Origin of the sequence: Kineococcus sp. G2 (genome assembly GCF_037154035.1) — a bacterium.
In the GTDB taxonomy this organism is placed as follows: Bacteria; Actinomycetota; Actinomycetes; order Actinomycetales; family Kineococcaceae; genus Kineococcus.
This window is the reverse complement of the sequence record NZ_JBBBEM010000006.1, coordinates 1-48,202: the sequence shown is the minus strand read 5'-3', so window position 1 is coordinate 48,202 and position 48,202 is coordinate 1. Positions and strand designations below refer to the sequence as shown.

Annotated in this window: 39 protein-coding genes, 3 tRNA genes and 2 pseudogenes; 17 read left to right on the top strand and 27 right to left on the bottom strand. The window is 75.1% G+C overall.

Annotated features, from left to right (window positions below):
* Positions 1 to 59: 59 nt before the first annotated feature.
* From clpX to V9U69_RS00985, 5 genes are all read right to left on the bottom strand, one after another.
* Positions 60 to 1,352 (bottom strand): ATP-dependent Clp protease ATP-binding subunit ClpX, encoded by a 1,293-nt coding sequence (gene clpX, locus V9U69_RS01005; RefSeq protein WP_337059422.1) that lies wholly within the window; start codon positions 1,350 to 1,352, stop codon positions 60 to 62.
* Positions 1,353 to 1,528: 176 nt separating this feature from the next.
* Positions 1,529 to 2,182, bottom strand: coding sequence for an ATP-dependent Clp protease proteolytic subunit (locus V9U69_RS01000; protein WP_337059421.1), 654 nt, complete (start codon positions 2,180 to 2,182; stop codon positions 1,529 to 1,531).
* Positions 2,183 to 2,246: 64 nt separating this feature from the next.
* On the bottom strand, positions 2,247 to 2,822 hold the full coding sequence (locus V9U69_RS00995; RefSeq protein ID WP_242129496.1) for an ATP-dependent Clp protease proteolytic subunit: 576 nt from the start codon (positions 2,820 to 2,822) through the stop codon (positions 2,247 to 2,249).
* A 247-nt stretch (positions 2,823 to 3,069) separates the two neighbouring features.
* Positions 3,070 to 4,545, bottom strand: a complete 1,476-nt coding sequence (gene tig, locus V9U69_RS00990) for a trigger factor (RefSeq protein ID WP_337059420.1) — start codon at positions 4,543 to 4,545, stop codon at positions 3,070 to 3,072.
* A gap of 164 nt (positions 4,546 to 4,709) precedes the next feature.
* Positions 4,710 to 4,783, bottom strand: a tRNA-Pro gene (locus V9U69_RS00985).
* Between the two features lie 107 nt (positions 4,784 to 4,890).
* Between V9U69_RS00985 and V9U69_RS00980 the strand changes: the two genes are divergently transcribed.
* Positions 4,891 to 4,961: transfer RNA gene (locus V9U69_RS00980), tRNA-Gly, on the top strand.
* A 54-nt stretch (positions 4,962 to 5,015) separates the two neighbouring features.
* Here the strand turns inward: V9U69_RS00980 and V9U69_RS00975 are convergent.
* Positions 5,016 to 5,462: a hypothetical protein gene (locus V9U69_RS00975; protein ID WP_337059419.1), complete on the bottom strand. Its 447-nt coding sequence runs from the start codon at positions 5,460 to 5,462 to the stop codon at positions 5,016 to 5,018.
* A 69-nt stretch (positions 5,463 to 5,531) separates the two neighbouring features.
* Entirely contained in the window at positions 5,532 to 5,987 is a 456-nt protein-coding gene (locus V9U69_RS00970; protein WP_337059418.1) for a hypothetical protein, read from the bottom strand.
* 58 nt (positions 5,988 to 6,045) lie between these two features.
* Here V9U69_RS00970 and V9U69_RS00965 point away from each other — a divergent pair, with 58 nt between their 5' ends.
* Positions 6,046 to 7,248 (top strand): glycerate kinase, encoded by a 1,203-nt coding sequence (locus V9U69_RS00965; protein ID WP_337059417.1) that lies wholly within the window; start codon positions 6,046 to 6,048, stop codon positions 7,246 to 7,248.
* Between the two features lie 7 nt (positions 7,249 to 7,255).
* Here the strand turns inward: V9U69_RS00965 and V9U69_RS00960 are convergent, their stop codons facing one another.
* The 3 genes from V9U69_RS00960 to V9U69_RS00950 all read right to left on the bottom strand — a co-directional run bounded on the left by V9U69_RS00960 (position 7,256) and on the right by V9U69_RS00950 (position 9,296).
* The gene (locus V9U69_RS00960; protein ID WP_337059416.1) at positions 7,256 to 8,113 is read right to left on the bottom strand and encodes an Fpg/Nei family DNA glycosylase; all 858 of its coding nucleotides are present in this window, start codon (positions 8,111 to 8,113) and stop codon (positions 7,256 to 7,258) included.
* Between the two features lie 13 nt (positions 8,114 to 8,126).
* Positions 8,127 to 8,600, bottom strand: coding sequence for a ribose-5-phosphate isomerase (locus tag V9U69_RS00955; RefSeq protein ID WP_337059415.1), 474 nt, complete (start codon positions 8,598 to 8,600; stop codon positions 8,127 to 8,129).
* A 78-nt stretch (positions 8,601 to 8,678) separates the two neighbouring features.
* A complete protein-coding gene (locus V9U69_RS00950) occupies positions 8,679 to 9,296 on the bottom strand; it encodes a mycothiol-dependent nitroreductase Rv2466c family protein (protein WP_337059414.1) in 618 nt (205 codons plus the stop codon).
* Positions 9,297 to 9,450: 154 nt separating this feature from the next.
* Between V9U69_RS00950 and pepN the strand changes: the two genes are divergently transcribed.
* Positions 9,451 to 12,006, top strand: a complete 2,556-nt coding sequence (gene pepN / locus V9U69_RS00945) for an aminopeptidase N (RefSeq protein WP_337059413.1) — start codon at positions 9,451 to 9,453, stop codon at positions 12,004 to 12,006.
* Between the two features lie 45 nt (positions 12,007 to 12,051).
* Here the strand turns inward: pepN and V9U69_RS00940 are convergent, their stop codons facing one another.
* Positions 12,052 to 12,396: a WhiB family transcriptional regulator gene (locus V9U69_RS00940; RefSeq protein WP_337059412.1), complete on the bottom strand. Its 345-nt coding sequence runs from the start codon at positions 12,394 to 12,396 to the stop codon at positions 12,052 to 12,054.
* A gap of 140 nt (positions 12,397 to 12,536) precedes the next feature.
* On the opposite strand from V9U69_RS00940, the gene V9U69_RS00935 reads away from it, so the two are divergent.
* On the top strand, positions 12,537 to 13,049 hold the full coding sequence (locus tag V9U69_RS00935) for an N-acetyltransferase (RefSeq protein WP_337059411.1): 513 nt from the start codon (positions 12,537 to 12,539) through the stop codon (positions 13,047 to 13,049).
* Here V9U69_RS00935 and V9U69_RS00930 read toward each other — a convergent pair.
* The 3 genes and pseudogenes from V9U69_RS00930 to malQ all read right to left on the bottom strand — a co-directional run bounded on the left by V9U69_RS00930 (position 13,012) and on the right by malQ (position 18,442).
* The gene (locus tag V9U69_RS00930) at positions 13,012 to 15,009 is read right to left on the bottom strand and encodes an ATP-binding protein (protein ID WP_337059410.1); all 1,998 of its coding nucleotides are present in this window, start codon (positions 15,007 to 15,009) and stop codon (positions 13,012 to 13,014) included. The genes V9U69_RS00935 and V9U69_RS00930 overlap by 38 nt on opposite strands.
* A gap of 400 nt (positions 15,010 to 15,409) precedes the next feature.
* Positions 15,410 to 15,979: pseudogene (locus V9U69_RS19275) on the bottom strand (AfsR/SARP family transcriptional regulator); the annotation flags it as partial.
* A 252-nt stretch (positions 15,980 to 16,231) separates the two neighbouring features.
* Positions 16,232 to 18,442, bottom strand: a complete 2,211-nt coding sequence (gene malQ, locus V9U69_RS00920; protein ID WP_337059408.1) for a 4-alpha-glucanotransferase — start codon at positions 18,440 to 18,442, stop codon at positions 16,232 to 16,234.
* 124 nt (positions 18,443 to 18,566) lie between these two features.
* On the opposite strand from malQ, the gene V9U69_RS00915 reads away from it, so the two are divergent.
* The 4 genes from V9U69_RS00915 (at position 18,567) to V9U69_RS00900 (ending at position 23,941) form a co-directional block, all read left to right on the top strand.
* On the top strand, positions 18,567 to 20,699 hold the full coding sequence (locus V9U69_RS00915) for a prolyl oligopeptidase family serine peptidase (RefSeq protein ID WP_337059407.1): 2,133 nt from the start codon (positions 18,567 to 18,569) through the stop codon (positions 20,697 to 20,699).
* A gap of 43 nt (positions 20,700 to 20,742) precedes the next feature.
* Entirely contained in the window at positions 20,743 to 21,837 is a 1,095-nt protein-coding gene (locus V9U69_RS00910; protein WP_337059406.1) for a mechanosensitive ion channel family protein, read from the top strand.
* Between the two features lie 77 nt (positions 21,838 to 21,914).
* Positions 21,915 to 23,495, top strand: coding sequence for an SDR family oxidoreductase (locus V9U69_RS00905; protein ID WP_337059405.1), 1,581 nt, complete (start codon positions 21,915 to 21,917; stop codon positions 23,493 to 23,495).
* A gap of 35 nt (positions 23,496 to 23,530) precedes the next feature.
* On the top strand, positions 23,531 to 23,941 hold the full coding sequence (locus V9U69_RS00900) for a globin (protein ID WP_442907527.1): 411 nt from the start codon (positions 23,531 to 23,533) through the stop codon (positions 23,939 to 23,941).
* Between the two features lie 49 nt (positions 23,942 to 23,990).
* Here V9U69_RS00900 and egtD read toward each other — a convergent pair whose 3' ends face one another.
* From egtD to V9U69_RS00870, 5 genes and pseudogenes are all read right to left on the bottom strand, one after another.
* Positions 23,991 to 24,962 (bottom strand): L-histidine N(alpha)-methyltransferase, encoded by a 972-nt coding sequence (egtD, locus tag V9U69_RS00895; RefSeq protein ID WP_442907526.1) that lies wholly within the window; start codon positions 24,960 to 24,962, stop codon positions 23,991 to 23,993.
* A 23-nt stretch (positions 24,963 to 24,985) separates the two neighbouring features.
* Positions 24,986 to 25,684: an ergothioneine biosynthesis protein EgtC gene (egtC, locus tag V9U69_RS00890; protein WP_337059402.1), complete on the bottom strand. Its 699-nt coding sequence runs from the start codon at positions 25,682 to 25,684 to the stop codon at positions 24,986 to 24,988.
* Positions 25,685 to 27,016 carry an ergothioneine biosynthesis protein EgtB gene (egtB, locus tag V9U69_RS00885; protein ID WP_337059401.1) on the bottom strand — a complete coding sequence of 444 codons (1,332 nt, stop codon included), beginning with the start codon at positions 27,014 to 27,016 and terminating at the stop codon, positions 25,685 to 25,687. It lies immediately after the preceding gene.
* Positions 27,013 to 28,103 (bottom strand): annotated as a pseudogene (locus tag V9U69_RS00880) (glutamate-cysteine ligase family protein). The gene egtB and the pseudogene V9U69_RS00880 overlap by 4 nt, the downstream one beginning before the upstream one ends.
* Before the next feature lie 357 nt (positions 28,104 to 28,460).
* Positions 28,461 to 29,960, bottom strand: coding sequence for a helix-turn-helix domain-containing protein (locus V9U69_RS00870; protein WP_442907525.1), 1,500 nt, complete (start codon positions 29,958 to 29,960; stop codon positions 28,461 to 28,463).
* A gap of 162 nt (positions 29,961 to 30,122) precedes the next feature.
* Between V9U69_RS00870 and V9U69_RS00865 the strand changes: the two genes are divergently transcribed.
* Positions 30,123 to 32,042, top strand: a complete 1,920-nt coding sequence (locus V9U69_RS00865; RefSeq protein ID WP_337059397.1) for a phosphoenolpyruvate carboxykinase (GTP) — start codon at positions 30,123 to 30,125, stop codon at positions 32,040 to 32,042.
* Between the two features lie 82 nt (positions 32,043 to 32,124).
* Positions 32,125 to 33,795 carry a glycoside hydrolase family 13 protein gene (locus V9U69_RS00860; RefSeq protein WP_442907524.1) on the top strand — a complete coding sequence of 557 codons (1,671 nt, stop codon included), beginning with the start codon at positions 32,125 to 32,127 and terminating at the stop codon, positions 33,793 to 33,795.
* Positions 33,796 to 33,873: 78 nt separating this feature from the next.
* Here the strand turns inward: V9U69_RS00860 and V9U69_RS00855 are convergent, their stop codons facing one another.
* Positions 33,874 to 34,854, bottom strand: coding sequence for a helix-turn-helix transcriptional regulator (locus V9U69_RS00855; RefSeq protein ID WP_337059395.1), 981 nt, complete (start codon positions 34,852 to 34,854; stop codon positions 33,874 to 33,876).
* Positions 34,855 to 35,136: 282 nt separating this feature from the next.
* Here V9U69_RS00855 and V9U69_RS00850 point away from each other — a divergent pair, with 282 nt between their 5' ends.
* The gene (locus V9U69_RS00850) at positions 35,137 to 35,685 is read left to right on the top strand and encodes an RICIN domain-containing protein (RefSeq protein ID WP_337059394.1); all 549 of its coding nucleotides are present in this window, start codon (positions 35,137 to 35,139) and stop codon (positions 35,683 to 35,685) included.
* 61 nt (positions 35,686 to 35,746) lie between these two features.
* Here the strand turns inward: V9U69_RS00850 and V9U69_RS00845 are convergent, their stop codons facing one another.
* The 4 genes from V9U69_RS00845 to V9U69_RS00830 are packed head-to-tail and all read right to left on the bottom strand — an operon-like array spanning position 35,747 to position 39,078.
* Positions 35,747 to 36,841, bottom strand: a complete 1,095-nt coding sequence (locus V9U69_RS00845) for an oxygenase MpaB family protein (RefSeq protein WP_337059393.1) — start codon at positions 36,839 to 36,841, stop codon at positions 35,747 to 35,749.
* Between the two features lie 52 nt (positions 36,842 to 36,893).
* A complete protein-coding gene (locus V9U69_RS00840) occupies positions 36,894 to 37,199 on the bottom strand; it encodes a hypothetical protein (RefSeq protein WP_337059392.1) in 306 nt (101 codons plus the stop codon).
* Positions 37,196 to 37,615 carry a DUF1622 domain-containing protein gene (locus V9U69_RS00835; protein ID WP_337059391.1) on the bottom strand — a complete coding sequence of 140 codons (420 nt, stop codon included), beginning with the start codon at positions 37,613 to 37,615 and terminating at the stop codon, positions 37,196 to 37,198. The genes V9U69_RS00840 and V9U69_RS00835 overlap by 4 nt, the downstream gene beginning before the upstream one ends.
* A complete protein-coding gene (locus V9U69_RS00830; RefSeq protein WP_337059390.1) occupies positions 37,612 to 39,078 on the bottom strand; it encodes an aminotransferase class I/II-fold pyridoxal phosphate-dependent enzyme in 1,467 nt (488 codons plus the stop codon). Before V9U69_RS00830 ends, V9U69_RS00835 begins: the two co-directional genes overlap by 4 nt.
* A 204-nt stretch (positions 39,079 to 39,282) precedes the next feature.
* On the opposite strand from V9U69_RS00830, the gene V9U69_RS00825 reads away from it, so the two are divergent.
* Entirely contained in the window at positions 39,283 to 39,978 is a 696-nt protein-coding gene (locus V9U69_RS00825; RefSeq protein ID WP_337059389.1) for an MOSC domain-containing protein, read from the top strand.
* On the opposite strand, the gene V9U69_RS00820 is transcribed toward V9U69_RS00825, so the two are convergent.
* Entirely contained in the window at positions 39,968 to 40,933 is a 966-nt protein-coding gene (locus V9U69_RS00820; RefSeq protein ID WP_337059388.1) for a zinc-binding dehydrogenase, read from the bottom strand. The genes V9U69_RS00825 and V9U69_RS00820 overlap by 11 nt on opposite strands.
* A gap of 68 nt (positions 40,934 to 41,001) precedes the next feature.
* On the opposite strand from V9U69_RS00820, the gene V9U69_RS00815 reads away from it, so the two are divergent.
* Positions 41,002 to 41,853, top strand: coding sequence for an acyl-CoA thioesterase (locus tag V9U69_RS00815; protein ID WP_337059387.1), 852 nt, complete (start codon positions 41,002 to 41,004; stop codon positions 41,851 to 41,853).
* A 319-nt stretch (positions 41,854 to 42,172) separates the two neighbouring features.
* Here V9U69_RS00815 and ettA read toward each other — a convergent pair whose 3' ends face one another.
* The gene (gene ettA, locus V9U69_RS00810; protein WP_337059386.1) at positions 42,173 to 43,855 is read right to left on the bottom strand and encodes an energy-dependent translational throttle protein EttA; all 1,683 of its coding nucleotides are present in this window, start codon (positions 43,853 to 43,855) and stop codon (positions 42,173 to 42,175) included.
* A gap of 76 nt (positions 43,856 to 43,931) precedes the next feature.
* Between ettA and V9U69_RS00805 the strand changes: the two genes are divergently transcribed.
* From V9U69_RS00805 to V9U69_RS00790, 4 genes are all read left to right on the top strand, one after another.
* A tRNA-Arg gene (locus V9U69_RS00805) sits at positions 43,932 to 44,004 on the top strand.
* A gap of 568 nt (positions 44,005 to 44,572) precedes the next feature.
* Positions 44,573 to 45,466, top strand: a complete 894-nt coding sequence (locus V9U69_RS00800; RefSeq protein WP_337059385.1) for a CARDB domain-containing protein — start codon at positions 44,573 to 44,575, stop codon at positions 45,464 to 45,466.
* Positions 45,467 to 45,818: 352 nt separating this feature from the next.
* Positions 45,819 to 46,964 carry an IS701 family transposase gene (locus V9U69_RS00795; protein ID WP_337059384.1) on the top strand — a complete coding sequence of 382 codons (1,146 nt, stop codon included), beginning with the start codon at positions 45,819 to 45,821 and terminating at the stop codon, positions 46,962 to 46,964.
* 187 nt (positions 46,965 to 47,151) lie between these two features.
* On the top strand, positions 47,152 to 47,409 hold the full coding sequence (locus V9U69_RS00790; RefSeq protein WP_337059383.1) for a hypothetical protein: 258 nt from the start codon (positions 47,152 to 47,154) through the stop codon (positions 47,407 to 47,409).
* Between the two features lie 25 nt (positions 47,410 to 47,434).
* Here the strand turns inward: V9U69_RS00790 and V9U69_RS00785 are convergent, their stop codons facing one another.
* The gene (locus V9U69_RS00785; RefSeq protein WP_337059382.1) at positions 47,435 to 47,710 is read right to left on the bottom strand and encodes a hypothetical protein; all 276 of its coding nucleotides are present in this window, start codon (positions 47,708 to 47,710) and stop codon (positions 47,435 to 47,437) included.
* Positions 47,711 to 48,202: the final 492 nt, after the last annotated feature.

Sequence of the window (48,202 nt, the reverse complement as noted above, 5' to 3'; positions counted from 1 at the left end):
GTGCTGATCAGCACGGGGACGGGGCCCTTCGCCGGTCCGGCGGCACCCGGCCGCGGACCTCAGGCCGACTTCTCGCGACGCTCCCGGCTGCCCTTGCGCGCCGGCGCCTCCCGCGGCACCAGCGTGGGGTTGACGTTCTTCAGGACCACCTCGCGGGTCACCACCACGCGGGCGATGTCGTCGCGGCTGGGCACGTCGAACATCACCGGCAGCAGCACCTCCTCGAGGATCGCGCGCAACCCGCGGGCACCGGTGCCGCGCAGGATGGCCTGGTCGGCCACCGCCTCCAGCGCGTCGGGGGTGAACTCCAGCTCCACGCCGTCCAGCTCGAACATCCGCTGGTACTGCTTGGCCAGGGCGTTGCGCGGCTCGGTGAGGATGCGCACCAGCGCGTCCCGGTCGAGGTTCTCCACCGACGTGATGACGGGCAGGCGACCGATGAACTCGGGGATGAGCCCGAACTTCATGAGGTCCTCGGGCATGACGTCACCGAACGTCGGCTCCGGCTTGGCCGTCCCCGTGGGCCGCAGCTGCGCACCGAAGCCGAGGCCCTGCTTGCCCGCCCGGGACTCGATGATGCGGTCCAGCCCCGCGAAGGCGCCCCCCACGATGAACAGCACGTTCGTGGTGTCGATCTGGATGAACTCCTGGTGCGGGTGCTTGCGGCCGCCCTGCGGCGGCACGCTCGCGGTGGTGCCCTCGAGGATCTTCAGCAGCGCCTGCTGAACGCCCTCGCCGGAGACGTCCCGCGTGATCGAGGGGTTCTCCGACTTGCGGGCGATCTTGTCGACCTCGTCGATGTAGATGATGCCCGTCTCGGCCTTCTTGACGTCGTAGTCGGCGGCCTGGATGAGCTTCAGGAGGATGTTCTCGACGTCCTCGCCCACGTAGCCGGCCTCGGTCAGGGCCGTGGCGTCGGCGATGGCGAAGGGGACGTTGAGCATCTTGGCCAGCGTCTGCGCCAGGTACGTCTTGCCGCAGCCCGTGGGGCCGATCAGCAGGATGTTCGACTTGGAGATCTCGACGGCCTCGTCGCGGCCCTTCGCGGCCGGCTCCCCGACCTGGATGCGCTTGTAGTGGTTGTAGACGGCCACCGCCAGCGACTTCTTGGCCGAGGACTGGCCGATGACGTACTGGTCGAGGAACTCGAAGATCTCCCGCGGCTTGGGCAGCTCCACCAGGCCCAGGTCGTTGGCCTCGGCGAGCTCCTCCTCGATGATCTCGTTGCAGAGGTCGATGCACTCGTCGCAGATGTAGACGCCGGGGCCGGCGATGAGCTTCTTGACCTGCTTCTGGCTCTTTCCGCAGAAGGAGCACTTCAGCAGATCGCCACCGTCACCGATGCGTGCCACCGACGGATTCCTCTCCTCGTCCTGCTCGACGGGTCCGCGGACCCCGCGGGAGCCGGGTCCCCGGCACCGTCACGACTCGTCCACGCTACCCGCCGGGTGCGCGCCGCGGACTCATTACACGCCCCCGGGGGACACGGTGCCAGACCGGCCCCCCGGGACGCTCGGTGCGCTGCTGCCTAACGGGTGACCGCGGACGCCTTGCGGCTGACCAGCACCTCGTCGATCAGGCCGTACTCGACCGCCTCCTGCGCCGAGAGGAACTTGTCGCGCTCGATGTCCGCGCCGACCTGCTCGGCGGTGCGGCCCGAGTGCGCCGCCAGCGTCTCCTCCAGCCAGGTGCGCATGCGCAGGATCTCGTTCGCCTGGATCTCCAGGTCGGAGGCCTGCCCGTAGCCGCCGCCGGACATCGCCGGCTGGTGGATGAGGATGCGGGCGTTCGGCAGCGCGAAGCGCTTGCCGGGGGTGCCCGCCGCCAGCAGGACGGCCGCCGCGGAGGCGGCCTGGCCCATGCAGTACGTCTGGATGTCCGGGCGGATGTACTGCATCGTGTCGTAGATCGCCGTCAGGGCCGTGAAGGACCCACCGGGCGAGTTGATGTACATGATGATGTCGCGCTCGGTGTCCTGGGACTCCAGGACGATCAGCTGGGCGATGATGTCGTCCGCCGAGGCGTCGTCCACCTGCACGCCGAGGAAGATGATGCGGTCCTCGAAGAGCTTGGTGTACGGGTCCGAGCGCTTCATCCCGTAGGACGTGCGCTCCTCGAACTGCGGCAGCACGTAGCGCGCCGACGGCGCGTACGCGGGGTTCAGGCGGCTGTGCTGGTCCATCGGGCGGTCTCCCATCTGGGCGGTCAGGTGCGGCGGGAGGTGCAGCGGGGGCCGGCCCCCGGGCTCACGCACCGGTGCCCCCACCGCCGGAGACCTCGCTGGAGCGGCCCACGACGTGGTCGATCAGGCCGTACTCCTGGGCCTCCTCCGCCGTGAACCAGCGGTCCCGGTCGGAGTCGCGGGTGATGGTCTCGTAGCTCTGACCGCTGTGCTGCGCGATGAGCTCGGCCATCTGCTTCTTCGTCATGATGATCTGCTCGGCGAGGATCTTGATGTCGCTCGCGGAGCCGCCCAGGCCACCCAGGGGCTGGTGCATCATGATCTTGGCGTGGGGCAGCGCGGAGCGCTTGCCCGCGGCACCGGCGCACAGCAGGAACTGGCCCATCGAGGCCGCCAGACCGGTGGCGATGGTCGCCACGTCCGGCTTGATGTACTGCATCGTGTCGTAGATCGACATGCCCGCGGAGACCGAGCCGCCGGGCGAGTTGATGTACATGTAGATGTCGGCGTCCGGGTCCTCGGCCGCCAGCAGCAGCAGCTGCGCGCAGATGGCGTTGGCCATCTCGTCGCGGACCTCCGAGCCCAGCCAGATGATCCGCTGCTGCAGGAGCCGCTGGTAGACGTTGTCGTCGAGGCCCATCCCCGGCGTGCCCGGCGTGCGGGCGTGCTGCGGCGTCACCAGTCCCGGTGCGCTCAAGATCTCGCTCACGCTGTTCCCTGGCCCTCTCCTGGCGTCGACCACCCCCGCGGACGGGGGCCGGCGGAGGGTCCCGCCGATCTCGATCGACCCTAACGCGCAGGCCGTCGGGGGCATGTCGGGGCCGGGGCCTTTTCGCTGTGGGCGCACCGGCGCCGGCCCCGGGGGCCGGCGCCGGTGCGGCCGGGGGTCAGGCCCTGTCCTGGTCCTCGGCGTCCTGCGGCTGCCCGGTCGCGGCCGCGTCGGCCGCGGCCTGCGCGTCGTCACCCACGGGGTCGACCGTCTCACCGGTCTCCGGCGCGTCCGCCGCGTCCTCGGCACCGTCCGCGCGCTGCTCGACGGCCTCCGCGGGAACGCCCTCGGGGGCGCCCGCGGGAGCCTCCTCGTCGTCCTCGGGACCGCCCACGAGCTCCTCGAGGTCCACCACGTTGCCCGAGGCGTCCTTGACGGTGGCCTTCTCCATCGCCACCGCCAGGGCCTTGCGGCGGCGCACCTCGTTGACCATCGCGGGGACCTGCCCGGACTGGTCGACCATCTGCACGAACTGGTTGGGCTCCATGCCGTACTGCTGGGCCTGACCGATCAGGTACTCCAGCAGCTCCTGCTGCTCCACGCCGATCTCCTCGCGCTCGGCGAGGGCGTCGAGGAGCAGCTGGCTGCGCAGCGCGGCGCGCGTGCTCTCGTCGATCTCCGCGCGGTGCTCGGCGTCCTCCAGGCGGCCCTCGCGCTCGAGGTGGGAGTGGATCTCCGCCTCGACGAGCGACTCGGGCACCGGCACCTCGACCAGCTCCAGCAGCTTCTCCAGGACGCGGTCGCGCGCCTGCAGGCCCTGCTCGAACTTCTTGGACTGCTCGACCTGGGTGCGCAGGTCGGCGCGCAGCTCCTCCAGGGTGTCGAACTCGCTGGCCAGCTGCGCGAAGTCGTCGTCGGCCTCGGGCAGGACGCGCTCCTTGACGGACTGCACCGTCACGGTGATCTCGGCGTCCTCGCCCTTGCGGTCACCACCGGCCAGGGGGGCGGTGAAGGTGGTGCTGCCCTCGGCGGACAGGCCCGTCACGGCGTCGTCCAGGCCGACGATCATGTTGCCCTGGCCGACCTGGTACGAGATGCCCTTGGCGGTCTCGATCTCCTCGCCGGCGATCTCGGCGCGCAGGTCCAGCGAGACGAAGTCGCCGTCGGCGGCCGGGCGGTCCACGCCGGTCAGGGTGCCGAAGCGCTCGCGCAGCGACGTCAGCCGCGCGTCGACGTCCTCGTCGGAGATGGACAGGTCGTCCACCGACACCTCGAGGTCCTCCAGGACCGGCAACTCCAGGCTCGGGCGGACGTCCACCTCGACCGAGAAGCGCAGGTCGCCGCCGGTCCTGGGGTCCGGCGCCTGGGAGACGTCGACGGTGGGCTGGCCCAGCGGGCGCAGCTCCTTCTCCTCCACCGCGCGCTGGTAGAACTTCGGCAGCGCGTCGTTGACGGCCTCCTCCAGCACCGCGGCGCGGCCGAAGCGCTGGTCGATCACGCGCGGGGGCACCTTGCCCCGGCGGAAGCCCGGCACCTGCACCTGGCCCGCGATCGACTTGTAGGCGGCGTCGAGGCTCGGCTTCAGCTCGTCGTAGCCGACCTCGACGGTCAGCTTCACCCGGGTCGGGTTGAGGGTCTCGACGTCGCTCTTCACAGCGGGGTTCTCCTGGGGTCTCTCCGCGCGGTGCGGAGGTCGTGGTCAGGCGTGCGGTGCACCGGGGTGCCCCGGCGCACCGCGGAAGCCTAGCCGTCCGCGCCGGGGCGTCGTCCCGCCCGAGCGCCGCGGCACGTCGGCCGCGGACCACCGGGCGGTGGCCGTCGGGGTACCCGGATTCGAACCGGGGGCCTTCCGCTCCCAAAGCGGACGCGCTACCAAGCTGCGCCACACCCCGCGACCCGCCGCGCACGGCGGGTACCGCGACAGGCTACCGCTGCGGACCCGTTAAGCTGGGCACCGACCGCGGCGCACGCCCCTTCCGGGGGCGCGTGGAGCGGTCGCGCGGGCGTAGCTCAATGGTAGAGCCCTAGTCTTCCAAACTAGCTACGCGGGTTCGATTCCCGTCGCCCGCTCCGCACGCGCGAAGAGCCGCCGCCCCTCCGGGCGGCGGCTCTTCGCGTCCGCGCTCAGAACCGGTTGACGTCGGCGAGCTCGCACGTCACCTCCGCGGGCGGGTCGGCGACGTCGCCCACCGCCTGGACCTCGACCACCTGCCCGGAGCGCACGTCGTCCGCCGTCGCCTCCACCTCGGTCAGCGGCTGCCCGTCCGGGCCGGCGACCGCGACGGTGATGACGTAGCTGCGCGGGTCCACCTCGCCGTTGTTGACGGTCAGGCCCGCGACGACCCGCCCGTCGACGACCAGGCAGGAGTCCACGACGACCTCCTCCTCGACGGCGGCGTCACCCACGGGCGGCGCCTCGTCGGTGACCTCCTCGACCTCCTCCTCGGCGGGGCCGAGGTCCTCCTCGTTGACCACCTCGGTCTCCTCGGTGGTGCTCTCGGTGGTCTGCGTGCTGCACCCGGCCAGCGCGACCAGACCGGCGACGGACAGGGACATCAGCGCGACGCGCACGGCACTCTCCTCGCTCGGGACTGCCTCCAACGTGGCACACCCGGGCGCGAGCGGCGCGCCGGAACGCGATCACGCCCACCGCGGGCGCCGGGGCGGCGGCCAGCCGGCGGCCGGGGCGAGACGCTCGACCACGGCCGCCAGCTGCTCCGGCGTCAGGAAGGACGGGTTGGCGCCCACGGGGACCCGCACCACCTCCGCCGAGCGGAAGCGGGCGTCGGCCAGCAGGTCCGCGCGCGGCACCGGCTCGGCCAGCGGCCGCAGCGCCACGCGCACCGCGCCGTCGGCGGGCGCGGCCAGCACCTCCCCCACCGCCCGGACGCCGGCGTCGCGGCCGCTGCGCCACAGCAGCACCGGCGCCCCCGCGCGCACCAGCCCGAGGCGGTACGTCGGGTGCACGCAGCGGGCCAGCTCCACCGCCTCCCCCACCGCGCGCCCCGCCGGCGCACCCGCCAGGCCGGCCACGTCGGCGGCCGTCTTCAGCACCCAGCACGCCACGTCACCGGCCGTCAGCCTCCCGCTCGCCACGGGCGACATCGTGCGCACCCGGCCCCCGCGGCGCACGCGCACCTGGCAGGCTGGCGCCGTGATCGCGCGGACACCGGTGTCGCTGCCCCTGCACGTCGTCGTCGCCCCCGACAAGTTCAAGGGGTCCCTGACCTCCGCCGAGGTGTGCGCGCGCGTGGCCGCGGGGCTGCGCGCGGGCTTCGGCGCGGCCCGGGCCGCGGCGGACCTGCGGGTCAGCGAGGTGCCGGTCGCCGACGGGGGCGAGGGCACGGTGGACGCCGCGGTCGCCGCCGGCTGGCGCGCGGTCACCACCACGGTGGCCGGGCCCACGGGCGAGCCCGTGGCGGCGACCTGGGCCCGCCGGGAGGACGGAGCGGCGGCCCTGGTGGAGCTGGCCCAGGCGTCGGGGCTGGACCGGCTGCCCGGCGGCGTGCGCGCCCCGCTGGCCGCGACCTCCCGCGGCACCGGCGACCTGGTGCGCGCCGCCCTGGACGACGGCGCCCGCGAGGTCGTGCTGGCGGTCGGCGGCAGCGCCTGCACGGACGGCGGGGCCGGGCTGCTGGCCGCCCTGGGGGCGCGGCTGCTCGACGCCGACGGGCGGGAGCTGCCCGACGGCGGCGGGGCGCTGAACCGCCTGGAGCGCGTGGACCTGGAGGGCCTGGACCCGCGGGTGCGGCAGGTGCGCTGGACGCTGGCCGCCGACGTGGACAACCCGCTGCTGGGCCCGCGCGGGGCGGCGGCGGTCTTCGGCCCGCAGAAGGGCGCCGACCCGGCTCAGGTGGCCGCGCTGGACGCGGGCCTGACCCGCCTCGCCGACGCGCTGGCGGCCGCCGGCGCCCCGGACGCGCGCGAGGCGCCCGGGGCGGGGGCCGCCGGCGGCACCGGCCTGGTGGCGCTCGGCCTGCTCGGCGCCCGGCGCCGGCCCGGTGTCGAGGTCGTCCTGGAGCTGGTGGGCTGGCCGCAGCGTGCCGCGGGCGCCGACCTCGTCGTCACCGGGGAGGGCAGCTTCGACGAGCAGTCGCTGGGCGGCAAGACGCCCGTGGGCGTGGCGCGGGCCGCGGCGCAGCTGGGGGCACCGGTCGTCGTCGTCAGCGGCCGGCGGGCGCTGCCCGAGGAGCGCTGGCGCGCCGCCGGGTTCGTGGACGCCCGCGCCCTGACCGACGTGGAGCCGGACACGACGCGCTGCCTGGCGCACGCCGGGCCGCTGCTGGAGGACCTGGCGCGCGGGCTGGGCGCCGAGCTGGCCGCCGAGGTCGCCGCCGGGGCCACCGGCGGTCGGTGAGGGAGGGTCAGGCCGGCTGGCAGGTGGGGCACCAGAACAGGTGCCGGGCGACCATCTGCGCGTGCCGCACCGGGGTGCCGCACACCCGGCACGGCTGCCCCCCGCGCCGGTAGACGTAGAAGCGGTCCTCCTCCGACGGCGCACCGCGCGGGTCCGAGCGGTGCGCCGGGCGGGTGGTGACGATGCGCCCGGTGCGCACGTCCGTCCCCAGCAGGTGCACCGCGTCGGCCCACAGCGCGTCCCACGCCTCGCGCCCCAGCTCCCGGCCCGGCCGGTACGGGTCCACCCCGGCGCGGAACAGCAGCTCCGCGCGGTAGATGGCCCCGAGGCCCGCGACGACCTCCTGCTGCATGAGCAGGGCACCCACCGCGACGCGGGAGCGCTGCACCACCGCGAAGGCGGCGTCGGGGTCGGCGTCCGCGCGCAGCGGGTCCGCGCCCAGTCGCGCGTGCAGCTGCGCGACCTCCGCGGCGGTGAGCACCGTGCAGGCGTTCGGCCCGCGCAGGTCCGCCCAGCCGCTCTCGGCGACCAGGCGGGCGCGCACCGCGCCGCGCGGCTCGGGCGGCTCCCCCTCGCCCAGCGTCCACGTCCCGTACAGGCCCAGGTGCACGTGCAGCACCCGCTCGGCCCCGGCGTCGGCCCCGGTGCCGTCGCCGGTGTCGTCGCCGGTGTCGTCGCCGGTGTCGTCGCCGGTGTCGAGGAGCAGGTGCTTGCCGTGCGCGTCGGCGCCGCGCAGGACCCGCCCGTCGAGCAGCGCAGCGCCCTCGGCGAAGCGTCCCTGCGGGCTGCTGACGGTCAGCCGCCGGCCGCCGAAGCGCTCGCCCAGGACGCGCGCGTGGCGGTGGACGACGTTGCCCTCGGGCACCGCGGTGCCCGGGTCAGGCGTGCGGCAGCGGCGGCAGCTCGCCGGTGCGCGCGTACTCGGTGAGCATGTCGATGCGGCGCTGGTGGCGGGGGTCGCCGGAGAACGGGGTGGCCAGGAAGGCGTCGACGATCGCGGTGGCCTCCTCGAGGGTGTGCATGCGCGCGCCCACGCCCACGCACTGCGCGTCGTTGTGCTCGCGGGCCAGCTGCGCGGTCTGCACGGACCAGGCCAGGGCGCAGCGGATGCCGGGCACGGCGTTCGCGGCGATCTGCTCGCCGTTGCCCGAGCCGCCGATCACGACGCCCAGGCTGCCCGGCTCGGCGGCCACGGCGGCCGCGGCGGCCAGCACGAAGGGCGGGTAGTCGTCGACGGCGTCGTACTCGGCCGCGCCGTGGTCGACGACGTCGTGGCCCTGCTCGCGCAGGTGCGCCACGAGGTGCTGCTTGAGCTCGAAGCCGGCGTGGTCGGTGCCGATGTGGACGCGCATGGCGACAGCTTGGCAGGCCCGCCCGGGGCGGTCCCGCCGGGTCCCCGCGAGCCGGCGGGACCCGGCGGGCCGGTCGCCTCAGTCGAAGACGGGGCCCTGCGTGCGGGTGCGCTTGAGCTCGAAGAAGCCGGGCGTGCGCGCCACGAGCAGGCAACCGTCCCAGAGCCTGCCCGCGTCCTCGCCCTTGGGGGCGGGGGTGACCACGGGCCCGAAGAAGGCGGTGCCCTCGAAGGCGACGACGGGGGTGCCGACGTCCTCCCCGACCAGGGAGATGCCCTCGGTGTGCGAGGCGCGCAGCTGCGCGTCGTAGGTGTCGGTGCGCGCGGCGCTCGCCAGGTCGGCGGGCAGACCCACCTCGTCCAGGGACTGGGCGATCACCTCGTCGAAGTCCTTGTTCCCACCGGGGTGGATGCGGGTGCCCATGGCGGTGTAGAGCGGCAGGACCACCTCCTCGCCGTGCAGCGCCCGGGCGGCGGTGACCACGCGCACCGGCCCCCACCCGCGGTCCATCAGGTCGCGGTACTCCGGCGGCAGGTCCCGGCCCTCGTTGAGCACCGACAGGCTCATCACGTGCCAGCGGACGGTGACGTCGCGGACCTTCTCCACCTCGAGCATCCAGCGCGAGGTCATCCAGGCCCAGGGGCACAGCGGGTCGAACCAGAAGTCGGCGCTGTCCTTCGCGGGGGTCGTCGTCATGGCGCCATCCTGCCCCGCGCACCGGCAGGCGGCCACGGCGCGGCGGGCGGGGAGGAAACCGCCGGTCGCGGTGTCGGCCGGTCGTGGCAGAGTGGCGCGCGGCTGGACGAGGGGCCGCCTCCCAGCGCACCCGGTGGACCGGAAGGACGTGGACGTGCCCGGCGAGAACCTGACGCGCGAGGAGGCCCGCGCCCGCGCGGAGCTCGTGCAGGTCGACACCTACGACGTGGAGCTGGACCTGACGACGGGTCCGGAGGTGTTCCGCTCGGTGACGACCGCCCGCTTCCGCTCGCGCGAGGGCGCGTCCACGTTCATCGACCTGATCAGCACCGCGGTGCACGAGGTCACCCTCAACGGCCGGCCGCTGGACGCGGCGGCCGTCAGCGACGGCGTGCGCGTGCAGCTCGACGGCCTGGCCGAGGAGAACGAGCTGCGCGTGGTGGCGGACTGCCGGTACATGAACACCGGTGAGGGCCTGCACCGCTTCGTCGACCCCGTCGACGACGAGGTGTACCTGTACACGCAGTTCGAGGTGGCCGACTCCCGCCGGGTGTTCGCCGTCTTCGAGCAGCCCGACCTCAAGGCCGCCTTCACCTTCACGGTGACCGCGCCGGCGCACTGGCGCGTGATCTCCGGGGCGCCCGTGGCCGGCACCGACGAGGTCGAGCGCGGCAGGCGGTGGCGCTTCGAGCCCACCCCGCGCCTGTCCAGCTACGTCACCGCGATCATCGCCGGCCCGTACGAGGGCTCCGAGGACTCCCTGGTCTCCGCCGACGGCCGGACGATCCCGCTGGGCGTGTACTGCCGAAAGTCGCTCGTGGAGCACCTCGACGCGCACAACGTCGTGGCCGCGACGAAGGCCGGCTTCGAGTTCTTCGAGCGCGAGTTCGAGCGGCCCTACCCGTTCGCCAAGTACGACCAGGTCTTCGTGCCCGAGTTCAACGCCGGGGCCATGGAGAACGCCGGCGCGGTCACGTTCGTGGAGAGCTACGTCTTCCGCTCCCGGGTGCCGCGGGCGACCGTGGAGCGCCGCGTCGTGACGGTGCTGCACGAGCTGGCGCACATGTGGTTCGGCGACCTGGTGACCATGCGCTGGTGGAACGACCTGTGGCTGAACGAGTCCTTCGCCGAGTTCGCCAGCACCCTGGCCGCCGCCGAGGCCACCGAGTGGACGGGCGCCTGGACGACCTTCAACTCCCTGGAGAAGTCCTGGGCCTACCGCCAGGACCAGCTGCCGACCACCCACCCGATCGTCGCCGAGATCAACGACCTCGAGGACGTCGAGGTGAACTTCGACGGCATCACCTACGCCAAGGGCGCCAGCGTCCTCAAGCAGCTCGTCGCCTACGTGGGCCGGGAGGAGTTCCTCGCCGGCGTGCGCGCCTACTTCCGCCGCCACGAGTGGGGCAACACCGAGCTGGTGGACCTGCTGCGCGAGCTGGAGACCACCTCCGGCCGCGACCTGGGCGCCTGGTCGCGCGAGTGGCTGGAGACCGCGGGCGTCGCCACCCTGCGGCCCGTGCTCGAGACGGACGCCGACGGCACGATCACCTCCGCGGTGCTGCGCCAGGAGGCGCCCGCCGAGCACCCGCACCTGCGCTCGCACCGGCTCGCCGTCGGCTGCTACGACCTCGTCGACGGCGAGCTGCGGCGCACCGCCCGCATCGAGCTGGACGCCGCCGGGGAGAGCACCGAGGTGCCCGAGCTGGTGGGCCGGCCGCGCCCCGCGCTGCTGCTGGTCAACGACGACGACCTCGCCTACGCCAAGATCCGGCTGGACGACGTGTCGCTGGCGACGGCCCTGGAGCACCTGGACGCCTTCACCGAGTCGCTGCCGCGCTCGCTGGTGGCGGCGGCGCTGTGGGACATGACGCGCGACGGCGAGCTGGCCGCGGGCGACTACGTCGACCTGCTGCTCGGCACGCTGCTGCCCGGTGACGCGGCGCGCGCCGACTCCACCGTCGCCCTGGTGCTGCTGCGGCAGCTGACCACGACCGTCGAGCTGTACACCGCCCCCGCGCGCCGCGAGGACGTCAAGGACCGCACCGCGGCTGCCCTGCTGGAGATGCTGCGCGCGGCCGCGCCCGGCAGCGACACCCAGCTGCAGTTCGCCCGCGCGTTCGCCTCCTTCGCGCGCGGCGAGGAGCACCTGGCGGTGGTGCGCGGCCTGTACGAGGGGACCTCGGTCATCGAGGGCCTGGAGGTCGACGCGGACATGCGCTGGGCGCTGCTGACGTCGCTGGTGGCGGGCGGCGCGGCCGACGACACGGCGGTGGAGGCCGAGCTGCGGCGCGACGCCACCGCGACCGGGCAGCGCGCGGCGGCCGCGGCGCGCGCGGCCCTGCCGACCCCGGCGGCCAAGCGCACCGCGTGGGAGGAGGTCGTCGAGCGCGGCACCCTGCCCAACGCCGTGCAGGCCTCGGTGATCGCCGGGTTCGGCCGGGTGCGCGAGCGCGACCTGCTGCGGCCGTTCGTCGAGCCGTACTTCGCCGCGCTGCGCACCGTGTGGGAGCAGCGGACCAACGAGATGGCGCAGCAGGTCGTCACCGGCCTGTACCCGCTGGTGCTGGCCGACGGCGAGCTGCTGGAGCGCACCGACCGCTGGCTGGCCGAGGCGCAGGACGCCCCGCCGGCCCTGCGGCGCCTGGTGCTGGAGAACCGCGACTCGGTGGCGCGCGCGCTGCGCGCCCAGGAGCGCGACGCGCGCTGACCCGGTCTGGGCGGGCGTCCCCCGGTGGATCGGGGGACGCCCGCCTCACAGCACCGGGGTGAGGGGCGGGGCGTCCTTGCGGGGGCGGCCGCGGCCGCGGCGGTAGGCGACGGCGACCCCGCCGACGAAGAGCTGACCGCCCCACACGCCGGCGGGCTCGCGGCGGGCGAGGGCCCCGGCCAGGCAGGCCGCTCGCAGCGGGCACGGCGAGCACAGCGCCTTCGCGGCCAGCACGAGCTCCTGCTCCTCGGCGAAGAAGAGGTCCGCCGGCACCGTGCGGCACGGCGGCGCGGGTGCGCCGCGCGACGGGGTGAGCGGCGGGGCGAGCGAGGACCGCCCGTCGCGGGCCTGCGGGAGGGCGGTGGCTGGGACCGGGGTTGCTGCCTGCACGCCACCGAGCGTGTCCCGCCCGCCTTGCCGTCGACCTGCACGCGTCGTGCCCTCGCTCCCCCGGTGCTGCAAGCGGCCGGCAAGGGCGCCCGGGCACCCTGGGCGGGCCGCCGACCGGCGGCGTCGCGAGAGGAGAGCCCGTGCCCGAGGACCGCGCCGTGGAACCGTGGCTGCCGCCGTGGTTCCGGCACCCCACCCGCCTGGACCTGCCCACCGGCCACCACCTGCGCCCGATCCGTGAGGTGGACGTGGACCTGGACCTGCCCGCGGTGACGAGCTCGCGCGAGCGCCTGTGGTCCATCTACGGCGCCGCGTGGGGCTGGCCCCCGGAGGGCATGACCCGCGAGCAGGACCGCCTCGACCTGGCCCACCACGAGGCGGAGATCGCCCGGCACGAGTCGTTCAACTACGCGCTGTTCGACGACGAGGAGGCCGAGCTGCTGGGGTGCGTGTACCTGGACCCCGCGGGCCGGGTGGGCGCCGACGCGGACGTGTCGTGGTGGGTCGTGGACCGTCTCGTCGGCTCGGAGCTGGAAGCGGTGCTGGACGCGGAGGTGCCGCGCTGGGTGCGGCGCGACTGGCCGTTCACCCGGCCCCGGTTCGTGGGGCACGACCTCAGCTGGGAGCAGTGGCTGGCGCTGCCCGCGCCGTGAGCCCCGCGCCGGGCGCCCGGTCGGGCTCACCCGCGCCGGGCGCCCGGTCGGGCTCGCCCGCGTCGGTCGCCCGGTCGGGCTCGCCCTCCCCGGTGGCCAGCCGCACGACGTCCGCCACGGGCAGGGCCCGCCCCGCGGTCACCGCCGCCGCGAAGCGGTCCTCGCCCAGCGCCTCGCGCAGCCGCTCCCGGGCCGCGGCCAGCTGCGCGTCGTCGCGCAGGTAGAAGCCGTACACGTCGGCGCCCACGGTCTCCCGAGCTGCGCGGGCCGCGCCCAGCGCGGTGGCGAGCCGCTGCGCGTCCTCCCCCGCCACCGGCTCGTGCGCGCCGGCGCCGAGCACGACGAGCGCGTCGAGGAAGTGGGAGAGGTTCGCCAGGTCACCGACCTGGGCGGACAGGGCCGTGCCCTCGCGCAGGTGGCGCCGCGCGGCGAGCGGGTCGCGCGGGGCCTCCGCCTGGGCGAGGTTGTACAGCGCCACGAACGTGGTCAGCCGGTCCCCGCGGGCGCGGGCCAGCGCCAGGCCCGCCTCGAAGTGCTCCCGCGCCCGGCGCGGTGCGTCCGGGCCGCCGAGTGCTGTCAGCGCCGTGCCCGTCCACACGTGCCCCAGCGCCTGGAGCCACGGCCCGTCGGAGGCGGCGGGCAGCGCCGCGGCCAGCGGCAGCGCGGTGCGCAGCCGGGCGACGGCGGTGGCGGCGTCGCCGCGGGCCAGCGCCGTGATGCCGGTGCCGGCCGTGGTGTGCGCGAGCGCCTCGTCGTCGCCGCCGGCCTCGGCCAGCCGGTGCGCGCGCTGCCACACCTCCTCGGCGTGCTCGTGCTCGCCCTGCGCGAAGAGCATCGCGCCCAGGGCGAGGTCCACCCGCACCCGCACCCGGTCCGTCAGGCCCGGCACGTCGAGCACGGCCTCGCAGGCGCGCCGGCCCACCGCGAGGTGGCCGTGCATCCACCAGAACAGCCACATCGCCCACACCAGCCGCCCGGCGGTCTCGCCATCGCCGGCGGCGCAGGAGGAGTCCACGGCGGCCAGCAGGTCGGCGTGCTCGCGCTCGACGCGGCGCAGCCACCCGACCTGCGCGTCGCGCTGGTAGCCGACGTACGCCTCCTCCGCGAGGGCGAGGTGGGCGGCGGCGTGGGCGGCGGCGACTCGCGCGCGCTCGTCCTCGCCGAGCAGGCGCCGGGCGTGCTGGCGGGTGGGCTCGAGCATCGAGAAGCGGGCCCCGTCGCCCGTGTGCTCGACGCGCACCAGGGACTGCTCGACGAGCGCCTCCAGCACCGGCAGGACCGCCGGTCCCTCCACGGCCTCCAGCACCGGCAGGGTCCATCCGCCGGCGAAGACGGCCAGGCGGCGGAAGAGGCGCCGGGCGGGATCGTCCAGCAGACCGATGCTCCAGTCGAGGGTGGCCTGCATGGTCCGCTGCCGTTCCGGCAGGTCGCGCCGCCCACCGGAGAGCGCCTCGTCCAGGCGGGTCAGCAGGTCCCGGGGACTCAGCACGCGCACCCGCGCGGCGGCCAGCTCCAGCGCCAGGGGGATGCCGGCGAGCGCGGCGCACACGTCGGCGACGGTCCGCGCGTCGTCGCGCTCCACGGTGAAGCCGGGCACCACGTCCCGCGCGCGCTCGCAGAACAGCGTGACGGCCGGGGAGGCCAGCACCTCCCCCGGGCTCGCGGTGGCGCCGGGCAGCGCGAGCGGCTCGACGCGGTGCTCCACCTCGCCGCCCACGCGCAGCGGGGCGCGGCTGGTGACGAGCACGGACAGGTCCGGGCAGGCGCGCACCAGCTCCGCGACGTCGGCGGCCGCGTCGAGGAGGTGCTCGAGGTTGTCCAGCACGAGGAGCAGCCGCAGGGGGCGCAGGTGGGCGGCCACGGCGTCGCGGGCGGCGGGGCCGTCGACGGCGCCCGCGCCCACGGCCCGGGCCACGGCGGGCAGCACGGCCCCGGCGTCGTCGAGGGTCGCCAGCGGCACCAGCACGGCCCCGTCGGGGGAATCGCGAGCCGGCCGTGCCCGCGGCGCGCTGCGCCAGGGCGAGGGCGAGGCGGGTCTTCCCGACGCCGCCGGTGCCGGTGAGCGTGAGCAGGCGGGCGCCGTCGTCGAGGAGCCGGTGCAGACGGGCGAGGTCGTCCTCGCGCCCGAGCAGCGGCGTGGGCGGCACGGGCAGCGGCGGGCGCCGCGGTGCCGCGGCACCCGGTGGGTCCACGACCACCTGCCCCGGCCGCCCGGTCTGCCCGGGCTGTCCGGGCTGCCCGGTGTGCCCGGTGTGCCCGGGCCGGGGCGGTTCCGGGGCGTCGAGGGCGGGGTCCTGCCGCAGGACGAGCTCGTGCAGCCGGCGCAGCCGCGGGCCGGGGTCCACGCCGAGGGCGTCGGCGAGCAGCACCCGCCCCTCCTCGAAGGTGCGCAGCGCGTCGGCCTGCCGGTGGCAGCGGTACAGGGCGAGCACGAGCGAGGCGCGCAGGCCCTCGCGGAACGGCTCGGCGGCCACGAGGGCCGGCAGGCGCTCGGCGAGCTCGTGGTGCCGGCCGAGGGTCAGGTCCAGGCCGGCGGCGAGCTCCTCGGCCTCCAGCCGCTGCTCGTGCAGCCGGTCGGCCTCGGCGCGGGCGAAGCCGGCGGGGACGTCGGCGTAGGCGGTGGGTCCGCGCCACAGCGCCAGGGCCCGCGCGACGGCGTCGCGGGCCGCGGCGGGCTCGGCGGTGCCGCGGGCGGTGCCGACCAGCCGGCGGAACTCGGCGGCGTCCAGCGCCCCCGGCTCCAGCACCAGCGCGTACCCGGGGGCGCGGGTGCGCAGCACGCTCCAGCCGTCCGGCGGTCGCCGCGGCTCCAGGCGGCGGCGCAGGCGTGAGACGTAGCTGTGCACGGTGGAGGCCCCGGCGTCCAGGCCGCCGTCGTCCCAGAGCCGGTCGGCGAGGGTGTCGGCGGCCACGACGCGCCCGGCGTCCACGGTGAGCGCGGCCAGCAGGGTGCGCAGGGAACCGCTGAGCGGCAGGGGGCCGTCGGCGGTGCCGACCTCGACCGGTCCCAGGACCCGCACCGCGAGCGCCGTCGTCACCGGCTCAGGGTAGGTCCGCGGCGGACAGGGCGGGGCCAGGTCGCTGCAAGGTCCCTGCAAGGCGGGCCGGTCAGGCTGGTGCCGCCGGCGCCGGGGGGAGCCGGAGGGACGGGCGGACCGGGGGGACCGCCCGTCCCGGGGGTGTCAGCGGGAGGGGCCCCGGCCGCTCGCGTCCTCGGCGCCCTCCTCGTCGCCACCGCGCACGGCGGCCTCGACGACCCGCGCCAGCGAGCGCGCCCGCGCGTCGGCGGGCAGGTCGTCCAGGAGGACCACCCGGCCGTCGGGGCCGGTCAGCGGCATCTTCCAGTTGGGGTGCTCCAGGGCGGTGCCCGGCTGGTTCTGGGTGCGGCGGTCGCCGACGGCGTCGACGAGGGACACGCCGATCATCAGCGAGGGCGCCAGGGCCAGGTACCGGTGCAGCGCCTCGACGGTCTCCTGCTCGCCGGCGCCCTCGCGCAGCAGGCCGCGCTCGCGGACCAGGCCGAGGATGCGGTCCTGCTCGGCCCGGTCGCGGCGCCGCTCCTCCTCCACGGGGCGGGTCAGCAGCCCGAGGCGGTCGCGCAGGGCGACGTGCTCCTGCGCGAGGTACCCGGCGGTGGGCGGCAGGTCGTGGACGGTGACGCTGGCCAGGGCCAGTTCGCGGTAGTCCTCGGGACGGCGCGGGCTGGCGCCGTCGTACTCGAACCACAGCACCGCGCTGCCGAGCACGCCTCGCTCGGCGAGGTACTCGCGCACCCACGGCTCGACGGTGCCGAGGTCCTCGCCGACGACGACGGCGCCGGCGCGCTGCGCCTCCAGCGCGAGGATCCCGATGAGCGCCTCGTGGTCCAGGCGCACGTAGGTGCCCTCGGAGGCGGGCGCGCCGGCGGGGATCCACCACAGCCGGAAGAGGCCGAGCACGTGGTCCACGCGCAGGCCGCCGGCGTGGCGCAGGATGGTGCGGACCATGTCCCGGAACGGCGCGTACGCCTGCTCGGCGAGGCGGTCCGGGCGCCACGGCGGCTGGCTCCAGTCCTGGCCCTGCTGGTTGAAGGCGTCCGGCGGGGCACCGACGCTCACGCCGTGGGCGAGGGCGTCGCCCAGGGACCACACGTCGGCGCCGTCGGGGTGCACGCCCACGGCGAGGTCGTGGACGATGCCGGGCCCGGTCTCGGCGGCGGTGGCGAGGTCCTGCGCGGTGCGCAGCTGCTCGTCGCACTGCCACTGCAGCCAGCGGTGGAACTCCACGCGGTCGGCCAGCTCGTCCAGGGCGCCGGAGGCGGCGGCGCGCTCGGGGGTGGAGACCTCCTCGGGCCAGTCGCTCGCGGGCAGCCCGTGGCGCTCGGCGAGGGCGCACCAGGTGGCGAAGTCCGTCAGGCCGGGGTCCTCGGCGGCGACGTAGCGGCGGAAGGCGGCTTCGCGCGCCGGGGTGCGCCCGTGCCGGAAGAGGATCTCCAGGGCGCGCCGCTTGGCGGCCCACACCGCGTCGCGGTCGATCTCGCCGGCGTCGGTGTTCGCCGGCCGGCAGCCGGCGGCCAGCTCCTCGACGGCGGCGCGGTCGGCGGGCGCCAGGTAGGCGACCTCGTGCACGTCCTCCACCCGCAGGTAGACGGGGTTGACGAAGCGGCGGGTGGTCGGCAGGTACGGGGAGGGTTCCATCGGCGGCACGGGCGAGGCGGCGGCCAGCGGGTTGACCAGCACCCAGCCGGCGCCCTGCTCGGCGGCGTAGGAGGACAGCTCCCCCAGGTCCGCGAGGTCGCCGATGCCCCAGGAGCGCGACGAGCGCACCGAGTACAGCTGCGTCTGGTAGCCCCAGCTGCGCCCGCGCTGCAGGGCCTGCGGCAGCTCCAGCGCGTCGGGGGTGACGACGAGCGGGCACGAGGCGTCCCCGGAGGGGGTGTGCACCCGCAGCTCGTGCCAACCCAGCGGCAGGTCCTCGGGCACCTCGAAGGTGGCCCGGCCGGTGAGGCGGCCGTCGACGTGGACGGGGTCGACCCAGCGGTCCACCTGCCGCAGCGCCGCCCAGCCGCCGTCCTCCAGCTGCACCACGAGCTCCACGGGGTCACCGTGCGGGACGTGCACGGGCACCTGGTGGGGGCGGCCCTCCCGGGTGACCACGACGGGCGGCAGGGTGCGCCGCCAGGGCCGCAGCCGCACCTCGTGCAGCGACTCGGCGACCGCCGCGGGGCCGGAGACGTCCAGGCCCATCGCGGTCAGGACCGCCTCGACGGTGGAGCGGCGGACGGTGCTCTCCTCGCCCTGCCAGTCGGTGAACCGGGTGGCCACGCCGCAGGCGGCGGCGAGCTCCAGCAGCTGCGGGTCGGGGCGGTCCCCGGGGACGGGGCGCGGGTCGGTGCGCGGGGCGTCGGACGGCACGCGGCCGACTCTGCCACGCGGCGCCCGTCCCGGCCCGTCCACACGTCCCCCGCCCGGCACCCGCCCCGCTCGTCCACGCGGCGCCGGGGCCGGGGCGCCGGCGCGGTGCCTAGGGTGGGCGTCCATGGACACCCCCGCGACCAGCCCGCCCGCCCCGCGCCTGGACCTCGTGGAGGAGCTGCACGGCGTGGCCGTCGACGACCCGTACCGCTGGCTGGAGGACGCCGACGACCCGCGCACGCGCGAGTGGTCGGCGTGGCAGGACAGCGCCTGGGAGCGGTTCGCGGCGGGCCTGCCGGGCCGCGAGCGCCTGGAGCGGCGGGTGCGCGAGCTGATGGCCACGGGCGCGGTGGGTGCGCCGGTGCACCGCGGCGAGCGGGTGTTCCGCAGCCGCCGCGACCCGGGCGCGGAGCACGCGGTGCTGCGGGTGACCGACGCGCCGGGCGGCGCCGAGCGCGTCCTGGTGGACCCGGTGGCGCTGGACCCGACCGGCACGACGACGCTGGACTCCTGGCGGCCCAGCGTCGAGGGGGACCTGCTGGCGTACCAGCTCTCCGAGGGCGGCAGCGAGGAGAGCGTGCTGCGGGTGCTGGACGTGGCCAGCGGCGAGGTCGTCGACGGCCCGGTGGACCGGGCCCGCTACTCCCCCGTGGCGTGGTTGCCGGCGCGCGAGGGCGAGCCGCGCGCCTTCTACTACGTGCGGCGCCTGCCGCCGGAGCGGCTGCCGCAGGCCGAGCGCCAGTACCACCGCCGCGTGTACCTGCACCGGGTGGGCAGCGACCCGGCCGAGGACGTCGAGGTGTTCGGCGCCGGGCGGTCGATGACGAACTACTACGGGGTGTGGACCTCGCGCGACGGGCGCTGGCTGGTGGTCAGCGCCTCCGACGGCACCGCCCCGCGCAACGACGTGTGGATCGCGGACCTGGCGGCGTCCGCGCCGGACGCGCCGGTGCTGCGCGAGGTCGTCGAGGGCGTGGACGCGCAGACGAGCGCGTGGGTGGGCCGCGACGGCCGGCTGTACCTGCTGACCGACCTGGACGCCCCGCGCGGGCGCCTGGCGGTGGCCGACCCGGCCGAGCCGGGCGTGGCGCACTGGCGCGAGCTGGTGCCGCAGGCGGACGACGCGCTGCTGGAGGACGTCGCCGTGCTGGACGGGCCGGAGCTGGCCGAGCCGCTGCTGGTGCTGGGCTGGACCCGGCACGCCGTCTCGTCGATCAGCGTGCACGAGCTGGCGAGCGGGCGGCGCCTGCCGGGCGCGGCGGGCACGGTCGAGCTGCCGGGCACCGGGTCGGCCGGCGGGCTGGTGACGCGCCCGGAGGGCGGGCACGAGCTCTGGTTCGGCTTCACGACCACCACCAGCCCCGCGCACGTGCACCGCTACGACGCCCGCGACGGCTCCCTGGTGGTGGACGCCGCCCCGCCCGGCGCGGTGGCGGTGCCTGCGGTGACGAGCCGCCTGCTGGAGTACCGCAGCGACGACGGCACCGTGGTGCGCCTGCAGGTCACCGCGCGCACCGACGCCCTCGACGAGGACGGCCGGCCCCGCTCGCCCGCGCCGGCGATCCTGTACGGGTACGGCGGTTTCGGGATCAGCCTGTCCCCGCACTACGCGCCGGACGCGCTGGCGTGGGTGGAGGCCGGCGGCGTGCACGCGGTGGCGAACCTGCGCGGCGGGGGCGAGGAGGGCGAGGACTGGCACCGCGCCGGGATGCGCGAGCGCAAGCAGAACGTCTTCGACGACTTCCACGCCGCCGCCCGGTTCCTCGTCGAGCAGGGCTGGACCACGCACGGGCAGCTGTGCGTGCACGGCGGGTCCAACGGCGGCCTGCTCGTGGGTGCCGCCCTGACCCAGCAGCCGCAGCTGTTCGCCGGGGTGGTGTGCTCCGCGCCGCTGCTGGACATGGTCCGCTACGAGCAGCACGGGCTGGGCGCGACGTGGAGCGAGGAGTACGGGACGGCGGCCGTGGCCGAGGAGTTCGGCTGGTTGCTGTCGTACTCGCCGTACCACCGCGTCGTGGAGGGCACGGCCTACCCGGCGGTGCTGTTCACCGTCTTCGACGGCGACTCGCGGGTGGACCCGCTGCACGCGCGCAAGCTGTGCGCGGCGCTGCAGCACGCCACGTCCTCCGGCCGCCCGGTGCTGCTGCGCCGGGAGGGTGACGTCGGGCACGGCGCGCGCTCGGTCTCGCGCAGCGCCGGGCTGGTGCGCGACACCCTGGCCTTCGCCGCGGCCGCCACCGGCCTCGACCTGTCCTGAACCGTCCCGATCGACCGCTCCCCGGAAGGAGCCCCACCTCCCCGTGTCCGAACCCCTGTCCGACGTCATCGAGACCGAGACCGCCCAGGCCACCGAGGCGGCGACGGAGACCGCCGGCGAGGTCTGGCGGTTCCTGCTCGACAAGCCCCTGAAGATCGTCATCGTCCTGGTGGTGTGCTTCGTGGCGCGCTACCTGCTGCTGCGGATCATCAGCCGCGTCGCCGACGGCATCGCCACGGGCGCCAGCCGCCTGGGCGGGCGCGGCGGCCGGCGCAACGGGCTGCTGGAGTCGTCCCCGCTGCTGTCCGAGCGGCGCGAGCAGCGGGCCGGGACGATCGCCTCGGTCCTGAAGAGCGCCACGACGCTCGTGCTGGGCATCGCCGCGGTGATGTCCGTGCTCGACATCGTCGGCGTGTCCATCGCCCCGTTCCTGGCGTCGGCGGGGATCGCCGGCGTCGCCATCGGCTTCGGCGCGCAGGCGCTCGTGAAGGACTTCCTGTCCGGCTTCTTCATGCTCGCCGAGGACCAGTACGGCGTCGGCGACGTCGTGGACCTCGGCGACGCCTCCGGCACGGTGGAGGCCGTGGGCCTGCGCGTGACGCGGCTGCGCGACGTGCAGGGCACCGTCTGGTACGTGCGCAACGGCGAGATCATCCGGGTGGGCAACCAGAGCCAGGGCTGGGCGCGCGCCGTGCTGGACGTCTCCGTCGCCTACGGCGAGGACGTCGCGCACGTGCAGGAGGTGCTCCAGCGCATCGGCGACGCCCTGGCCGCGGAGGACGACTGGAAGGCGCTGGTGCTGGAGCGCCCCGAGGTGTGGGGCGTGGAGCAGATGGCCGCCGACGCGATCGTGCTGCGCCTGGTCGTCAAGACCGCGCCCCTGCAGCAGTGGGCGGTGCAGCGCGAGCTGCGCCGGCGCATCAAGGCGGCGTTCGACGCCGAGGGCATCGAGTTCCCCTTCCCGCAGCGCACCGTGTGGCTGCGCAACGACGACGCGCGGCCGCAGGCGAAGCCGGCGCCGGGGAGGGTGGACCCGGCGGCCGCGGCGGGTTCGCACCCGCCGCCGCGCAGCGAGGCGGACGTGTCCGCCGAGACGACGGCGACGGTCGACCCGGACGCGGTGAAGCGGGGGCTCTGAGCGCGTCCCGCCGCGCTGCGGGGGCCGGCGGGCCCGACCGGTTCGCCGGCCGGGCGGCCGGCCCCCAGACTGACCGCGTGTACGACGACACGACTCCCACCGCGGCCCCGCCCGGCCCCGCCCACGAGGTCGGCGACGGCCGGGGGCGGCTCGCGCTGGTCACCGGCGTCAGCGGCTACATCGGCGGGCGGCTGGTGCCGGAGCTGCTGGCCGCCGGGTTCCGGGTGCGGGCGGTGGCGCGGCGCCCGGAGGAGCTGCGGGACCGGCCGTGGGCGGAGCGGGTGGAGCTGGTGCGGGCGGACGCCGCCGACCCCGAGGGCACCGGTGCCGCCCTGGAGGGCGTGGACGTCGCCTACTACCTGATCCACGCGATGAGCAGCGGGGCGTCGTTCTCCGCGACCGACCGCCGCACGGCGCGCACGTTCGCCCGCGCCGCCGCGGCCCGGGGTGTGGGCCGCGTGGTGTACCTGGGAGGGCTGTTCCCCGAGGGGGAGGAGCTGTCCACGCACATGGAGTCGCGCCGCGAGGTCGGCGAGATCCTGCTGGACTCCCCCGTGCCCACGACCGTGCTGCGCGCCGCCGTCATCATCGGGTCCGGTTCGGCGAGCTTCGAGATGGTGCGCCACCTCACCGAGCGCCTGCCGGCGATGGTGTGCCCGAGGTGGGTGAGCAACCGCGTCCAGCCCATCGCGGTGCGCGACGTGCTGCGGTACCTGGTCGGCTCGGCGGACATGCCGCCGGAGGTGAACCGCGCCTTCGACATCGGCGGGCCGGACGTGCTGACGTACCTGGAGATGATGCGCGGCTACGCCGAGGTGGCGGGTCTGCCCAAGCGGCGCGTGCTGCCGGTGAACGTGCTGACGCCGCGCCTGTCGAGCCACTGGGTGGGCGTGGTGACGCCGGTGCCGAAGCGGATCGCGCAGCCGCTCGTGGAGAGCCTCGTGCACGAGGTGGTGTGCACCGAGCACGACATCGCCGAGCACGTGCCGGACCCGCCGGAGGGGCTCATCGGGTTCCGGGAGGCGGTGCGCCTGGCGCTGCAACGGGTGCAGGAGGCGAACGTGGCGACCCGCTGGTCCAGCGCGTCGGTGCCGGGAGCGCCCAGCGACCCGCTGCCCTCGGACCCGGACTGGGCCAGCGGCAACCTGTACGTGGACGAGCGCACCACCGTCGTGGACGCTCCCGCGCACGTGCTGTGGCGGGTGCTGGAGGGCATCGGCGGCGAGCGCGGCTGGTACTCGTGGCCGATGGCGTGGGCGGTGCGCGGGGTGCTGGACCGGTTCTCCGGCGGCCCGGGGCTGCGGCGCGGACGGCGCGACCCGCACCGTCTCGTGGTGGGCGACGCGGTGGACTGGTGGCGGGTCGAGGAGCGCGAGGAGGACCGGCTGCTGCGGTTGCGCGCGGAGATGCGGTTGCCGGGGCTGGCGTGGCTGGAGCTGCGCGTGGAGAGCGACCCGGTGGGGCGCACCCTGTTCCGCCAGCGGGCGCTGTTCCACCCGAGGGGCCTGGCGGGTCAGGCGTACTGGGCGGCGATCAGCCCGTTCCACGACGTGGTGTTCGGCGGGATGCAGCGCAACGTCAAGCGGGCGGCGGAGGCCCGTGCGCAGGCGCGGGCCGGTGCGGAGCCCCCGCCGGCGGGGGCGACACTGGTGGGGTGAGCCCCGACAAGCCCCTGGTCCGGCCGGAGAACCTCCTGGGCCGCGAACCCGCCGGTCCCGACGGCGGCACGATCACCTTCTACGAGGAGGTGGGCGGGCGCGAGACCTTCGTGCGCCTGGTGGACGTCTTCTACGACGGCGTCGCCGGTGACGAGGTGATGCGCCCCATGTACCCGGAGGCGGACCTGGGGCCGGCGAAGGAGCGCCTGCGGATGTTCCTGGAGCAGTACTGGGGCGGGCCGACGGCGTACTCCGAGCAGCGCGGGCACCCGCGGCTGCGGATGCGGCACGCCTCCTTCAAGGTGAACCCCGACGCCCGGGACCGCTGGCTGGCGCACATGCGCGTCGCGGTCGACTCCCTGGGGCTGCCGCCGGCGCAGCACGGGCTGCTGTGGGGCTACCTGGAGCGGGCGGCGCACAGCCTGCTCAACACGTTCGACGACTGAGGGTCCCGCGAGGTCGCGGGGCCGGGTTCGCGGCCGGGCGACGGGGTGGTCACCCCCGCGGCACGGCCAGGCTGAGCGCGACGTCGCCGCGGGTGTCGGTCCACCAGTGCGTCAGGTCCAGGCCCGCGGCGTCCAGTTCCGCGGTGAGGGTCTCGCGGCGGAACTTGCTGGAGACCTCGGTGCGCAGCTCCTCGCCCCGGGCGAAGGGGACCTCCAGCTCCAGGGCCGGGATCCGGACCACCAGGTCGCGACGGGCGCGCAGGCGCATCTCGATGCGCTCGTGCTCGGGCACCCAGGCGGCGACGTGGTCGAAGTCGGCCGGGTCGACGTCGGCGCCGAGCTCGCGGCGCAGCACGTGCAGGACGTTCTTGTTGAACTCCGCGGTGACGCCCGCGGCGTCGTCGTAGGCGGCGACGAGGCGGGTGGTCTCCTTGACCAGGTCCGCGCCCAGCAGCAGGGCGTCCCCGGGTCCCAGGGTGGCGGCCAGGGAGCGCAGGAACTGCGCCCGGGGCGCGGGTTCGAGGTTGCCGATCGTGGAGCCGAGGAACGCGACGAGCCGTCGGCCGCCGCGCGGCAGGCGGTCCAGGTGGTGCTCGAAGTCGCCCACGACGGCGTGCACGGCGACGCCCGGGTGGGCGGCGGCGACGCTGGTGCCGGCGGCGACGAGGGTGACGCCGTCGACGTCGAAGGGGACGAACCGGCGCAGGGTGCCGGCGTCGGCGAGCGCGGCCAGCAGCAGGCGGGTCTTCTCGCTGGTGCCGCTGCCGAGCTCCACGAGGGTGTCGGCGCCGGTGGTGGTGGCGACCTCGCCGGCGACCCGTTCGAGGAGCTCGCGCTCGCGGCGCGTGGGGTAGTACTCCGGCAGCCGGGTGATCTCGTCGAACAGGCGGCTGCCTCGCTCGTCGTAGAACCACTTCGGCGGCAGCGTCTTCGGGGTTCCCGTCAGGCCGGTGCGGACGTCGCGGCGCAGGGCGTCGGCGAGCACGTCCGGGGTGAGGTGCCGCTCGACGACGAGGGGCAGGGCGTCGGTGGCGGGGGTGGTGCTCACGGGACCTCCAGTCGGGTCAGGTCGACGCCGTCGGGCGTCACGGTGACGAGGGTGCGGTCGGGCACGTCGTACCAGGAGGGGTCGTCGTCGAAGGGTTCGCTGGCGATCGCGACGCCGTCGGGGGTGCGCAGGACGCTGAGGGTGTCGCCCCAGGCGGTGGCCACGAGGCGTTCGCCGTCGGTGGCCAGGACGTTGAGCCGTGCGGCGGGGTCGGCGGCACCGGTGGCGGCGATCCGCTCGGCCAGCTCCTCCGGGGCGGCCAGCAGGTGGGCGGCGAGCACGGCGCTGTCGCACACGGACTCCGCGGCGGGCCACGCCCCGGCGGGCAGGACGGCGCGGTCCACGACGCCGTTGTGGGACAGCAGCCAGCGCCCGCGCGCGAAGGGGGCGCAGGCGCTCTCGTCGGCGGGCATGCCGACGGTGGCGTCGCGGACGGCGGCGAGCACGCACCCGGAGGCGACGTGCGGGGCGACGGAGGTCAGCGACGCCTCCGCCCACATCGGCCGCGAGGAGCGCCAGCGGGCGGGTTCGGGCCGGGCGGGGGTGTACCAGCCGACGCCCCAGCCGTCGGCGTTGACGGTGCCGTGCGCCTGCCGGCGCGGTTCCCAGCTCTGGTGCAGCAGGCCGTGGGCGGGTTGCAGCAGGAGTTCCGCCAGGGTGCGCGGAGCACCCAGCCAGGCGACGTGGCGGCACACTCAGGCGTCCCAGGCCAGGCGCAGGCCGGTGAAGATCTGCCGCCGGATCGGGTGGTCCCAGTTGCGGAACGAGGGGCGCACCGCACCGGCGGCGGTGGACCACGCGCCACCGCGCAGCACGCGGTAGCGGCCGTCGAAGAACGGCGCGGAGTAGTCGGAGTAGAGCATCGCCGAGAACCCCGGCCACGGGGCGAACACGGAACTGGTCCACTCCCACACGTCGCCGATCATCTGCTCGGCGCCGTACGCGGAGGCGCCGGCGGGGTAGGCGCCGACCTGGGCGGGACCGAGCGCGGTGCCGCCGAGGTTCGCGCGCTCGGGCGTGGCCGGTCCGTCGCCCCACGGCCAGCGGCGCCGCCGGCCGGCGACGGGGTCCCAGGCGCACGCCTTCTCCCACTCCACCTCGGTGGGCAGCCGGGCCCCGGCCCAGCGCGCGTACGCCTGCGCCTCGTGGAAGTCCACGTGCTGCACGGGTTCGGCGGGGTCGACGGCGCGCACCGCACCGAACCGGCGCTGCGTCCACCACCCGGCGCCGTCGGGTTCCCACCCCATCGGCGTGCGCAGGTCCGCCGCGACGCGGTGCGCCCAGCCCTCGGGTGTCCACAGCCGCGGGTCGTCGTAGCCGCCGGCGGTGACGAACGCGGCCCACTCACCGTTGGTCACGGGAACGCGGGCGATGCGGAACGCGGGGACGTGGACCTCGTGCTGGGGCAGTTCGTTGTCGAGCGCCCAGGGTTCGGCGGCGGGGTCGGCGCCGAGGGGGAAGGGGCCGGCCGCGACGAGGACCGCGTCGGCGGGCACGGGGCGCCCCGGCGGCGTGGGCGCCGGGGCGAGGAGGGGTTCCCCGGCGCGCAGGTTGTGGGTGGCGAGCATCGTCTCGCCGTGCTGGAACTCGTGCTGGGCGACCATGCCGGCGGGGAAGTGCGCGTCATCGGGCCCGGAGCGCTCCAGGGCGTCCAGGACGCGCCCGCGCACCTCGGCGAGCGCGCGGCGGGAGGTGGTCGCGTCCAGCAGCGGAAGCTGCGTGCGGGTGGCGCGGGGGTGCTCGAAGGCGTCGTACAGGCAGGCGATCGCGGGGTGGAAGACGGGTTCGCGGTCGGGGTCGGCGGCCTGCAGGAGCCACTGCTCCTCCTGCTGCCCGACGTGGGCGAGGTCCCACACGAGCGGGCTCATCAGCGGGGAGTGCTGGGCGGTCAGCTCCGCGTCGTCCGCCTCGGTGAGGGCCAGGGTGGTGCGGCGGGCGGAGGTCAGGGCGGCCACGGCCGCCTCGAACCCCGCCCCGGACCCGGCGGCGCCCGGGGTGGTGGGGGTGGTCGCCGTCGTGCCGGTCATCGCAGGTCCTCCGCGGTCAGGCAGCCGGCCGGGCCGTCGCGGCGCGCCCGGTGCAGGACGAGGTCGGCCGGGTGGCGCCCGGCGTCGAGCAGGTCGGCCCACGCCTCGACGCAGCCGCGCAGGGCGCCGGGCACGGCGGGCCGGGCGGCGTCGAGGAGGCCGCGGGCGGCGCGGGCGGTGTCGGGCCCGCAGGCCTCCACGACGGCGGCGGCGGTGTCGGCGGCGCGCTCGTCGTCGACGACGGCGACGACCACGGCCACCAGGCCCGGCCACCAGGCGGCGGGCACGGCGTCCAGGACGCGCACCTCCAGGAACCCGCGCATCCGCACCGGCGGCCACAGGGTGCTCAGGTGCAGGTCGACGTCGGCGGCGGTGGGCGCCCGCCCGTGCAGGAGACGGCGACCGCCCGCCCAGTCGGCGAGGGTCACGGGCTCGCGCACCGGCCGGCAGGGGGCGCCCTCGCCGTCGCGCACGAGCATGACGGGCGCGGCGAGGGCGAACGCGGCCCACTCCCCCGCCGGGTCCGGGCCACCGGTGCCGTCGGCGGGGCGGGTGCAGCGGCCGGGTTCGAGGCGGCGCCACACGCCCTGGCGGGTGGAGCGGGTGCCGTCGGCGCGGCCGGCGAGCAGGGGGCTGCAGGCGCCGAGGGCGGCGAGGGCGGGCAGCAGCCGGTGCAGGTGCGCCAGGCGCTGCGGCCACCGGTGGGCCGGGCCGGCGTCGAGGTTGACCTGCAGGGAGGCGGTGGAGCACATCATGGCGGCGCCGTCGGCGGCGTGGCCGACGGCGGCGAAGTGCTCGGCCATGGCCTCGTAGCGCGAGCCCGGGTTGACGCGCTCGGGTTCGCGGACGAGGTCGGTGCCGGTGCTCAGCAGGGCGATGCCGTCCGCGGCGAGGACCGCGCTGACGTGCGCGGCGTCGCGGCGCAGCGCCTCCACGCGGCCGCCACCCCCGGCAGCGGCGGGCTGGACAGCTCCACCTGACCGCCGGGTTCGAGGGTGACGCGGCTCCCGGCGGGCGGGAGCACCTCGCGCAGCGCACCGGTGAGGCGGTCCCAGGCGACGCGACGGTGGGGGTGGCGAAGGTCCACGGCGTGCCGCTCGAGCTCCAGGCCGACGGAGCCCACCGGCCCGTCGCGCAGGGCGCCGGCGGTGACGTGCTCGCGGACGGCTTCGGCGTCGAGGGGGGTGGCGTCGATCGGGAGAGCGTGCTCCCCCGCGTCGCCCCCGGCCGTCTGCTCGACGGAGGACAGCACAGGCGAAGGCCCCTTCCAGGTCCGGACCGGCTCCCTGGGGAACCGCGGGTCGGCGTGGGGCCACCGGTCGTGGCCTCGCCGGGAGCCTCGCACGCGCTCCCGACCCCGGCAAGACCACCTCCCGCACCGCCTCCCCCTCCCTCGGTGATCAAGGAAGTTGCCACTTCCTTGATCACCGAAGGAGGGACGGGGTCAGGGGACGGGGGTCGACCCGGTCTCCGGACGCGGGGCGTGCGAGGTGAGGAACTCGTACACCTCGACGTCGTCGACGCCGGGGAACCTGCCCGACGGCAGCGGGGCGAGGGTCTGGGCGTGCAGGCGGGCGCTGGGCCAGGCGGCGTCGGCCCAGCGCTCCTCCAGCCGCGCGGCGGGGCGGCGGCAGCACGCGGCGTCGGGGCAGCTGCTGCGGCGGCGCACGCGCGTGTCGCGGCCGCGGAACCACTTGGCGTGCGCGTACGGCACCCCGACGGTGATGGAGAACCCGCCGTTCTCGGTGGAACCGGTCTGGCTGGAGCACCAGAACGTCCCCGCCGGGGTGTCGGTGTACTGGTAGTTCTCGGTGGTGCGGTTGCGGACGTCGAACACGGTGCGCGCCGTCCACTCGCGGCAGACCGGCTGCCCCTCGATCGCACCGGAGGCGTCCTGCGGGAACGGGACCCCGTCGTTCTCGTAGCCCCGGTACAGGGCGCCGTCGTCACCGACGCGCAGGAAGTGCACGGGAATGCCCAGGTGGGAGGTGAGCAGGTTCGTCAGCCGGTGCGCAGCGGCCTCGTGGGTCACCCCGAAGGCGTCGCGGAAGTCCTCCACGGCCAGGTCCTTGTCCGCCTTGGCGGCGGAGAGGAACTCGACGGCGGCACTTCGCGGCAGCAGGCAGCAGGCAGCGAAGTAGTTGATCTCCAGGCGCTGGCGCAGGAACTGCGTGTAGCTGGCGGGCCGCTCGTGCTCGAGGACCCGGTGCGCGATCGCTTGCAGCGCCAGCGATCTGAGGCCGTGCCCGCCGGGGATGGAGGCGGGGGGCAGGTAGATGCGCCCGTGCGCGAGGTCCGTGACCGTGCGGGTGGAGTGCGGCAGGTCGTCGACGTGGATGATGGAGAAACCGAGCTCCTGCGCCATGCGCGCCACCTGCCGGTGGGTGAGGGCACCGACCGTGTACCCGGCGGCGCGGACCATGTCCTCCGCCAGCTCCTCGATCTCCGGCAGGTGGTTGTCGACGGCGCGCATCAGCAGCCGGATCTCGGTGTTGGCGCGACGGGCCTCCTCCGGCGTGGCGTTGGCGGCGTCGTGGCGGCGGGCCAGTTCACCGTGCAGCGCGACGAGGGCCTCCAGCGCCTCGGTCGGCAGCTTGCTGCTGGGGTCGACGCGCGGCAGACCCAGGGAGCGGAACAGCGGGCTGCGCTGGGCCTGCTCGAGCTCGATCTCCAGCGCCGCCCGGCGGGTGGGGGGTGGTGCGGGGTCCAGCAGGTCGGCGGGGGTGGTGCCGAGCGCCTCGGCGACGGCCGCGATGAGGGACAGGCGGGGTTCCCGCTTGCCGTTCTCCACCTGCGAGAGCAGGGACTGCGCCGTGCCGACGGCCTCGCCCAGCTGGGCGAGGGTCAGGCCGCGCTCGCGGCGGTGGTGGCGGATGCGGCGCCCCACGGACAGGGCGTCCAGGCCGCGGCGGCCCGCGGGCTCACCGGTGGGCGTCTCGGACAGCGGCTCCAGCGCCGCGACGTGCAACGGGGACACGGTTTCACCATAGGTGAAGAACAGCCGATCTTCACAGAGGCCCCTCCTTGTGAGGACCTGGACGTGGACACCAGGGTGAAGCCACGAGGCAAGCCAGCGCACCACCGCCGATCGCGAGGAGCCGCCGCCGTGACCACCGAGACGACCCCCGGACCCACCACCGGGACCACCCCCGTCCAGGGGCGCACCCCCGCCGCGCCTGCCCCCCGCGACCCGGAGGAGCTGCGGCTGACGGGCACCCCCACCGGGAACCGGGCCCTGCTGAGCTGGGTGCGCGACACCGCCCGGCTGACCCAGCCGGACGAGGTCGTCTGGTGCGACGGCTCGCAGGCGGAGTTCGACCGGCTGACGGCCCTCATGGTGCGGTCGGGGACGCTGATCCCCCTGAACCCCGAGAAGCGCCCCGGCAGCTTCCTGGCCCGTTCCGCCCCCGGTGACGTGGCCCGCGTGGAGTCCCGCACGTTCATCGCCTCGCGCCGCCGCGAGGACGCCGGCCCGACGAACAACTGGCGCGAGCCGGAGGCGCTGCGCGAGGAACTGACGGGCGTGTTCACCGGCTGCATGCGCGGGCGGACGATGTACGTGGTGCCGTTCTCCATGGGACCGGTCGGCGGGCCGCTGTCCCGCCTGGGCGTGCAGATCACCGACTCCCCCTACGTCGTGGCGAGCATGCGCACCACGACCCGGACGGGTTCGCAGGCACTGGCGGCCATCACCCCCGGCACGCCGTTCGTGCCGGCCGTGCACAGCGTCGGATTCCCGCTGGTGGACGCCATCGGCCGTTCCCGGGCGGACGTGCCCTGGCCCTGCAACGACCTGAAGTACGTCGCCCACTTCCCCGAGACGCGGGAGATCTTCTCCTTCGGCTCCGGCTACGGCGGCAACGCCCTGCTGGGCAAGAAGTGCTTCGCGCTGCGCATCGCCTCCGCGATGGCCCGCGAGGAGGGCTGGCTGGCCGAGCACATGCTGCTGGTGAAGGTGACCAGCCCGCAGCAGCGGGTGTTCCACCTCGCGGCCGCCTTCCCCTCCGCGTGCGGCAAGACGAACCTGGCGATGCTGCGCCCGACGCTGCCCGGGTGGCGGGTGGAGACGATCGGCGACGACATCGCCTGGATGCACCCGGGCGCCGACGGCCGGCTGCGGGCGATCAACCCCGAGGCGGGGTTCTTCGGCGTGGCCCCCGGCACCGGGTGGTCCACGAACCCGGTGGCGATGGAGATGCTGCGCGAGGACGTCATCTTCACCAACGTCGCGCTCACCGACGACGGCGACGTGTGGTGGGAGGGCATGACGGACGAGCCCCCCGCCCACCTGACCGACTGGCGGGGCGAGGACTGGACGCCGGGGTGCGGGCGCCCCGCCGCCCACCCCAACGCGCGGTTCACCGTGTCCGCGAAGCGGTGCCCCTCGATCGCCGCGGAGTTCGACGACCCCGACGGCGTCCCCGTCGACGCGATCCTGTTCGGTGGCCGCCGCGCGAGCGGCGTCCCGCTGGTGACGGAGGCGCTGGACTGGAGCCAGGGGGTCTTCACGGGCGCCACCGTCTCCAGCGAACGGACCGCGGCCGCCGAGGGGGCCGTGGGCGAGCTGCGCCACGACCCGTTCGCGATGCTGCCCTTCGTCGGCTACCACATGGGCGACTACTTCGCGCACTGGCTGTCGATGCGCGAGCGCGTACCGGCGCAGGGGCTGCCGCGGGTGTACTCGGTGAACTGGTTCCGCCGCGGCGAGGACGGCCGGTTCCTGTGGCCGGGGTTCGGGGAGAACTCCCGCGTGCTGGAGTGGATCTGCCGGCGCCTGGAGGGCAGCGCCGGCGCCCGCTTCACCCCCCTGGGCAACGTGCCGGCCGACGGCGCGCTGAACGTCGAGGGGCTGGACCTGCCGGCGCAGGACCTGGCGGAGCTGTTCGCCGTGGACCCGCAGGCGTGGCTGGCCGAGGCCGATCACCTCGAGGAGTACTTCGCGCGCTTCGGCGCCCGCCTGCCGGGCGAGATCACCGGGCACCTCGACCTGCTGCGGTACCGCCTGTCCGCCGGACGGGCCCTCTGACCCACCGCCGTCGCGTCCCGCCGGGCACCGGGCTCGCCGGTGGGACGCGACGGCGGTGCACCCGAGCGCGCACGTCGGCATGATGGGGACGGTGAGCGACACCGACACCACCCTCGCCGCGCCCTGGTGGCGCGACGCCGTCATCTACCAGGTCTACCCGCGCTCCTTCGCCGACGGCGACGGCGACGGCCTGGGCGACCTGCCCGGCATCACCTCCCGCCTGCCGCACCTCGCCGACCTGGGCGTCGACGCCGTCTGGCTGTCCCCGGTGTACCCGTCCCCGCAGAAGGACGCCGGGTACGACGTGGCCGACTACCGCGGCATCGAGCCCGTCTTCGGCACCCTGGCCGACTTCGAGGCGCTGTCGGCGCGCGTCCACGAGCTGGGCCTGCGCCTGGTCATGGACCTGGTGCCGAACCACACCTCCGCCGACCACGCCTGGTTCCGCGAGGCCCTGGCCGCCGCCCCGGGTTCGCCCGAGCGGGCCCGGTACGTGTTCCGGAACGGGCGCGGTCCGTCCGGCGAGCTGCCGCCGAACTCGTGGCGCTCGGTGTTCGGCGGCTCGGCGTGGACGCGCACGACGGGAGCGGACGGCAGCCCGGGGCAGTGGTACCTGCACCTGTTCGACTCCAGCCAGCCGGACCTGGACTGGTCGAACCCCGAGGTCCACGCCGAGTTCGAGGACGTCCTGCGGTTCTGGCTGGACCGCGGCGTCGACGGTTTCCGCGTGGACGTGGCGCACGGGCTCGTCAAGGCCGAGGGCCTGCCCGAGTGGGACCACGACCAGGAGCTGCTCAACGGCTCCGCCGCCTCGGGGGAACGCCCGCCGATGTGGGACCAGGAGGGCGTGCACGAGATCTACCGCGAGTGGCGGCGCGTGCTGGACTCCTACGACGGCGAGCGCATCCTGGTCGCCGAGGCGTGGGTGACCCCGCCGGAGCGGCTGGCGCGCTACGTGCGCGGCGACGAGATGCACCAGGCGTTCAACTTCGACTACCTGCGCGCGCCGTGGCGGGCCGGGGAGCTCAAGCAGGTCATCGACGCCACGCTGCAGGCGCACGAGGTCGTCGGTGCGCCGGCCACGTGGGTCCTGTCGAACCACGACGTGGTGCGCCACGCGAGCCGCCTGGGCTACCCGGCCGGTCAGGAACCCACCTCCGGCGTGGGCCCGGACGACCCGCAGCCGGACGCGGAGCTGGGGCTGCGCCGGGCGCGCGCGGCGACGCTGTTCATGCTGGCGCTGCCGGGCGGGGCGTACGTCTACCAGGGCGAGGAACTGGGCCTTCCGGAGGTGACGACCCTGCCGGCGGAGGTCCGCCAGGACCCGTCGTTCGCGCGCACGGGCGGCGAGGACCGCGGCCGCGACGGTTGCCGCGTGCCGATCCCGTGGGAGGGCGAGGCGCCGTCGTACGGGTTCGGGCCGGGGACCGCGTCGTGGCTGCCGCAGCCGCCGGAGTGGGCGCAGCTGTCGGTGGCGGCGCAGACGGGGGTGGCCGGCTCGACGCTGGAGCTGTACCGGCAGGCGCTGGCGGTGCGCCGCGAGCGCGCGCTGGGGCGCGGTTCCCTGGCGTGGGACGAGGAGCTGACCGGCGGGGACGTGCTGGCGTTCCGGACCGGTGACGTGCTGGTGGTCCTGAACCTGTCGGGGCAGCCGGTCACGCCGCCGGCGGGGGCGCGGACGCTGCTGACCAGCGGCGACCTCGACGGCGGTGCGGTTCCCACCGACACCGCAGCCTGGTTCGCGTTCCGCTGAGGCGGGGATCAGGTGGCCGGGCCCGCACGGGCTCGGCCACCGCGGCACCGCCGCTGCCCGGGTGCCTGCACCGCTCCTTCACCGCTCGGCGGCGAGGACGCGGCAATCGGGGAGGACCGGCAGCAACCCCAGCTCACGCCCTCGCAGGACGGCGTTCAGGCGATCGCCGACCTCCAGAGCGCGGTAGACGTTCTCCAGGTGCTTCTGGACGGTGCGGACACTGACGCCGAGCTGCCGAGCGATCGCCGAGGCCGTGAGCCCGTGGGAGAGGTGGCAGAGCACGAGGTGCTGACGTGGGGACAGCAGGGACTGCGCCGCATCGGTGCTCACATCGATGAGGGTCACGGCCGTGGCCCCCGGGGCTGCTGGCCGCCGTTGGAGCCGCAAGGTACCCGCCCGTGTCGGCAGGGCCCCTGGGCGCCCGGCCGTGTCGAGGGACCGCTGGGCGATCCCCAGCACTTCCTCAGCGCGTACGTCGTGCAGCTCCAGCAGCTCGGCGGCCCGGGTGTCGACGTGGACGGCATGAGGCCCTTCGAAGATCAGGAGCCCTGCGCCGTCAGCCACGGCACGCTGCAGGGCGTCGATCAGGGAGGCCCTGGCACGGTCGTGCGCGGCTCGTCGCAGGAAGGGTTCGAAGGACCGCATCAGCTCCAGCTCGGAGTCTGCGAACGGTCGGCTGCGGTTGACGCCCCAGCCGAGGATCCTTCCGCGGCGGAGGCTGGCGGTGAGCGCGGCGTGCGGCACGCGGTGCGGTTCGAGCAGGAGCCGGCGCATGGGGTTGCGCGCCCAGTCCTCCGGTGTGCAGAGCTCCTCGACGCGACTGGCGGGTAGGTCGCCGTGGCGGAGGAGGTGAGGCACCGCTGGGCTGGTGAGCAGGATCTTCTGCCCGTCCGACCGTGACATCGGCACGAGCAGTTCCGGTACCTCGGTGACCCGGGACCCTCCCCCCGCCACGTCGACCACCACCTCGGCAGCCACGTCGCCCGGCACCAACCGCAGCAGGCTGGTCAGCCCGGCTCGGAGCTGGGTGACCGGGTCCTCGATCTCGAGGAGATCCATCCCCAGTGCGTGCAGCAGGCGCCACCGCGCCCCGGACAGCATGGTCCTGCAATAGCACGTGCAGCCACGGGGCGCAGCAGTTCGAGCAGACATGCGTACTGGTGCGTACCGGCGGCCCGCGTCGGCCGCGCATCGCGTAGGAAGAGCGCACCGGGACGAACCGGTGTGCGGTACGGGTCGGGTGGTCACCCTCGACCACGCTCGTGCTTCACAGCCACGACGAGGAGGCGCGCGATGAGCAGGTTCGGACGTGTGAGGGTGGTGTCCGCGGTAGCGGCTGCGGTGGCTCTCACGGGAGCGGTCGCCGTGCAGGCACCGGCGGCAGCAGCAGGGCTCGACGGGACGTACGCGATCAAGAACAAGAAGTCAGGGCTGTGCGTGGACGTCCCGGGCTACGGCGCCGGTTACGCGGGGGCTCCGGTCACGCAGTTCCGGTGCAACTTCACGACCGCCGACAACCAGCGTTGGACCTTCCTGCCCAGGGGCACCTTCTCCCCGTACGCGGGAGCACCGTCCTACAACCAGTACGTGATCAGGAACGCCAAGGACGGCCTGTGCCTCGACGTTCCGGGCGTCGGCGACAACCCCAACGGGGCGCTCGTCAGCGAGTACCGGTGCGCGGGGGACTCGAGCAAGGACAACCAGCGCTGGTACACCGTGGTTCGCACCGCCTCCGACGGCAGGACGGGGGTCTGGATCGTGAACTCCAAGAGCCGCAAGTGCCTGGACGTCGCGGGCTACGGAGCCGGCAGCGGAGCACGGTTGACCCTGTACACCTGCACCGACTCCAAGGCCGACGACCACTACTGGTCGATCACCAGCAAGCCGTGACCCCGTGACGGCGGCCCGGCGGCGGGCGGGCACGACGCGGCGACCGCACCCGTGGGACGCCTCAGCGCGCGAACCCCGCCGGGCCGCCGTCCAGCGCGAAGGCCCGGCTCGCCGCCACGTTGGCGCGCACGGCCCGGTCCCAGGCGACCGGGTTGCGCCGCAGCAGGCGCCGGCGCAGCCGGGTGAGGACGACGACGGGGCGCAGCGCCGCCGCGGCCGCCGTCGAGCGCGGGACGCCCAGCGCGTCGGCCAGCCGGTCCCCGAGCATCCGGCGGCAGGCGGCGTCCACGAGGGGCCCGGTGACGCGTCCGGGCAGGGGGGTGAGGTCCGCCAGCGCGGTCGCCAGCACCTCCAGCCCGGCGCGGGCCAGACGCCGGGAGTCCTCGCCGGGCGGGCCGGTGACGGCGCCGATGCGCTCGGCGAGCAGTTCCGCGCCGGCGCGGTCGACGGCGCCCGCCAGCAGCCGGGGGTCGATGCCCAGCAGCCGTCCCAGGTGCCGCCAGTACCGGTACAGCGACGCCTGCTCGGCGTCGGTGAGGTCCAGGCCGAGGGCGGTGTCGGCGCGCATAGTCACGAGGGTGAAGTCCAGCCAGGTGCGCGCCAGGTCCACCTGGTGCAGCGGCACGGGACCGGCGCCGCCGGCCGAGCGGTGCACCGAACGGCGCACCCGGGCGTGGACGAGCCGCACCTGCGCGGTGGCGACGTAGCCGGGTTCACCGCGACGCAGCCAGCCGGGCACCAGGGCCGCCGCGTTCCAGCGCCCGGTCTCCGTCACCCGTTCCAGGGCCCGGCCGGTGAGCGCACCCGTGCCGACGAGGACCGCGGCCGTGCGCGGCGGTGCGTAGGAGTGGATGAGGGCCGCGGCACCGAGGTCGAGGACGTGCTCGGGGGTGCTGATCGTGAAGTGCGGCAGGGACGCGGTGTCGAGCAGGTCGTCGGGTGCGGCGGCGGTGAGGGCCTCCAGCTCCGCGAGGAACGCGGTGAGGGCCGGCGCACCGGGCAGCTCCCCCAGCGCCTCGCTCCCCTCGCGCAGCCCCCGCTCCAGCAGGCGACGTTGCTGCGGGTGCGCGGTGAGCTCGTCGACGAGGGCGTCGGCGGGCGGGTCACCCACGTCGCTCAGCTCGGCGATGAGCGCGTCCAGCGCAGCGGCGTCCACGTGTCCTCCCCCGTCGCCCGCACCGTACCGGCCGCCGCCGGTGCCGGCGCCGTCAGCGGCCGGTGTCGCGGGGCCCGTCGGCCGCCGGCCGGGGTCCGCGCCAGGCGGCGCCCCCGATCCGCAGGCCCCGGCCGATCAGGTGGCGCAGGGCCACCACGGCGGCGGCGGTGGCCAGCTGCCGCCACGTCTGGTCGGCGCTCAGGCGCAGCAGGCCGGCGGCCAGCAGCAGGTCCAGCCCGACGCCGAGGGCGAGCGCGGGGCGGCGGGTGCGCAGCAGCACCGCGGCCGCCGCGACCAGCGCCGCCCCCGCCAGCCCCAGGGACAGCAGTTCCGGCAGTTCCCCGGGCGGCCAGTTCACCGCCCGCGCTCCGGCACCGCCGTGGCCGTGGGCGGGTCGCCGTGCCCGGCGTGCTCGCGCTCCTCGGCGACCTGCCGCCGCTCCTCGGCGATCTCCTTGGACAGGAAGTAGTTCAGGGCGGTCCGGATGGCGGCCACCACGGCGAGCTTGGCGAGTTCCTCGAAGCTGGGCGCCACGGCGGTGCGCAGCACGTCGCTGGCGAGCTGGAACTCCAGGCCCAGCGCGAGGAACCGGCCCAGGGTGAGGCGCACGGGCACGAACCGCCGCGCGCCGCCGCCGCGCACCGCCACGAGGACGAAGCGGATGAAGGCCCACACGGCGCCGACGGCGATGACGATCGCCCCGCACGCCTCGACGAGGGTGACGAGGAAGCCGACGACCTCGCGCAGCAGCTCCTCGGCCTCCTCGGCGCTCACTCGGCGACCACGCGCAGCGTCTTCATCGACGGGTCGGCCGCGTCGGGCACGAGCATCCCGGCGGCGACACCGCTGGTGAGGTAGTCGACGACCTCCTGGGAGACGACCTCACCGGGGGCGAGGACGGGGACACCGGGCGGGTAGGGCGAGGCCATCTCCGCGACGACGCGGCCGACGGCGTCCTGGATCGGGACCTGCTCCACCCGCCCGAAGAACGCCTCGCGCGGGGTCATCGCGTTGCGCAGCTCCAGACCGGCGGGCGTGGGCAGGTCGGCGGCCGGCTGCTGCTCGATCTCCCCGCCCCGGGCGGCGGCGGACAGGCGCTGCAGGGCGTCCACGAGGCGCTGCTCGGTCTCGTCGTCGTCGGCGTGGGTGAGGCGCACCCCGATGCGGCAGGCGTCGGCGGAACCGACGTCGACGTGGCAGGCGGCGCGCAGCCAGTCCCCGGCCTGGTACCCGCTGATGCCGAGGGGCCGCACGTCGATCGTCAGGGCGAGGGGGTCGAGGTCGAACGCGCCCTGCGGGCGGACCACCTCCCGCCCCATGAGGTCGAGCCCGTCGAGGCCGTCGACGGCGGCGCGCACGCGCTCGGCGCGCTGCAGGGCGGTGCCGAGGAGGTCGCGGCCCTGCTCGGCCATCTGCCGGCGCCAGCCGTCGAGCGTGAGGTACACCAGCGCGGAGGAACTGGTGGTGCCCAGCAGGTCCTCGCGCTCCTTGAGCACCTGCGGGTCCACCAGGTCGCCCTGCAGGTGGAAGACGGAGCTCTGCTCGATCGCGCCGCCCATCTTGTGGACGCTGGTGACGACGACGTCGGCGCCGGCGTTCATCCCCCACTCGGGCAGGTCCGGGTGGAACGGCAGGTGCGCGCCCCACGCCTCGTCGACGATGAGCGGGACGCCGAACTCGTGGCACACCTCGGCGACACCGGCGATGTCGGCGCAGGTGCCCCAGTCGGTCGGGGAGATCAGCAGCATCCCCTTCGCGTCCGGGTTCTCCTCCAGGGCGCGACGCACGTCGGCGGGCTCCGGCGGGTGCGCCAGGTGCAGGTGCTCGTCGAAGTGCGGGTGCACCCACACGGGCTGGATCCCGGAGACGATGACGCCGGCGACGACGGACTTGTGCGCGTTGCGGGAGACCAGCAGCTTCTCCCCCGGCCCGGCCACCGAGATCATCGCAGCCTTGACGGACAGGGAGCTGCCGCAGGTGGAGAAGAACGCCTTCTGCGCACCGACGGCGTCGGCCATGAGGTCCTCGGCCTGGGAGACCACGCCCTGCGACTCGCGACGGTCGTCGAGGCCGTTGAGGGTCAGCACGTCGGAGGTGAAGACGCCCTGCCCGATCAGCTCGACCAGGCGCGGGTCGGCGCCGCGGCCCTGCTTGTGGCCGGGCGGGCCGTAGACGACGTCCCCCCGCTCCTGGAAGGCGGCCAGGGCCTCCAGCACCGGTGCGCGTGAGTGGTCCACCACGTGTTCCTCCCTCTGCTCGAGCGCAGGCGCGTCCGCGCCCGCCTGCTGTGCGGTACCCGCTCCCACCGGGCCCATGCGCCCCCGAGCCCCCGGCCCCCTCCGTGATCTCGCACGGGTGAGCTCTCACCCGTGCGAGATCACGGAGGGGGCCGCCGGGAAAGGGCGCGACGGGGCGGTGCGGGCGGCCCTAGGGTCCGCGGGGTGCGGGAGCAGAGCGGGCGGGTCCTGTCCGTCAACGTCGGCGCGGAGCGCCCGATCGCGGCCAAGGGCGGCACGAGCGGCATCGACAAGCGCCCGGTGGACGGCCCGGTGGCCGTGCGGGCGCCGGGACCGAAGGGCGTGGGCGGCAGCGGCCTGGCCGGCGACCACGTCAGCGACACCGCGAACCACGGCGGCGACGACCAGGCGGTGCACGCGTACGCCCGCGAGGACCTGGACCGCTGGGAGGCGGAGCTGGGCCGGTCGCTGCCGGGCGGGGTGTTCGGGGAGAACCTGACGACCGCCGGGGTGGACGTCACCGGGGCCGTCCTCGGGGAGGTGTGGGAGGTGGGCTCGGCCGTGCTGCAGGTGAGCTGCCCGCGCATCCCGTGCGTGACGTTCGCGGTGCGGATGGGCGAGGAGCGCTGGCTGTCGCGGTTCACCGCCGCCCGCGTCCCGGGTGCCTACCTGCGGGTGCTGCGGGCGGGCGAGGTGCGCGCCGGGGATCCCGTGCGCGTGCGCGAGCGCCCCGGGCACGGCGTCACGATCGGCGAGTCGTTCGCCGCGCTGACGACGGAACCCGTCCTGCTGCCGCGCCTGCTGGACGTCCCGGAGTTCCCCGCCGAGGACCGGGCGGCGATCGCGCGACGGCTGGCGCGGCGGGGGGCGCGGCGGGGGGCGCCCGGCGTCACACCGTGACGACGACCTTGCCGACGGCCTCGCCGGACTCCAGGCGCGCGAACGCCTCCCGGGCTCCGGCGAGGGAGTGCACCGAGTCGACCTCGGGTTCCAGACCCGCCAGCTCGCAGAACCGCAGCAGCCGCTCGAACTCGTCACGGGTGCCCATCGTGGAACCCAGCACGCGCAGCTGGCGGAAGAACACGTTCTCCAGCATCGCCGCCGGGTCGCCGCCGGTGGTGGCGCCGGAGACGACGAGCGTGCCGCCCGGTCGCAGCGACTGCACGGAGTGCTTCCACGTCGCCCGCCCGACCGTCTCGAACACGGCGTCGACGCGCTCGGGCAGCCGCTCCCCCGCGGCGAACGTGGCGGCCGCGCCCCACGCGGCCGCCCTCGCCCGGCGCTCCTCGCTGCGGCCGGTCACCCACACCCGCAGCCCCGCGGCCGCGCCCAGGGAGATCAGCGCGTTGGACACCCCGCCGGCGGCGCCCTGCACGAGGACCGTCTGCCCGGGCACGGCACGCGCCTGGGTGAAGAGCATCCGGTAGGCGGTCAGCCACGCGGTGCCCAGGGAGGCTGCCCGCTCGAAGGACCACCCGGCGGGTTTGGGCAGCAGGTTGCGCGGCGGCACCCACACGTGCTCGGCGAGGGTTCCGGGGTGCAGCTCGGAGAGCAGGGTGCGGCGCGGGTCGAGGGTCTCGTCGCCGCGGAAGTCGTCGCCGGAGACGACGGCGTGCACGACGACCTCGGTGCCGTCGTCGGTGGTGCCGGCGGCGTCGCAGCCGAGGACCATCGGCAGCCGCTCGGCGGGCAGGCCCACCCCGCGCAGGCTCCACAGGTCGTGCCGGTTCAGGGCGGCGGCGCGCACCGCGACCCGCACCCACCCGGCGGGCGGCTCGGCGGCGGGGCGGTCGGCGACCTCCAGCGCGGACAGCGGGTCGTCGGGCGAGCTGCGGACGGCGCGGGCGGCGAGCACGGTCGCGACGCTATCGCCGCGGGCACGCACCGGCACGGGGGCGGGGCCCGGCTGGGTAGCCTCCGGGCGTGAGCGAGCCCAGCCCCCTGCTGCCCGTCCTGGACGTCCGGCCGGTCCCCGACGCCGCCGACGTGTTCACCGCGCCGAACCTGCCGGGCTGGCGGCCCCGGCTGTTCGGCGGGCAGGTGCTGGGGCAGGCGACGGTGGCGGCCTCGCGCACGGTGCCGGCGGACCGGCCGGTGCACTCGCTGCACGCCTACTTCCTGCGGCCGGGTGACCCGGACGTGCCGGTGCACTTCGCGGTGGAGCGGCTGCGCGACGGCCGCTCGTTCTCGGCGCGGCGGGTGCAGGCCCTGCAGAACGGCGTGGCGATCCTGTCGGGCATCGCCTCCTTCCAGTCGCCGGCGGAGGGGCTGGAGCACGCCGAGCCGGCACCGGACGTGCCCGAGCCGGAGGAGCTGACGAGCGACCTGGAACTGCTGGACGCCGTGGACCACCCGGCGGCCCGGCAGCTGGGCCGCGGGCGGCTGACGGACGTGCGGCACGTGGAGCCGGCGATCTACCTGCGCCCCGGCGAGGAGCGCACCGCGCAGCAGGCGGTGTGGATGCGCCTGGACGGGACCCTGCCGGACGACGAGGTGGTCCACCGGGCGGCGCTGGCGTACGCCTCGGACTTCACCGTGCTGGAGCCGGTGCTGCGCCGGCACGGGCTGGTGTGGGCCACCCCCGGGCTGAGCGTGGCGAGCCTGGACCACGCGATGTGGTGGCACCGGCCGGCGCGCGCCGACGAGTGGTTCCTGTACGTGGCGCAGAGCCCGAACGCGGGCGGAGCGCGGGGGCTGTCCACGGCGCGCGTGTACGACCGGCAGCGGCGGCTGGTGGCCTCGGTGGCGCAGGAGGGGATGCTGCGGCTGCCGTGAGGGCCGGCGGGCGGTCGCGCCCGGTGGCACGGGTGCGGCGACCGGAGGATGATGTGACGTGCATCACAGAGCGACGAGGCTCATGAGGAGGGCTGGTTCATGGTCACCGCGATGCACGTCCTGCAGCACCACCGGCACCACCGGCACCACCCGCCGTGCACCCCGCGGCACTGCTGCGGGCGGCGACGGGTCGCGGCCGCGGCCGCCTGGGCCGATCGCGTCGTGAGCCGCCACGCGCGGCAGCAGACGGCGCCGGCACCCGCCGGACGCGACGGGGCCCGCACCACCGGGTGGTGGCGCGGGCCCCGTCACGGGCGCGTCAGTCGCGCGTGAGCTTGCGGTAGGTCACCCGGTGCGGGCGGGCCGCGTCGGGGCCGAGGCGCTCGATCTTGTTGGCCTCGTAGCCGGCGAAGTTGCCCTCGAACCAGTACCAGTTCGCCGGGTTCTCCTCGGTGCCCTCGTAGGCGAGGATGTGGGTGGCGACGCGGTCGAGGAACCAGCGGTCGTGGCTGACGACCACGGCGCAGCCGGGGAACTCCAGCAGGGCGTTCTCCAGCGACCCGAGGGTCTCCACGTCCAGGTCGTTGGTGGGCTCGTCCAGCAGCAGGACGTTGCCGCCCTCCTTGAGCGTCAGCGCCAGGTTCAGGCGGTTGCGCTCACCGCCGGACAGCACGCCCGCCGGCTTCTGCTGGTCCGGGCCCTTGAACCCGAACGCGGAGACGTAGGCGCGCGAGGGCATCTCCTGGTTGCCGACCTGGATGAAGTCCAGGCCGTCCGAGACGACCTCCCACAGCGTCTTCTTCGGGTCCAGGCCGCCGCGGGACTGGTCCACGTAGGACAGCTTGACGGTGTCACCGATCTTCAGGTCGCCGCCGTCGAGGGGCTCCAGGCCGACGATCGTCTTGAACAGCGTGGTCTTGCCGACGCCGTTGGGGCCGATGACGCCGACGATCCCGTTGCGCGGCAACGAGAACGACAGCCCGTCGATGAGGGTGCGCTCGCCGAAGCCCTTCTTGAGGTCCTTGGCCTCGATGACGACCGAGCCCAGGCGCGGGCCGGCCGGGATCTGGATCTCCTCGAAGTCGAGCTTGCGGGTGCGCTCGGCCTCGGCGGCCATCTCCTCGTAGCGGGCCAGGCGCGCCTTGGACTTCGTCTGGCGGCCCTTGGCGTTGGAGCGGACCCACTCCAGCTCGTCCTTCAGCCGCTTCTGCAGCTTGGCGTCCTTCTTGCCCTGCACGTCCAGGCGGGCGGCCTTCTTCTCCAGGTACGTGGAGTAGTTGCCCTCGTAGGGGTAGGCGCGACCGCGGTCCAGCTCGAGGATCCACTGGGCGACGTTGTCCAGGAAGTAGCGGTCGTGGGTGACGGCCAGGACGGCGCCGGGGTACTTCGCCAGGTGCTGCTCCAGCCACGTCACCGACTCGGCGTCCAGGTGGTTGGTGGGCTCGTCCAGCAGCAGCAGGTCGGGGGCCTCCAGCAGCAGCTTGCACAGCGCCACGCGGCGCTTCTCGCCGCCGGAGAGGTGGGTGACCTGCTCGTCGCCCGGAGGGCAGCGCAGCGCGTCCATCGCCTGCTCGAGCTGGGAGTCCATGTCCCACGCGTTGGCGTGGTCCAGGTCCTCCTGCAGCCGCCCCATCTCCTCCATCAGGGCGTCGTAGTCGGCGTTCGGGTCCTCGAAGGACGCCGTGATCTCGTTGTAGCGGTCCATCTTCTTCTTGAGGTCGCCCAGGCCGTCCTGGACGTTCTCCAGGACCGTCTTGGACTCGTCCAGCGGCGGCTCCTGCATGAGCATGCCGACGCTGAAGCCGGGCGCCAGGCGCGCCTCACCGTTGGACGGCTGGTCCAGCCCGGCCATGATCTTCAGGACGCTCGACTTGCCGGCGCCGTTGGGGCCCACCACCCCGATCTTGGCCCCCGGGTAGAAGGAGAGGGAGACGTCGTCCAAGATGACCTTGTCCCCGTGCGCCTTGCGCGCCTTCGACATGACGTAGATGAATTCCGGCACGCCCCCAGGCTAGTCGAGACGGCAGCGGGCGCGCCCCGGCCTCGGTAGGGTGCCCCCGGGCCCGCCGCGGGCCCGGGCCCTCGTAGCTCAGCGGACAGAGCACCGGACTTCTAATCCGACGGTCGCAGGTTCGAATCCTGCCGGGGGCGCCCGCTCCCCCAGCGCATCACCGCTGGGGCCCGCCAGCGACACCGCCCCGCGCGCCACGTCCGCGCCACCCGCTCAAGCCGGCACCAGCCCGTCCGGCACGCCGACCACGTCGTCGTGCCGCCCCTCGACCAGGTGCGCGTACCGCTCGGTCGTCGTGGTGGGCGTGCGCCCCAGCAGCTGGCGGATGCGCTCGAGCGGCTGGCCGGCCCGCAGGTGCCGCGCTGGGCCGGCAGGGGCGGGGGCGGCAGGACCTCGCGCACGGACGCCGGCAACGGCACGTCCCGGGTGCTCCTCGACTTCCGGTAGGGCTTGATCGTGCGGGTCAGGCCGTCGAGGACCTCGGCGACCTGGACCACGCCGCGCTCGAGGTCGACGCGGTCCCGGTGCGGCCGGTGCTGAGCGTCACCCCCCGGCGCACCCGCCGCCTGAGCTGCCGGCCCCTCCCGCACCCGCAGGAGGCCTTCCTCCATGCCCCCCGGCCGAGGGGCATACCGCCGTGTGGGGGAACCCCTACCCTGTGCGTCCCCTGTGGGCATCCCGCCCACGGGGAAGCATGGGGAGACCATCGTGAACAGGAAGGTCAGCGCCGCCATCGTCGGCGGCGCACTGCTCGGCACGCTCACGCTCACGGGCCCGTCGCAGGCCGCGACGCCCGCACCAGACCTCACCGTGACCGCGATGGGCTGGGGAGCCCCTTCGCCGGTCACGGGACAGCCGCTGCTGCTGTGGGCGACCATCAAGAACCAGGGCAACGCCGCCACGCCCGAGGGCGCCGTCCACGGCGTCGGCTTCGGTGTCGGCGGACGCACCGTCACCTGGTCCGACACCCACACCCAGTCCGTCGCGCCGGGGCAGTCCGTCACCGTCACCGCCAACAGCGGCCCCACCGGCAGCGCCACCTGGGCTGCGGCCAACGCCACCGTCACCGCCTACGTCGACGACGCCAAGCGCATCCGCGAGAGCAACGACGGCAACAACACCAAGACCGCCGCCGTCAAGACCGCGGGCCTGTCCGCCCGCCTCAACGGCGACGGCACCGCCACCGTCTACGCCCCCGCCATGCCCGCCACCACCGGCGTGACCAACTTCATCACCGGCGAGGCCTACGGCGGCTGCTACACCGACCACCACCGCGACGCTCTCCTCGTCGGCACCGAGCGGGCTCTCGGGCAGATGTCCGCAGGTGGTGGCCCCTACGGCATCAGCGCACCGTTCGCCGGCTCCGGCGAGGCGACGGTCCCCGGCTCGAGCACCGTGCTGCGCGTGACGTCGAACCCCATCGACCTGGCGGCGATCAAGAAGTACCGGCAGGACGCCATGTACTTCTCCTGCCCGGCGGGTTCCTGGCCCGACTGGACGCGCCTGCACGTCAAGCGACTGGACACCCAGCGCGTCGAGCCCGGCACCCAGCGGGTCCTGGCGACCTCCACGCAGGCAGTGGACATCGACCTGCCCATGTGAGCCCACACGACAGCGCCCCGCTCTTCACCAGGAGGGCGGGGCGCTTCGTCGTTCACGCGCATGCTCCCGATCCTCTGCCGCCGCAGGCGTGATATCCGTTGAGGAGCAGCAGACCAGCGGTGTTAGCCGGGCCCAGCCTCGCCCCGCTCGACGACGAGGGGCGTTGGGCGACGTGCGGGTGTGCGCCGATGAGACCGGTGACCTCGACATGAGCGGGGCGGCCGGCACCAGCGACTACTTCGGCTCCGGGACCGCCACCTTCGTCGGCGAACATGCCTCCGAGATGTGGGGAGGTCATGAGCTGCGCTGCGTCCTGGAGGCTCTCGTACTGCAACGGCACTTGCAATAGGTGATGCTGTTCGTGGTGGATGCTGCTCTGGCCGAGCTTGATCGGGTGCATGGGCGGATCGCGCCTCGATTCGGGCGGGCGGAGCCGCGGGCGCGGGACTACGTGGCGGGACTGGCGGCGGGCTTGGAGCGCAAGAACGGCTGGATGCTGGCCGAGCAGGCCGGCGAGGTGTCTCCGGATGGGATGCAGCGGCTGCTGCGGCGGGCGGACTGGGACGTCGACGGGGTGCGTGATGACGCCCGGAGCTACGTCGTGGAGCACCCCGGCTCCTGTGACGGGGTGTTGATCGTGGACGAGACTGGGTTCTTGAAGAAGGGCACCCGCTCCGCCGGGGTGCAGCGGCAGTGCTCCGGCACCGCCGGGCGCACCGAGAACTGCCAGCTCGGGACGTTCCTGGCGTACGCCTCGGCGCAGGGACACGCCCTCATCGACCGGGAGCTCTACCTGCCGCGGTCCTGGACGGATGACCGCGACCGCTGCCGGGGGGGCGGGATCGGTGACGAGGGGGAGTTCGCCACGAAGCCGCAGCAGGCTATCGCCATGCTCGCCCGGGCTCTGGATGCGGGCGCGCCGTTCGCCCGGGTCACCGCCGACGAGGCCTACGGCCAGGCGGCCTACCTGCGGGTGCGGCTGGAAGGCCGGGATGCGGCACATGTGCTGGCCTGCGAGAGCAGTGACGCCCTCATCACCACCGACGCCCGCCAGGCCCGTGCCGCAGAACTGGTCGCCGCGCTGCCCGCGCGGGCGTGGCGGCGCTACTCCGCTGGATCTGGCGCCCACGGCGAGCGGATCCACGACTGGGCCCGGATCCCGGTCCGCACCGCCTGGCGAACAGGGCGTGGCCACTGGCTCCTGGCCAGGCGCTGGATCAGCACCGGAGAGATCGCCTGCTACATCTGCTACGTCCCCCGCCAGACCAGCCTGGCCGACCTCGACCGCGTCGCCGGCACCCGCTGGAACACCGAGGAGCGCTTCCAGCAGGCCAAGAACGAAGCCGGCCTGGACCACTACCAGGTCCGCGACCACCGGGCCTGGTACGCCCACACCACCCTCTCCATGCTCACCCTCGCCTGGCTGGCCGCCAGTCGGGCCCAGGTCGTGGAGACCGACATCGCAAGGGGGGAGCCAGTTCCGCTGGTGACGGCATGATCGCGTACACGTTGCCCCAGGTCCGCCGTCTCCTGGCAGAGCTTGTTCTCACCGCCTGTCGCACCGCCGAGCACACCTGGAACTGGTCCGCCTGACGGTGCAGACGACAGCACCGAGCCCGCACCTGTCACTATCGGCGACGCGGACACACACCACCACAAGTGCCGTTGCAGTGCTAGGGCGGACGGTGGTCCTGCGAGACGTCTCGGAGCTGGTCGGGCAGCAGGCGGAACTGGCGGAAACCAGCGCCCGCCTCACCGAGCAGTCGCGCCTTGACGAGGAACTGCGGCTACGTCCGGCGGATGAGGCGGTGCGCGATCCCCTGGCTGGCACCCGAATCCGGCGCTGGCTCGACGTGGGACTGCCCGCGGCCCTCGCGGCGGCGGACGCGCGCCTCCACGCGGCGAAGCAAACGGTCCACAACCGCGTTGTCCTGGCCGGCTGACGCCGGCGCGTGGTGCCAGCGCTGCTCAGCCCACCCCGCCGGTGATACCCGCCACGACGGCGAACGCGCCCGCCGCCCCGAGCGCCACGCAGGCCGCCGCGGCAAGCGTCGCGGACGGCACGCCGCGGCGCGGGCGGACGAGCACGAACGCCGTGACGGCGGCGAGCACGGTGAGCAGGAACGCGAGCATCGTGAACGACACGGCTGACCTCCGGGTCCGGTCGCATCCCGAGCCGGGACGCCAGGGTTCCGACCTTGGCAGCTTTCGGCGCGGGACCGCCGTCGCGCGCGCGATCTTCACGAGTCCTCTCCGATGGGTGCGGACCGCCCCGGAACGGATGACGTCCCGCGGAGTGGTGCAACTGCGGTCGCGTGAAGCGCCGCGGTGGGGACTACGCCTTCAGGGCGGTGGTGGTGTCGAGGGCCGGGTCTGCTGCACTGATCGGTGACAACCGATCAGTGCAGCAGACCCCGCCGCTACCGAGAAGAGCTCAGTGGCCGCGGTCGTGACTGGCCTGCTGGCCCGCACCAAGGCCACGGCCCGGGCGCGGAACTCAGCGAGGAAAGGTCTGGGCATGATCGAAGCCTCTCAGGGAGAGCTCGATCTTCACAGAGCGCGAAGTAGCCAACGAGTGGGGCAGGTCAGCGAGTCAACCGAACTCGGGGCAGTCCCCTCGTTGCAACAACCGCTTGAGACCGCCGCGTGTCCGTTCCGTTGTGCCGTTTGACCGGGCCGTCCCCCAGCGACCTTCTGCGCTGCCGTGTCGCTGGGTGGTGGGGTGCTGCAGCACCC

Bases quoted from the DNA above. Each gene is read 5' to 3' on its own strand.
- V9U69_RS01000 (WP_337059421.1), bottom strand. From the start codon at position 2,182: ATGGACCAGCACAGCCGCCTGAACCCCGCGTACGCGCCGTCGGCGCGC.
- V9U69_RS00995 (WP_242129496.1), bottom strand. From the start codon at position 2,822: ATGGGCCTCGACGACAACGTCTACCAGCGGCTCCTGCAGCAGCGGATC.
- V9U69_RS00955 (WP_337059415.1), bottom strand. From the start codon at position 8,600: ATGCGCGTCCACATCGGCACCGACCACGCCGGCTTCGAGCTCAAGCAG.
- V9U69_RS00950 (WP_337059414.1), bottom strand. From the start codon at position 9,296: ATGACGACGACCCCCGCGAAGGACAGCGCCGACTTCTGGTTCGACCCG.
- V9U69_RS00915 (WP_337059407.1), top strand. From the start codon at position 18,567: ATGGACACCCCCGCGACCAGCCCGCCCGCCCCGCGCCTGGACCTCGTG.
- egtB (WP_337059401.1), bottom strand. From the start codon at position 27,016: ATGACCGGCACGACGGCGACCACCCCCACCACCCCGGGCGCCGCCGGG.
- V9U69_RS00860 (WP_442907524.1), top strand. From the start codon at position 32,125: ATGGGGACGGTGAGCGACACCGACACCACCCTCGCCGCGCCCTGGTGG.
- V9U69_RS00855 (WP_337059395.1), bottom strand. From the start codon at position 34,854: ATGGATCTCCTCGAGATCGAGGACCCGGTCACCCAGCTCCGAGCCGGG.
- V9U69_RS00795 (WP_337059384.1), top strand. From the start codon at position 45,819: ATGCTGTTCGTGGTGGATGCTGCTCTGGCCGAGCTTGATCGGGTGCAT.